Origin of the sequence: Bradyrhizobium tropiciagri, assembly GCF_001189845.1 — a bacterium.
In the GTDB taxonomy this organism is placed as follows: Bacteria; Pseudomonadota; Alphaproteobacteria; order Rhizobiales; family Xanthobacteraceae; genus Bradyrhizobium; species Bradyrhizobium tropiciagri.
Genome location: NZ_LFLZ01000048.1, coordinates 1 through 53,790 on the forward strand (window position 1 = coordinate 1; position 53,790 = coordinate 53,790).

Annotated in this window: 58 protein-coding genes and 4 pseudogenes (1 of these 62 only partly in view); 35 read left to right on the forward strand and 27 right to left on the reverse strand. The window is 65.2% G+C overall.

Annotated elements, in window-relative coordinates; translation table 11 throughout:
* The coding region (locus tag AKN84_RS29975) for an apolipoprotein A-IV repeat region-like domain-containing protein (RefSeq protein WP_488226067.1) at positions 1 to 3,157 on the reverse strand (3,157 nt) is incomplete at its 3' end.
* Positions 3,158 to 3,536: 379 nt separating this feature from the next.
* Here AKN84_RS29975 and AKN84_RS29980 point away from each other — a divergent pair.
* Together AKN84_RS29980 and AKN84_RS29985 are read left to right on the forward strand one after the other, a co-directional pair.
* On the forward strand, positions 3,537 to 3,914 hold the full coding sequence (locus AKN84_RS29980; protein ID WP_050424118.1) for an Hpt domain-containing protein: 378 nt from the start codon (positions 3,537 to 3,539) through the stop codon (positions 3,912 to 3,914).
* Between the two features lie 160 nt (positions 3,915 to 4,074).
* Positions 4,075 to 4,395, forward strand: coding sequence for a 2Fe-2S iron-sulfur cluster-binding protein (locus tag AKN84_RS29985; RefSeq protein ID WP_050424119.1), 321 nt, complete (start codon positions 4,075 to 4,077; stop codon positions 4,393 to 4,395).
* A 6-nt stretch (positions 4,396 to 4,401) separates the two neighbouring features.
* Here the strand turns inward: AKN84_RS29985 and AKN84_RS29990 are convergent, their stop codons facing one another.
* Positions 4,402 to 4,863, reverse strand: coding sequence for an acyl-CoA thioesterase (locus tag AKN84_RS29990; RefSeq protein ID WP_050424120.1), 462 nt, complete (start codon positions 4,861 to 4,863; stop codon positions 4,402 to 4,404).
* A gap of 163 nt (positions 4,864 to 5,026) precedes the next feature.
* Here AKN84_RS29990 and AKN84_RS29995 point away from each other — a divergent pair, with 163 nt between their 5' ends.
* Both AKN84_RS29995 and AKN84_RS30000 read left to right on the forward strand, forming a co-directional pair.
* Positions 5,027 to 6,055: an NAD(P)/FAD-dependent oxidoreductase gene (locus AKN84_RS29995; protein ID WP_050424121.1), complete on the forward strand. Its 1,029-nt coding sequence runs from the start codon at positions 5,027 to 5,029 to the stop codon at positions 6,053 to 6,055.
* 127 nt (positions 6,056 to 6,182) lie between these two features.
* On the forward strand, positions 6,183 to 6,755 hold the full coding sequence (locus tag AKN84_RS30000; RefSeq protein WP_050424173.1) for a DUF2147 domain-containing protein: 573 nt from the start codon (positions 6,183 to 6,185) through the stop codon (positions 6,753 to 6,755).
* 62 nt (positions 6,756 to 6,817) lie between these two features.
* Here the strand turns inward: AKN84_RS30000 and AKN84_RS30005 are convergent, their stop codons facing one another.
* The 3 genes from AKN84_RS30005 to AKN84_RS46165 form a co-directional block, all read right to left on the reverse strand.
* Entirely contained in the window at positions 6,818 to 8,776 is a 1,959-nt protein-coding gene (locus AKN84_RS30005) for an SGNH/GDSL hydrolase family protein (protein ID WP_050424122.1), read from the reverse strand.
* Positions 8,777 to 8,891: 115 nt separating this feature from the next.
* Positions 8,892 to 9,968, reverse strand: a complete 1,077-nt coding sequence (locus AKN84_RS30010; protein ID WP_050424123.1) for a lysylphosphatidylglycerol synthase transmembrane domain-containing protein — start codon at positions 9,966 to 9,968, stop codon at positions 8,892 to 8,894.
* A 23-nt stretch (positions 9,969 to 9,991) separates the two neighbouring features.
* The gene (locus AKN84_RS46165) at positions 9,992 to 10,306 is read right to left on the reverse strand and encodes a hypothetical protein (RefSeq protein ID WP_128971274.1); all 315 of its coding nucleotides are present in this window, start codon (positions 10,304 to 10,306) and stop codon (positions 9,992 to 9,994) included.
* 265 nt (positions 10,307 to 10,571) lie between these two features.
* Between AKN84_RS46165 and AKN84_RS30015 the strand changes: the two genes are divergently transcribed.
* Positions 10,572 to 11,990, forward strand: a complete 1,419-nt coding sequence (locus tag AKN84_RS30015; protein ID WP_167351884.1) for an MFS transporter — start codon at positions 10,572 to 10,574, stop codon at positions 11,988 to 11,990.
* A 195-nt stretch (positions 11,991 to 12,185) separates the two neighbouring features.
* Positions 12,186 to 14,588, forward strand: coding sequence for an EAL domain-containing protein (locus AKN84_RS30020; RefSeq protein ID WP_050424124.1), 2,403 nt, complete (start codon positions 12,186 to 12,188; stop codon positions 14,586 to 14,588).
* Positions 14,589 to 14,768: 180 nt separating this feature from the next.
* Here AKN84_RS30020 and AKN84_RS30025 read toward each other — a convergent pair whose 3' ends face one another.
* A complete protein-coding gene (locus tag AKN84_RS30025; protein ID WP_050424125.1) occupies positions 14,769 to 15,296 on the reverse strand; it encodes a DUF6428 family protein in 528 nt (175 codons plus the stop codon).
* Between the two features lie 49 nt (positions 15,297 to 15,345).
* Between AKN84_RS30025 and AKN84_RS30030 the strand changes: the two genes are divergently transcribed.
* The 4 genes from AKN84_RS30030 to AKN84_RS30045 are packed head-to-tail and all read left to right on the forward strand — an operon-like array spanning position 15,346 to position 17,973.
* Complete coding sequence (locus AKN84_RS30030; RefSeq protein WP_050424126.1) at positions 15,346 to 15,705, forward strand: ArsR/SmtB family transcription factor; 360 nt, start codon at positions 15,346 to 15,348, stop codon at positions 15,703 to 15,705.
* Positions 15,705 to 16,391: an aquaporin gene (locus tag AKN84_RS30035; protein WP_050424127.1), complete on the forward strand. Its 687-nt coding sequence runs from the start codon at positions 15,705 to 15,707 to the stop codon at positions 16,389 to 16,391. Before AKN84_RS30030 ends, AKN84_RS30035 begins: the two co-directional genes overlap by 1 nt.
* The gene (gene arsC / locus AKN84_RS30040; RefSeq protein WP_050424128.1) at positions 16,388 to 16,813 is read left to right on the forward strand and encodes an arsenate reductase (glutaredoxin); all 426 of its coding nucleotides are present in this window, start codon (positions 16,388 to 16,390) and stop codon (positions 16,811 to 16,813) included. The genes AKN84_RS30035 and arsC overlap by 4 nt, the downstream gene beginning before the upstream one ends.
* Positions 16,810 to 17,973 carry an MFS transporter gene (locus AKN84_RS30045; RefSeq protein WP_050424129.1) on the forward strand — a complete coding sequence of 388 codons (1,164 nt, stop codon included), beginning with the start codon at positions 16,810 to 16,812 and terminating at the stop codon, positions 17,971 to 17,973. The genes arsC and AKN84_RS30045 overlap by 4 nt, the downstream gene beginning before the upstream one ends.
* 104 nt (positions 17,974 to 18,077) lie before the next feature.
* On the opposite strand, the gene AKN84_RS30050 is transcribed toward AKN84_RS30045, so the two are convergent.
* A complete protein-coding gene (locus AKN84_RS30050; RefSeq protein WP_050424130.1) occupies positions 18,078 to 18,512 on the reverse strand; it encodes a hypothetical protein in 435 nt (144 codons plus the stop codon).
* Between the two features lie 83 nt (positions 18,513 to 18,595).
* On the opposite strand from AKN84_RS30050, the gene AKN84_RS30055 reads away from it, so the two are divergent.
* The 3 genes from AKN84_RS30055 to AKN84_RS30065 all read left to right on the forward strand — a co-directional run bounded on the left by AKN84_RS30055 (position 18,596) and on the right by AKN84_RS30065 (position 20,342).
* Positions 18,596 to 19,222, forward strand: a complete 627-nt coding sequence (locus AKN84_RS30055; RefSeq protein WP_050424131.1) for a hypothetical protein — start codon at positions 18,596 to 18,598, stop codon at positions 19,220 to 19,222.
* A 71-nt stretch (positions 19,223 to 19,293) separates the two neighbouring features.
* Entirely contained in the window at positions 19,294 to 19,887 is a 594-nt protein-coding gene (locus AKN84_RS30060) for a YdcF family protein (RefSeq protein WP_050424175.1), read from the forward strand.
* Between the two features lie 98 nt (positions 19,888 to 19,985).
* Entirely contained in the window at positions 19,986 to 20,342 is a 357-nt protein-coding gene (locus tag AKN84_RS30065) for a hypothetical protein (protein ID WP_050424132.1), read from the forward strand.
* Positions 20,343 to 20,692: 350 nt separating this feature from the next.
* Here AKN84_RS30065 and AKN84_RS30070 read toward each other — a convergent pair whose 3' ends face one another.
* Complete coding sequence (locus AKN84_RS30070) at positions 20,693 to 22,036, reverse strand: aminotransferase-like domain-containing protein (RefSeq protein ID WP_050424133.1); 1,344 nt, start codon at positions 22,034 to 22,036, stop codon at positions 20,693 to 20,695.
* Between the two features lie 181 nt (positions 22,037 to 22,217).
* On the opposite strand from AKN84_RS30070, the gene AKN84_RS30075 reads away from it, so the two are divergent.
* A complete protein-coding gene (locus AKN84_RS30075) occupies positions 22,218 to 22,454 on the forward strand; it encodes a DUF1127 domain-containing protein (RefSeq protein WP_050424176.1) in 237 nt (78 codons plus the stop codon).
* A 288-nt stretch (positions 22,455 to 22,742) separates the two neighbouring features.
* Here AKN84_RS30075 and AKN84_RS30080 read toward each other — a convergent pair whose 3' ends face one another.
* Positions 22,743 to 23,168: a universal stress protein gene (locus tag AKN84_RS30080; RefSeq protein ID WP_021077991.1), complete on the reverse strand. Its 426-nt coding sequence runs from the start codon at positions 23,166 to 23,168 to the stop codon at positions 22,743 to 22,745.
* A gap of 157 nt (positions 23,169 to 23,325) precedes the next feature.
* A complete protein-coding gene (locus AKN84_RS30085; RefSeq protein WP_050424134.1) occupies positions 23,326 to 23,868 on the reverse strand; it encodes a SixA phosphatase family protein in 543 nt (180 codons plus the stop codon).
* Between the two features lie 94 nt (positions 23,869 to 23,962).
* Here AKN84_RS30085 and AKN84_RS30090 point away from each other — a divergent pair, with 94 nt between their 5' ends.
* From AKN84_RS30090 to AKN84_RS30110, 5 genes are all read left to right on the forward strand, one after another.
* Positions 23,963 to 25,459 (forward strand): NAD(P)/FAD-dependent oxidoreductase, encoded by a 1,497-nt coding sequence (locus tag AKN84_RS30090; RefSeq protein WP_050424135.1) that lies wholly within the window; start codon positions 23,963 to 23,965, stop codon positions 25,457 to 25,459.
* Between the two features lie 73 nt (positions 25,460 to 25,532).
* On the forward strand, positions 25,533 to 26,033 hold the full coding sequence (gene msrB / locus AKN84_RS30095) for a peptide-methionine (R)-S-oxide reductase MsrB (protein WP_050424136.1): 501 nt from the start codon (positions 25,533 to 25,535) through the stop codon (positions 26,031 to 26,033).
* Positions 26,034 to 26,304: 271 nt separating this feature from the next.
* Complete coding sequence (locus AKN84_RS30100; protein WP_050424137.1) at positions 26,305 to 28,137, forward strand: flagellar hook-basal body complex protein; 1,833 nt, start codon at positions 26,305 to 26,307, stop codon at positions 28,135 to 28,137.
* A 46-nt stretch (positions 28,138 to 28,183) separates the two neighbouring features.
* Positions 28,184 to 30,061: a flagellar hook-associated protein FlgK gene (gene flgK, locus AKN84_RS30105; protein ID WP_050424138.1), complete on the forward strand. Its 1,878-nt coding sequence runs from the start codon at positions 28,184 to 28,186 to the stop codon at positions 30,059 to 30,061.
* A gap of 7 nt (positions 30,062 to 30,068) precedes the next feature.
* A complete protein-coding gene (locus AKN84_RS30110; RefSeq protein WP_050424139.1) occupies positions 30,069 to 31,949 on the forward strand; it encodes a flagellar protein in 1,881 nt (626 codons plus the stop codon).
* A 133-nt stretch (positions 31,950 to 32,082) separates the two neighbouring features.
* Here the strand turns inward: AKN84_RS30110 and flbT are convergent, their stop codons facing one another.
* Positions 32,083 to 32,514 (reverse strand): flagellar biosynthesis repressor FlbT, encoded by a 432-nt coding sequence (flbT, locus tag AKN84_RS30115; protein WP_050424140.1) that lies wholly within the window; start codon positions 32,512 to 32,514, stop codon positions 32,083 to 32,085.
* Between the two features lie 370 nt (positions 32,515 to 32,884).
* On the opposite strand from flbT, the pseudogene AKN84_RS30120 reads away from it, so the two are divergent.
* From AKN84_RS30120 to AKN84_RS30130, 3 genes and pseudogenes are all read left to right on the forward strand, one after another.
* Positions 32,885 to 34,051, forward strand: a pseudogene (locus AKN84_RS30120) (flagellin N-terminal helical domain-containing protein).
* 207 nt (positions 34,052 to 34,258) lie between these two features.
* On the forward strand, positions 34,259 to 34,624 hold the full coding sequence (flaF, locus tag AKN84_RS30125; protein ID WP_029085370.1) for a flagellar biosynthesis regulator FlaF: 366 nt from the start codon (positions 34,259 to 34,261) through the stop codon (positions 34,622 to 34,624).
* 25 nt (positions 34,625 to 34,649) lie between these two features.
* Positions 34,650 to 35,012, forward strand: a complete 363-nt coding sequence (locus AKN84_RS30130) for a hypothetical protein (RefSeq protein ID WP_050424141.1) — start codon at positions 34,650 to 34,652, stop codon at positions 35,010 to 35,012.
* 18 nt (positions 35,013 to 35,030) lie between these two features.
* Here AKN84_RS30130 and AKN84_RS30135 read toward each other — a convergent pair whose 3' ends face one another.
* The 4 genes from AKN84_RS30135 to AKN84_RS30150 all read right to left on the reverse strand — a co-directional run bounded on the left by AKN84_RS30135 (position 35,031) and on the right by AKN84_RS30150 (position 37,572).
* Positions 35,031 to 35,417 carry a hypothetical protein gene (locus tag AKN84_RS30135; RefSeq protein ID WP_167351882.1) on the reverse strand — a complete coding sequence of 129 codons (387 nt, stop codon included), beginning with the start codon at positions 35,415 to 35,417 and terminating at the stop codon, positions 35,031 to 35,033.
* A 162-nt stretch (positions 35,418 to 35,579) separates the two neighbouring features.
* A complete protein-coding gene (locus tag AKN84_RS30140) occupies positions 35,580 to 36,080 on the reverse strand; it encodes a hypothetical protein (RefSeq protein ID WP_050424143.1) in 501 nt (166 codons plus the stop codon).
* A gap of 11 nt (positions 36,081 to 36,091) precedes the next feature.
* On the reverse strand, positions 36,092 to 36,448 hold the full coding sequence (gene flgJ, locus AKN84_RS30145; protein ID WP_128971276.1) for a flagellar assembly peptidoglycan hydrolase FlgJ: 357 nt from the start codon (positions 36,446 to 36,448) through the stop codon (positions 36,092 to 36,094).
* The gene (locus AKN84_RS30150; protein ID WP_050424144.1) at positions 36,448 to 37,572 is read right to left on the reverse strand and encodes a flagellar basal body P-ring protein FlgI; all 1,125 of its coding nucleotides are present in this window, start codon (positions 37,570 to 37,572) and stop codon (positions 36,448 to 36,450) included. Before AKN84_RS30150 ends, flgJ begins: the two co-directional genes overlap by 1 nt.
* 263 nt (positions 37,573 to 37,835) lie before the next feature.
* Between AKN84_RS30150 and AKN84_RS30155 the strand changes: the two genes are divergently transcribed.
* Positions 37,836 to 38,249, forward strand: a complete 414-nt coding sequence (locus AKN84_RS30155) for a flagellar assembly protein FliX (RefSeq protein WP_050424178.1) — start codon at positions 37,836 to 37,838, stop codon at positions 38,247 to 38,249.
* Positions 38,250 to 38,276: 27 nt separating this feature from the next.
* On the opposite strand, the gene AKN84_RS30160 is transcribed toward AKN84_RS30155, so the two are convergent.
* Positions 38,277 to 38,663, reverse strand: a complete 387-nt coding sequence (locus AKN84_RS30160; protein ID WP_050424145.1) for a winged helix-turn-helix transcriptional regulator — start codon at positions 38,661 to 38,663, stop codon at positions 38,277 to 38,279.
* 103 nt (positions 38,664 to 38,766) lie between these two features.
* On the opposite strand from AKN84_RS30160, the pseudogene AKN84_RS30165 reads away from it, so the two are divergent.
* From AKN84_RS30165 to AKN84_RS30175, 3 genes and pseudogenes are all read left to right on the forward strand, one after another.
* Positions 38,767 to 39,376: pseudogene (locus AKN84_RS30165) on the forward strand (NAD(P)-dependent oxidoreductase).
* Between the two features lie 211 nt (positions 39,377 to 39,587).
* Positions 39,588 to 39,953 carry an RNA polymerase-binding protein DksA gene (gene dksA / locus AKN84_RS30170; protein WP_021077973.1) on the forward strand — a complete coding sequence of 122 codons (366 nt, stop codon included), beginning with the start codon at positions 39,588 to 39,590 and terminating at the stop codon, positions 39,951 to 39,953.
* A 348-nt stretch (positions 39,954 to 40,301) separates the two neighbouring features.
* Positions 40,302 to 40,492 (forward strand): annotated as a pseudogene (locus AKN84_RS30175) (phytanoyl-CoA dioxygenase); the annotation flags it as partial.
* Between the two features lie 188 nt (positions 40,493 to 40,680).
* Here the strand turns inward: AKN84_RS30175 and AKN84_RS30180 are convergent.
* Positions 40,681 to 41,109 (reverse strand): winged helix-turn-helix transcriptional regulator, encoded by a 429-nt coding sequence (locus AKN84_RS30180; protein ID WP_128971277.1) that lies wholly within the window; start codon positions 41,107 to 41,109, stop codon positions 40,681 to 40,683.
* Positions 41,110 to 41,204: 95 nt separating this feature from the next.
* Here AKN84_RS30180 and AKN84_RS30185 point away from each other — a divergent pair.
* A pseudogene (locus tag AKN84_RS30185) lies at positions 41,205 to 42,232 on the forward strand (SDR family oxidoreductase).
* A gap of 109 nt (positions 42,233 to 42,341) precedes the next feature.
* Entirely contained in the window at positions 42,342 to 43,127 is a 786-nt protein-coding gene (locus tag AKN84_RS30190) for a 2-keto-4-pentenoate hydratase (RefSeq protein WP_050424180.1), read from the forward strand.
* A 36-nt stretch (positions 43,128 to 43,163) separates the two neighbouring features.
* On the opposite strand, the gene AKN84_RS30195 is transcribed toward AKN84_RS30190, so the two are convergent.
* Together AKN84_RS30195 and AKN84_RS30200 are read right to left on the reverse strand one after the other, a co-directional pair.
* Positions 43,164 to 43,553, reverse strand: a complete 390-nt coding sequence (locus tag AKN84_RS30195) for a ClpXP protease specificity-enhancing factor SspB (RefSeq protein WP_050424147.1) — start codon at positions 43,551 to 43,553, stop codon at positions 43,164 to 43,166.
* Between the two features lie 66 nt (positions 43,554 to 43,619).
* Positions 43,620 to 44,372 carry a carbonic anhydrase gene (locus AKN84_RS30200; protein WP_050424148.1) on the reverse strand — a complete coding sequence of 251 codons (753 nt, stop codon included), beginning with the start codon at positions 44,370 to 44,372 and terminating at the stop codon, positions 43,620 to 43,622.
* 675 nt (positions 44,373 to 45,047) lie between these two features.
* Here AKN84_RS30200 and AKN84_RS30205 point away from each other — a divergent pair.
* From AKN84_RS30205 to AKN84_RS30220, 4 genes are all read left to right on the forward strand, one after another.
* Positions 45,048 to 45,371, forward strand: coding sequence for an ArsR/SmtB family transcription factor (locus tag AKN84_RS30205; protein ID WP_050424149.1), 324 nt, complete (start codon positions 45,048 to 45,050; stop codon positions 45,369 to 45,371).
* Positions 45,368 to 45,799 (forward strand): SRPBCC family protein, encoded by a 432-nt coding sequence (locus tag AKN84_RS30210; RefSeq protein ID WP_050424150.1) that lies wholly within the window; start codon positions 45,368 to 45,370, stop codon positions 45,797 to 45,799. The genes AKN84_RS30205 and AKN84_RS30210 overlap by 4 nt, the downstream gene beginning before the upstream one ends.
* A gap of 140 nt (positions 45,800 to 45,939) precedes the next feature.
* Positions 45,940 to 46,173 carry a hypothetical protein gene (locus AKN84_RS30215; protein ID WP_050424151.1) on the forward strand — a complete coding sequence of 78 codons (234 nt, stop codon included), beginning with the start codon at positions 45,940 to 45,942 and terminating at the stop codon, positions 46,171 to 46,173.
* Between the two features lie 33 nt (positions 46,174 to 46,206).
* Positions 46,207 to 46,656: a DUF1801 domain-containing protein gene (locus AKN84_RS30220; RefSeq protein WP_050424152.1), complete on the forward strand. Its 450-nt coding sequence runs from the start codon at positions 46,207 to 46,209 to the stop codon at positions 46,654 to 46,656.
* A 45-nt stretch (positions 46,657 to 46,701) separates the two neighbouring features.
* Here the strand turns inward: AKN84_RS30220 and AKN84_RS30225 are convergent, their stop codons facing one another.
* A complete protein-coding gene (locus tag AKN84_RS30225; RefSeq protein ID WP_050424153.1) occupies positions 46,702 to 46,938 on the reverse strand; it encodes a hypothetical protein in 237 nt (78 codons plus the stop codon).
* Between the two features lie 359 nt (positions 46,939 to 47,297).
* On the opposite strand from AKN84_RS30225, the gene AKN84_RS30230 reads away from it, so the two are divergent.
* Positions 47,298 to 47,570, forward strand: coding sequence for a hypothetical protein (locus AKN84_RS30230; protein WP_128971278.1), 273 nt, complete (start codon positions 47,298 to 47,300; stop codon positions 47,568 to 47,570).
* A gap of 36 nt (positions 47,571 to 47,606) precedes the next feature.
* Here the strand turns inward: AKN84_RS30230 and AKN84_RS30235 are convergent, their stop codons facing one another.
* The 7 genes from AKN84_RS30235 to flgF form a co-directional block, all read right to left on the reverse strand.
* Positions 47,607 to 47,945, reverse strand: a complete 339-nt coding sequence (locus AKN84_RS30235) for a hypothetical protein (RefSeq protein WP_050424155.1) — start codon at positions 47,943 to 47,945, stop codon at positions 47,607 to 47,609.
* A 198-nt stretch (positions 47,946 to 48,143) separates the two neighbouring features.
* Complete coding sequence (locus tag AKN84_RS30240; protein ID WP_050424156.1) at positions 48,144 to 48,437, reverse strand: hypothetical protein; 294 nt, start codon at positions 48,435 to 48,437, stop codon at positions 48,144 to 48,146.
* A 98-nt stretch (positions 48,438 to 48,535) separates the two neighbouring features.
* Positions 48,536 to 48,979, reverse strand: a complete 444-nt coding sequence (locus tag AKN84_RS30245; RefSeq protein WP_050424181.1) for a hypothetical protein — start codon at positions 48,977 to 48,979, stop codon at positions 48,536 to 48,538.
* A gap of 367 nt (positions 48,980 to 49,346) precedes the next feature.
* Positions 49,347 to 50,099 (reverse strand): flagellar basal body L-ring protein FlgH, encoded by a 753-nt coding sequence (gene flgH / locus AKN84_RS30250; RefSeq protein ID WP_050424157.1) that lies wholly within the window; start codon positions 50,097 to 50,099, stop codon positions 49,347 to 49,349.
* A gap of 5 nt (positions 50,100 to 50,104) precedes the next feature.
* Entirely contained in the window at positions 50,105 to 51,160 is a 1,056-nt protein-coding gene (gene flgA / locus AKN84_RS30255) for a flagellar basal body P-ring formation chaperone FlgA (protein WP_050424158.1), read from the reverse strand.
* A 2-nt stretch (positions 51,161 to 51,162) separates the two neighbouring features.
* Positions 51,163 to 51,951 carry a flagellar basal-body rod protein FlgG gene (gene flgG, locus AKN84_RS30260; RefSeq protein ID WP_050424159.1) on the reverse strand — a complete coding sequence of 263 codons (789 nt, stop codon included), beginning with the start codon at positions 51,949 to 51,951 and terminating at the stop codon, positions 51,163 to 51,165.
* A gap of 16 nt (positions 51,952 to 51,967) precedes the next feature.
* Positions 51,968 to 52,732 (reverse strand): flagellar basal-body rod protein FlgF, encoded by a 765-nt coding sequence (gene flgF / locus AKN84_RS30265; RefSeq protein WP_050424160.1) that lies wholly within the window; start codon positions 52,730 to 52,732, stop codon positions 51,968 to 51,970.
* 381 nt (positions 52,733 to 53,113) lie between these two features.
* On the opposite strand from flgF, the gene fliL reads away from it, so the two are divergent.
* Entirely contained in the window at positions 53,114 to 53,602 is a 489-nt protein-coding gene (gene fliL / locus AKN84_RS30270; protein WP_050424161.1) for a flagellar basal body-associated protein FliL, read from the forward strand.
* Positions 53,603 to 53,620: 18 nt separating this feature from the next.
* Positions 53,621 to 53,790: the start of a flagellar motor switch protein FliM gene (gene fliM / locus AKN84_RS30275; RefSeq protein WP_050424162.1), read on the forward strand. It continues 1,033 nt past the right edge of the window; the window shows 170 of its 1,203 coding nt (coding positions 1-170); it begins with the start codon at positions 53,621 to 53,623; its stop codon lies beyond the right edge, outside the window.

A 53,790-nucleotide genomic window follows, 5' to 3' on the forward strand; every position in this document is an offset into this window, starting at 1 on the left:
CCTCGCGGGCGGAGGCGACGATGGATTCCGCGGTGGCGGTGCCGGCAGTCGAGAGCGAGTGCTGCATGTCGGCCGCGAGCGAGCGGACGAGGTTGGCGGCTTCGGTGGAAGCGCCGGCCAGCGTGCTCTGGGCCTCACGGGCGGAGGCGACGACGGCTTCCGCGGTTGCGGAACCGGCCGTCGACAGCGAGCGCTCGACGTCGCCGGCGAGCGACTTCACTTGTCCCGTAACGTCGGTCGAGGTCGAGATCAGCGTGGTCTGGGCCTCGCGCGCACCGGTCATGATCGCTTCGGCGGCAGCAGAGCCGGACATCGACAACGATGCCTCGACATCGGCGGCCAGCGACTTGACCTGACTTGCGGCTTCGATCGAGGCGCTGACCAGCGTGGTCTGCGCGTCGCGGGCGCCCGACAGCACGGAGGCTGCGGTGGCGCTGCCGGCCGCCTGCAGGGTGCGCTCGACGTCCTCGGACAGCGCCTTGATCTGCGAGGCGACGTCGCCGGAGGCGGACACCAGCGAGACCTGCGCATCGCGGGCACTGGTGAGGATCGAGTTGGCGGCGCTGGTGCCGACGGCGGTCAGCACGCCCTCGACCTCGGCCGAGCTCATCTTGAGCTGGTTGCCGACGTCGGCTGACACGGTGAGCAGCGCCTGCTGCGCGGTGCGCGCGCCGGTCTGGATGGTTTCGCTGGTGTTGACCACGAGGTTGGTCAGCGAGCGCTCGGCGTCCTCGACATGCGACTTGATGCTCGACGACAGCAGCTCTGCGCGGGACATCAGGTCCTCGCTGGCCTGGCGGCCGCTGCTCTCGATGCGGCCGGCGACGGCCTCGACGCGCGAGCCGAGCAGGTCCTCGAACTGCGCGACGCGGGTGTCGATGTCACCGGCGATGACGCCGACACGGCTCTCGATGCCCTGCTGGATGTCGGCAAAGCGCGCCGAGATCGTGTCGGTCAGGTTCGAACTGTGGCCGCTGATGGTCTCGACGAGGCGGCTGTTGTGACCGTTGATGGTGTCGGCGAGGCGGGTGCTGTGGCCGTTGATGGTGTCGACAAGGCGGATGCTGTGGCCGTCGATCGTCTCGGCGACGCCGTTGATACGGTGGTCGACCGCGGCGATCGCCTGCACGGTGCCCTCGGTCAGGGTCGTGGTGAGCAGGCCGAGGCGCGAGTCGATCGAATGGATCGCCTGGGTGGCGCCTTCGGTCAGCTGCGTCGCGAGCGTGCCGAGATGGCCGTCGATGGTGTCGGTGACCGACTTGGCGCGGCTCTCGAAGGTGACCTCGATCGACTTCATGCGGCCGTCGATCGCATCGTCCAGCGACTGCAGGCGGCCGTCGAACGAGCCGATCCTGGTGGCGAGTGAGCTGTCGAACGACGACAGCTTGTCGGTCAGCGAGGCGTCGAGATTGGTGACGCGGCTGCCGAGCGTGGTCTCGAACTGCAGCAGGCGCTGGTCGAGCGAGGCGGTGATCTCGCCGCTATTGGTGGTGACGCGATTGTCGAAGGTGTCGACATAGGTCTTCAGGCTGTCGGCGATGTCCTGGGTGCGCTGGCCCATGCGCTCGACGATGTCGCCGCCGAAGGTCTTCACGGTGCGGTCGAATTCCGAGATGTGGCGGGTGATCAGCGCGCCGAGCGTGCCGGAGTCGCGGGCGAATTTCTCGGCGAGCTCGCTGCCGTGGTTCTTCACCAGGTCGTCGAACGCGCTCATCTGCAGCGACAGCGAATCGTGCGCCGTCTCGGTCTGGCCCACCACCTTGGCGACCAGGGAATTGACGGTGACATCGAGCGCCTCGCTCGCGCGGTCGCCGGAGGTCATGATCTGGCCGGCGAGGCGGTTGCCGGCGTCGTCGATCTTGCTGACGAGGTCGTTGCTGCGCAGCTCGAGCTCGAGCAGCAGCGAGTCGGCGGAGTTCTTCAGGGAGTCGTGGACCTCCTCGGTGCGGTCGGAGATGCCGTCGACGATGGCAGACGAACGCTGCTCGAACTCGCCGGTGATGCGGTCGATGCGCTCGTTCAGCATCTCGTGGACGCGGTCGGCCAGATCGACGAACTCGTCATGGACGTGGCCGGTCTTGAAGTTGAGGCTGGTGGTGAGCCGCTCGGAGGCGTCCATCACCGCGCGCGTGGTCTCGGCACTGGCTTCCTCAAGGCGGTCGAGCAGGTCGCCGCCGCGCTCGCCGAGCGCGAGGATCATGTTGTCGCCGGCATGGCTCAGCGCGGTCGTGATGTGCTGGCCGCGCTCTTCCAGCGCGCCGGTGATGCTCTTGGCGACCTCGTCGACGCGCGAGGCGATCGCGTCGGAAATCAGCGCGATGTCGTGGCGCAGGTCGATCTGCACGCCGGAGATCGCGCTGCGCACCTGCTCGGCCTGGCCGACCAGATTGTCGCGCTGGTGGGCGATGTCCTGCAGCAGCGCGCGGATGCGCACTTCATTGTCGGAGTACGCGCGTTCGAGTGCCGCGACCTCGTTGGCGACGAGGGTCTCGAGTTCGCCGGCGCGCGCGATCGCGCGTTCGACGCCATCGCCCATCGCCGCGACCTCGCGGCGGATCGCCTGGCCGACCGTCACCATGGAATCGGCGGCGGCGTTTTCCGGTTCGGAGAATCGCATTGCGACCTGCGCCATCGATTGCGCGATCATCTGCATGCGCTGGCCGTGCGCGGCGAGGCTGGCGAGATAGTAGAACAGCAGGATCGGAACGGCGAACAGTGCGGCGAGGCCGGCGAGCACCAGGACGCCGGTGCCTTGAGCCATCGACGCTTGCAGCGCAGGCCAGAAGGCGATGGTGAGGATCACGCCGCCGAGCAGCCAGGCGCCGGAGCAGACGAAGAACAGCGTGAAGGCGTTGCGGGCGCGCCCTCCCTGCAGCGTCTGCAGCATCTGACCGATGGTCTCGCGATCGTCATTGGCGGCGCGGCGAGGGGCACGCGGTTCTTCGATCGGCTCGAAGGCCGAACGATCGGAATTCGGACGCTGATCGAACGAGGTGGCGGAAAAATCCGCGGACGATGGCGGCAGGCTGGGCGGTGCCGCGCCTTCGTTGAGGGGGCTGCGGTTTTCCGCGCCCTGTTCGCTGATGTTGAGGGCTTCCTGGATGGCAGAAAGCGCGACTTCGGTGGGATCTTTGACCTTCTTGGGAGTGTTCGCCATGTTCAGTCTGAGCCCTCTCACTATTTTACGCGTCGGCGAGCCTGCGATCGTCCCCACGCAAGCTCGAAGCCGGTGCCCACAAGCGGAGCGCAAGCGCCCCCTCGGCGGCTTGTCCGCTACATCCGCAAACATCCTATGGGGAGAGTGATGCGAATGAAATGCTTGCGATTAATACTTTCTTAATCATCGTTAACAGCTTTGCGCCATAAGGCCTTATGGGTACTCGAAATTCCCCTCCCAGAGGGCCGATTGTGTCCGGAAATTGTCCAGAATCAGGCGGTTTTGCCGATCATCCCGACAACAATTCGTTAACCAGTTTCGTGATTGGCTCGCCCACGGTCCGCCGGTGAAGACCCGGCAGAGACGACAGGGACAGGCCATGCCGCTTCATCTCGAACGCGTTGAATGGATGCAATCGCCGCCGCTCGCGCCTGGCGACGGCCCGATCGACGTCGATCACCTCCGGCGCATGACGCTGGGCGATCCGGGGCTGGAGCGGGAAGTGCTGGCGATGTTCTCGACCCAGTCGGCCCGGATCCTTGGCGAGCTGGCTGCCCTGCCGCCCGAAGCGCCGACCCATGCCCACACCCTGAAGGGTTCGGCCCGAGCAATCGGTGCCTTCGGCGTCGCCGAGGCGGCCGCCAACCTGGAAACCGCGCTGGCCGGCGGTTTCGATCCGGCCCAGCCCCTTGCAGCGCTCGGGGCCGCGATTGGCGAGGCGCGCACCGCGATCGAGCTGATTCTGGGCCGGTCCTAGGCTTCCCCATCTCCACGGCCAGCCGCAGCGGCCGGGATGCCACCCGGGCCGGCCGGCAGGTTTTCGGTCTCCGCGCTGGCGCTGTGCGGATCGACCCGTTATACGACTGCCCGGGACCTTTCCATCCATCCTCCGGCGCATTCCGGCAGCACGAGCAATCATGGCCAAAATCCACTTTATCGACCATAGCGGCGAGAAACGCACAGTTGAGATCGAGAACGGCGCGACGGTGATGGAAGGCGCGATCCGCAACGCCATTCCCGGCATTGAAGCCGAATGCGGCGGCGCCTGCGCCTGTGCGACCTGCCATGTCTATGTCGATGAAGCGTGGCGCGAGAAGGTCGGCGCGCCGTCGCCGATGGAAGAGGACATGCTGGATTTCGGCTTCGACGTGCGCCCGAATTCGCGGCTGTCCTGCCAGATCAAGGTGACCGACGAACTCGACGGCCTGGTCGTGTCGACGCCGGAACGGCAGGCCTGATATCCGTTACTCGCCGTCCGGGTTCACACCGCGACGGACCCAGCGGCGGAAGTTCTCCCTGACCTCCGCCGGCAGCGGCGTCGGCCTGCGCGTGGCCTCATCGATCATCACGGTGACCGCCTTCGCCGACGCAACGCATCTCCCTTGCGAAAACACCACCTGATCGAAGGTGGTCGACGTCCGCCCGAACTTGACGAGACCGAGCCCGAGCTCGATCCGGCCCGGCCAGTGCAGCTCGGCGCGGAAATGGATGTCGAGACGCACCATGATCCAGCCGAGCCCCGCCGGCATCAGCCCCATGCTGCGGTCCTTCACCAGCGTGACGCGGCCGGTTTCAAAATAGCTCGCATAGACGGCGTTGTTGACGTGCCCGTTCGGGTCGAGATCGGCAAAGCGCACATTGTCGGACAGCCGATATGGAAAGTCTTCCAGGCGCAGTGCATCGTCGGCGCGGACAGGGGCATTCACGAGGGGGATCTCCGTCGGTTTCCTGCCCATACAGCCGAGTTGCGCAGGCTCGGCAAGGGGTTGCCGCGCCAGCCGCTGTCCCTATTATGCATGTCACGATCCGGCCCACTTGGCTGGACAGGCGAAAAGCCGTCCAGTCGACCTCAACTGAAAAGAAGCGGACATGAGCGAAGCGATCAAGACCGATGTGCTGATTATTGGCGCGGGCCCCTGCGGACTGTTCGCCGTGTTCGAACTGGGCCTGCTCGACATGAAGGTGCATCTGGTCGACATCCTCGACAAGATCGGCGGGCAGTGCGCCGAGCTCTATCCCGAGAAGCCGATCTACGACATTCCCGGCATTCCCTTCGTCACCGGCCAGGGGCTCACCGATCAGCTGCTGGAGCAGGTCAAGCCGTTCAATCCGACCTTCCATCTCAACGAGATGGTGGAGAGCATCGAGAAGATCGGCGATCCCTTGTTTCGCGTGAAGACCGATGCCGGCAAGGAGTTCGAAGCCAAAGTGGTGGTGATCTCCGCGGGCGGCGGTTCGTTCCAGCCGAAGCGCCCGCCGGTGCCGGGCATCGAGGCCTATGAAGGCACCTCGGTGTTTTATGCCGTGCGCAAGATGGAGCAGTTCCGCGACAAGAACATCCTGATCGTCGGCGGCGGCGACTCCGCGCTCGACTGGACGCTCAATCTGCATCCGATCGCCAAGCGCATCACGCTGCTGCACCGGCGCGACGATTTCCGCGCCGCGCCGCACAGCGTCGAGCAGATGCGCACGCTGGTTGCCGACGGCAAGATGGATCTCAAGATCGGCCAGGTCACCGGGCTCGAAGGCGCTGGCGGTCAACTCTCGGGCGCCGCGTTGAAGGGCAACGACAATGCGATGTCGACGATCGCCTGCGATACGATGCTGCCGTTCTTCGGGCTCACCATGAAGCTCGGTCCGGTCGCGAACTGGGGCGTCGCGCTGGAGAACAATCTGGTGCCGGTCGACACCGCGGCGTTCGAGACCAACGTGTCAGGCATCTTCGCGATCGGCGACATCAACACCTATCCGGGCAAGCTCAAGCTCATTCTCTCCGGCTTCCACGAGGGCGCGCTGATGGCGCAGAAGGCGCACCGCTACGTGTATCCGGACAAGCGGCTGGTGTTCCAGTACACAACCTCGTCATCAAGTCTGCAGAAGAAGCTTGGCGTGAACTGATTCCGCTCCAGCAGCGACCAATGCCGGGGGCATGGGCCATTTCCCGCGCGGCGCGGGTACTGGAACGCTCCGTCAAATGGCCGTAGTCTGCGCGTAGTCGAGTTTTTGGATTGATCAGGTGATGATGATGCGGAACACGCGATCCAGACTTCGGCTGATCCTGGCGCTCGCCGCGGCCTTTGCGCTAGCTGCTCCGCTCGCGGCGTCCGCGGCCGAGCTGTCGGCGGCCGGCCTCTGGCAGAAGATCGAGGACGGCAAGCCCGAGGGCTGGTTCCTGGTGATCGAGCGTAACGGCCTGTACGAAGGCATGATCGCCAGGATGTTTGCAGCGCCCGGCGATCCGCCTAATCCGGTCTGCTCGAAATGCACCGACGATCGCAAGGACATGCCGTGGCTCGGCATTCCGCTGATCCGCGACATGAAGCGCAACGGGCTCGCCTATGAAGGCGGCAACGTGCTCGATCCGCGCAACGGCAAGGTCTACAAGGCCAAGATGACGCTGAGCGCCGACGGGCAGACGCTGACGATGCGCGGCTATCTCGGCATCTCGCTGTTCGGCAAGGACGAGGTCTGGACCCGGCTGCCCGACACCGCGATGGCGCAGCTCGATCCCGCGATCGTCGCCAAATATCTGCCGGCGCAGGCCGCGGCGGTGAAGCCGCCGCCGCCGGCGCCCGTGCCGGCGACGAAGCGGCACTAGGACTTTTCACACTCCGATCGAGATCACGTTCGCTCGCGTTCGCCCTCGCACGGCGCGAGCGTTCAGCGCTGCTCCGGTGCCGTCGGCAATGGTGCGACCGGCTCGGAAAGCACCTCGGGCACCGTGGTGTTCAATTGCAGCACGGTGGCGGCCGCGGGCACCGCTGCATCGGCCATCGCCGCGTGACCTTCGGCGCTGGGATGCACCGCGCCGCCATACACCGCCGACAGGATGCCCCATGTCGCGTCGTGGATGTCGGTTGGCTGCATCGATGACGGCAGGCCCTGCGGGTAGGTCATCGCCGCGAAATAGCTGTCATTGGCGTCGCGGATCCAGCGCGCGCGGGGCAGGTAGGCGCGGTATTCGCCGGCGCTGCGGCCGCATTTCAGCGGCTGGCTCGCCGCGGCAACGATGTCGGAGACGAAGCTGTCGCCGTTGGCGGCGAAGCAGTCGCGGTCGAACTCCGGATCGTTCGATGCGCGCGCGCAGAAGCCGTGGCTTGCGAACGCGTCCTGATGCGCATCGACGAAGGTCATGCGGTCGGCCTGCGGATTGCGGCAGATGATGCCGGACTGGCACTGCGCGATCGCCTTGAGCTGCGGCAGGAACTCGTTCTGCACGAAGCTCGAGACCGAGGCGAGCCGCTTCGGATCGGCGTTGAACGAAGGATGGATATCGAAGCCGGCGCGGCCGCCGGGGCAGGGCGCTCCGCCATTGGCCAGCGCCGGATTGGCATAGGCCGTGTAGATCACGCGCGAGAGGTCGCCGCCGAGCAGCGGCTTCAGCGCATCGCGCAGCTTGGCGAAATCGGCCGGCAGGTCGCGCGCCAGTGCCGAACGCGCATCGTCGACGCTGGCCATCGAGCCGCCCTGGCTGAACAGCGTACGTTCGGTCGGCGTGTCGACGATCACGTTGGCGACGAGGCCGGAGAAGTAGATGTCGTTGGCGCCGATCGACAGCAGCACGAGATCGAGCGCGCGGTCGGGCTGCCGGCGCTTGGCGGCTGCGAGGGCCGTGCGCAGCTCGGCGATCTGGCCGTTGACGGTGCCCGAGCAGGTGTTGGCGGTTTTGGTCGGCAGACATTCGCGCGCCTGCTGCGAGCCGAGCAGCCCGTCGGCGATGGTCGCGCCGGTGCAGGCCAGCGGCAGATAGGTCACCGCGATGTGCGGATATTGCACGGCGAGCGCAAGCGCGGTGCGGGTCTGGTAGCTGTACAGCGAGCGATGACAGGCCGAGTTGAGCCACAGCGCGCTGTGGCGCTGCCAGTTCGCCAGGGTGTCCGGCGCCTCGCAGGCGCGCCCGCCTTTGAAGCCGGCACGGCTCGGCCGGTAATATTGCGCTCCGCCGAGATAGGAGCGGAAACAGAATCCATCGTCGGACAGTGCGATCGCGCGATCGGGATTGCCTTCGCCGGATGCGATGCTGTCGCCGAGGCCGGCGATCAAGAGGTCGCGCACCGCGATCTGCGTCGTCACGCGCTGGTTGGCGTCCGAGCCGCTGGCCACATCGACGGTTGCGACCGTGGTGCGGCCGTAGCGGACGCGCAGATTGACCGGCTCGGCGCAATCGAAGGTTTGGGATTGCGGCCCATCGCCGTCGTCGAACGACCAGGCGCAGGTTGCACCGACCGGAACCGGGCCGGTGAGCCGCACGACGATCGGGTGATCGATCGGCGTCAGATAGCTTTCCTTGACGTTGTCGCGGGTGCAGGGCTCGCTGACGCGGCCCTGCAGGTCGATGCAGAGCCGGTTGACCGTGTTGCGCGCCCAGCCGCGGCCGTCGCTTTGCAGTTCCAGCGCCTGTTCCGAGGCCAGCACGCTGCGGCCGAGGCCGCTTTCGACATGCAGGCGGAAGTCGCGTTCCTCGCGGAACAGGCGGAAGCGGTTGCGGACCTCCCAGGAGATCGAGAGCTGGGTATCCTGCGCCTCCGCGGCTGAAGCCAATACCGCCGCAAGCGCGCTGCCGAGCAGCACGCTGCAGACCGTCACACGAAACGAAAATCGAACCAAAAAGCCAATCATGGCGCGGTTTGACGCGAGTGGTACGGCGAAAATAAGAGAAGCGGCTGCAGGGATCAAAAATCCGGGATCGAACAAACCCGGGCCGGGGCTGATAACATTGCCGATAGCGTCGCTGTTACCGTCTCAGCCGCCTGATCTGCTGCTGCCGGCTTTCGATCGGTTGCCGCACGGTCGCCGAAGCCGTGCAGGCTTGGCTGAGTCGTTTTCGTTCCTGCCATGGCCGCACCACGTTGAGCCACAGCTCGCGCATGCCCATGATCGAGATCGAAATCCCGAACGGGATCAGGAAATAGAGGATCCGGAACACGACCAGCGTCGCCAGCAACTGCTCCTTGCTGAACTCCGGCAGCGCCACCAGCATAGCGGCGTCGAACACGCCGATCGAGCCGGGGGCGTGGCTCGCAAAGCCGAGCAGCGTCGCCAGGATGAACACCACCGCCAGCGAGACGAAGTCGATATGTGGATCGGTCGGCATCAACAGATACATCGCGAGCGCGCAGAAGCCGAGATCGACCACGCCGATGATGATCTGCAGCAGCGTCAGCTTGGCCGAGGGCAGCACCACCTTCCAGCCGTTCTGGCCGAGCTCGCGGCGCTTCTCGCCGGTCAAGAGCCAGACGAAATAGGCGCCGATGCCGGCAAGGCAGCCGAGCGCGATCAGCCGGTTCATCGCCGGCGGCAGCAGGTCCATCGCCGATGCCGCGGAGGGGTGCCAGGCCATGCCGAAGCCGAGCACGAACAGATTGCCGAGCCAGAAGGTCAGGCCCGAGAGAAAGCAGATCTTGGCGACGTCGATCGCGGACAGGCCGTAATCGGAATAGATCCGGAAGCGGATCGCGCCGCCGGTGAAGACGGTGGCGCCGATATTGTGGCCGATCGTGTAGCTGGTGAAGCTCGATAGTGCTGCGATGCGGTAGGGGACGTGGTTCTTGCCGATCGTGCGCAGCGCGAAGAAGTCATAGAAGGTCAGCGTGCAGAACGCTCCGACCACGCAGAGCGCCGCGAGCGCGATCCGGTGCGGCGCGATGTCGGTCAGCGCGGTGAGGATGATCCCGGTATCGACGCCCTTCAGGGTGTGGACCAGCGTCGTGATCGCGAACACGATGATGAGCACGCTCGCAGCGATCCCGAGCCGTTTCCAGCCGATCTTTTCCTTGAAGCCACGCCCGAGCGTGGTCAGCAGCCGAAGCATTCATCCTCCCGGCAGGGACAATTTCAGTGGGACCCGGTCACGGACGGCGACGGGTGACGGGCAAACGCACCGTACGCGATGACCCATAAGGCAAAACCGATGCGTTGTGCAGCCCTTGACAAGCCAACCTTCGGCTCCTGTCCAGCGTTGTTGTCATACTCGCTACATATGTTCTCGCTCTGCGGAATGTGAGTCGGGGCCATGCCGCGCGCCGCGGCGGGACCGCTGCGTGTTCCCTTCGATCGGCCATTCACAGCGATTTCGCCGGCATTTTTGCCGGTTTTGCCGCCGTTGCGGGGACTGCCAGAGCGGAACGAATAGACGATATGCATCGGCATGGGGAGGTCGGGGCCGGCTGCGGCGTTTACTAAAGCGTGAAGTCGATACGCGCATCTGCGTGATCGGGCTGTGAACCGCGGTTGGGGCCGGAATGAGGCGGCCGGAGCCCGGTCCGTAGGTCTATTGAGGCAAAACGCCGCGCAACATCGTTGCGGCCACACGGCCCGGCCGCCATCGCAATGCCACACTTCGATCGATGGCGAAGTATCAATGAGAAACGAAGACCTATCTCTCGCATTGGTCGCGAAGAGCGAGGTCAAGACCATGCAACGGACATCCCTGAACCTCCGGCGCGTGCCGGATCAGCGCGCGGCGTCGCATCGGCGGCCGGCCGGGCTTGCGGCGACGTTGACGCTCGCTGCCATGAGTCTCGGTTACGGCGTCGTGCAGCTCGACGTCACCATCGTCAATACGGCGCTCAACGCCATCGGCGCCTCGCTCGGCGGCGGCGTGGCCGAGCTGCAATGGGTGGTCAGCGCCTACACCATCGCCTTCGCCGCCTTCATCCTGACCGCGGGCGCGCTCGGCGACCGGATCGGCGCCAAGCGCATTTTCATGGCCGGCTTTGCCATCTTCACCGCGGCATCGCTCGCCTGCGCGGTCGCGCCTGATGCCGCGACGCTGATCGCCGCGCGCTGCGTGCAGGGACTGGCCGCGGCCATCCTGGTGCCGAACTCGCTCGCGCTGCTCCGCCACGCCTATGCCGACGAGACGGCGCGCGGACGCGCGGTCGGCGTCTGGGCCGCCGGCGCCAGCCTTGCCTTGACCGCCGGCCCGTTGGTCGGCGGCGCGCTGATCACGCTGGTCGGCTGGCGCGCGATCTTCCTGGTCAATCTGCCGATCGGCCTCGCCGGGCTGTGGCTCGCCTGGCGCTTTGCCGGCGAAACCACCCGCCATCAGCAGCACCGGCTCGATCTGCCCGGGCAACTTGCGGCGATCGCCGCGCTCGGCACGCTGGCCGGCGCGCTGATCGAAGGTGGTGCGCTTGGCTGGGACAGCCCATTCGTGATCGCAGGCTTCGCGCTGGCTGCCGTCTTCTCGCTGCTGTTCGTCTGGCGCGAGGCGCGCGCGGCGCAGCCGATGCTGCCGCTCTCGCTGTTCAGCCACAGGATGTTCGCGCTGACCTCGATGGTCGGCCTCTTGGTCAACGTCGCGTTCTACGGACTGATCTTCGTGCTCAGCCTCTACTTCCAGCAGGTCAACGGACTATCCGCGTTCGCAACCGGCCTCGCGTTCGTGCCGATGCTCGGCGCCGTGCTGCCCGCCAACCTGGTCGCGCCGCATGTCGCGGAGCGGATCGGCGCGCCGGCGGCCATCGCATTGGGCGCCGCGATCTCGGCCGCCGGATGCCTGGCGATGCTGTTGATCGGTCCCGGCACGACCTATCCCGCGATCTGCCTGCAACTGCTGGCGATCAGCGGCGGCCTCGGCCTCCTGGTGCCGCCCTTGACCTCGACGCTGCTCGGCAGTGCCGAGCCGCAGCATGCCGGGATCGCGGCCGGGGTGCTGAATGCGACCCGGCAGACCGGCAGCGTGCTCGGCGTCGCGCTGTTCGGCTCGATGGTCGGCCGGTCCGCGGCCTTCATCGCCGGCCTGCATGCGGCCCTCGTGATCTCCGCCGGCGTCTTGCTTGCCGCCGCCGCGCTGGTCTGGATCGGCGCCTCATCACCAGCGCGGCGGTGAGCGAAGCTTGCTCCTAACCGGCGGCCGCCGATGGGCAGCCGAGCCTGCCGGCCGAATTGTGTGTGAGGACTGCGGTTTTCCTCGACGGTACTCCGTGCATTCAAGGCTTCTTCACCATGCGTGGAACCTTGCTGCGGTGCGTTACCGTTCGTACACGAATACGCTTGTTCTTATGGGTCCATAACGGGGGCCTATATGTATCGCGTACTCACCTGTCTCACCTTGGAACATGACTGGCGGTTGGTCGTCCTTGGTGGGGTGATCTGCTTGCTCGCAAGCGCCGTCGCGATCAGCCTGTTTCACCGGGCCCGCGCCGCCCAGGGCCGCGCCCGCGAGATCTGGATCGGCCTCGATGCGGCGGTCGGCGGTTGCGGCATCTGGGCCACCCATTTCGTCGCCATGCTGGCCTACGATCCCGGCATCGAGGCCGGATACAACATTCCGATCACGCTGCTGTCGCTGGTGCTCGCGGTTGCGATCCTGGCCGTCGGCCTTGCCGTCGCAGCGCTCGATGAACGCTGGTGGACGGTCGCCGCCGGTGGCGCCATCGTCGGCATCGGTGTCGCGGCGATGCATTACACCGGCATGCTTGGGCTGGAATTGCCCGCCCGCATCGTCTGGTCGCCCGGCATCGTCGTGACCTCGATCGTATTCGGAAGCCTGTTCGGCGCGCTCGCGCTGGTGGTTGCGACACGCGGCGAACGTTTTGGCACCACTGCGGCCGCGACCGGTCTCCTGACGGTTGCGATCGTCTCGCATCATTTCACCGGAATGGGTGCGGTGACGCTGGTCCCGGACCCGACCATCGTTCCCGATGGGCTTTCGGTCTCGCCGCGCGTGCTCTCGTTCATGACCGCGGTTGCCGCCTTCGCGATCCTCGGGCTGTCGCTGATCGCCTCTATCCTCGATCGCCGCGCGAAGACCGAGCTTCACAAGCAGAAGATGGTGCTGGATACCGCGCTCGAGAACATGTCGCAGGGGCTCTGCATGTTCGATGCTGACGGCCGCATCATGCTGTTCAACGAGCGCTACAGCGAGATGATGGGGCGCAATCGGGTGCCGCTGCAGGGCCGTTTGCTGATCGACGTCCTGCAGGACCTGCATTCCATCGGCGAGTGGGACGGCGATCCCGAGGAATTCTGCAATGCGCTCGTCGCCGAGGCAAAGGCCGGCAACGGCGCGACGCGGATCGTCAGCCGCAACGAGCGCGCGATCCGTGTCGTCGACCAGCCGATGAAGGGCGGCGGCTGGGTCGCGACCTTCGAAGACATCACCGAATGGCAGCAGGCCCAGGAACAGATTTCGCACATGGCGCGGCATGACGCGCTGACCAACCTGCCGAACCGCACGCTGTTCCGCGAGCAGCTCGAGAAGGCCTCGCGATTGGCCAAGCGCTCCGACCAGCTCGCGGTGCTGTGCCTCGATCTCGATCATTTCAAGGAGATCAACGACACGCTCGGACATCCGGTCGGCGATGCGCTGCTGCGCGAGGTCGCGCGCCGGCTCGGCGAATGCGTGACCGAGCACGACACCGTGGCGCGGCTCGGCGGTGACGAATTCGCCATCGTGCAGTTCTGCAGCAATTGCGAGCCCTCCGTGGTGTCGTCGCTGGCAAGTTGCGTGGTCGAGCGGATCGCCGCGCCCTACGAGATCGAAGGCCACCAGCTCGTGATCGGCGTCAGCATCGGCATCTCGCTCGCACCCGAGGACGGCAAGGATCCCGACGAACTGCTGCAAAAGGCCGATCTCGCACTGTACCGCGCCAAGGCCGATGGCCGCGGCACCTACCGGTTCTTCGAGACCGGGATGGATGCGCGCGCGCAGGCGCGCCGGCTGCTGGAGCGCGACCTGCGGCTCGCGCTCGAACGCGACGAGTTCGAGGTCTATTACCAGCCGATCCGCGATGTCGAGGGCGATCGGGTCGTCGCCTTCGAGGCGCTGGCGCGCTGGAATCACGCGCAGCGCGGGCTGATCGCGCCCAACAATTTCATCCCTGTCGCCGAGGAAACCGGACTGATCGTTCCGCTCGGCGAGATCGTGCTGCGCAAGGCTTGCGTCGAGGCCGCAAGGTGGCCCGCGGACATCGCGGTTGCCGTCAACCTGTCTCCGGTGCAGTTCAAGAATCCGAGCCTGGTGTCGTCGGTAAGGGCGGCGCTGGATGCGTCGGGCCTGTCGCCGGATCGGCTCGAGCTCGAGATCACCGAATCGGTGCTGCTGCAGAACAGCGAGACGACGCTCGCGGTGCTGCACGAGCTGCGTGGTTTCGGCGTCCGCATCTCGCTCGACGATTTCGGCACCGGCTATTCGTCGCTGAGCTATCTGCGCAGCTTCCCGTTCGACAAGATCAAGATCGACCGTTCGTTCGTGACGGATCTTGCGACGCGCGAGGACTCGATGGCGATCGTGCGTGCGGTCACCGGTCTCGGCAAGAGTCTCGGCATCGTCACCACGGCGGAGGGCGTCGAGACCGATACCCAGTTCGACCTGCTGCGTCAGGAAGGCTGCACGCAGGCGCAGGGCTATCTGTTCAGCCCGCCGCGGCCGGCGGCTGACGTCGCCAAGATGTTGCGCCGGGCGCCGGAACGGTCGGTGGCCTGATCGGATTCGTGTCGGACGTGCTGTCTTGACGCAAACCGGCGTCCACCTGGCGCGGGCGTTGCTCACAAATTGGTAGCGTCCGCTTTGCACTTGAAAGGCGACGTTGAAACCGGGATGTCGGCGTGTCGGCCTTGGGGCCATTAACGGACGTAGATCGGCTGAATTGCGCCCAGGACAGAGTCAACCACAACAAGGCTGTTTAGTGTTAGGTGCGCAGCAGGATTGCTGCTCCTGCAGCCATCGGTCGCGCGGCTTGCAACTCGATGGACGCGCCGACAGATAGACGCGGATCGCGGTGTCGCCTGCATCCATCCGTTCCGCGCGATAGATTTGCATCGGCCGCACGCCATCGCTCACCTCAAAGGTCAGCTTGGCCTGCGGATCGAAGCCGACGGCCTGGTCGACCTTGCGGATGATCGCGAGAAACTTCCCGGCAGGCATGTGGCCGCGGTTTTCCTCCTCGATGTCCCAGAGCTGAATGAAAGTCTCGCTCCAGCTTTCAGGGTTCGCGCCGCAATCGAGCCCCCTGAATGAACCGGTTCTGACCTCGGTCACGTGGTAGCTGGGGCGGACATCCCGGCCGCCGTAGCTGAAGATCAGCGGCTTCTCCCTGTGCGTCTGCAGGCCGGAAAGGAGGGCCGCGGCTGAAAGCTCGTCCACCGGGAGCAGGGCGCCGACGACCGATCGGGTATTGGCAAGTGTGTCCATGGCTGCTATCCTCATTTCAATGGTTGTTGAATTGTAGGATTATCGAAAGATGGAGGAGCGTCAAGCCCGAACCGCTTTCGCCGCGCTGTCGCAGGAAACGCGGTTGCGGATCGTGCGGTTGCTGGTGCGGGCCGGTCCCGATGGAATGGCGGCGGGGGCGATCGCCGAAGCGGTCGCGGTGTCGCCATCCAACGTGTCCTTCCACCTGAAGGACCTCGAGCATGCGGGCATGATCGTGCCGCGCCGCGAGGCGCGTTCGATCATCTATTCGGCCGACTTCAATGGCTTGCGCGATCTCATCGCGTTCCTGATGAAGGATTGCTGTGCGGGCCATCCGGAGATTTGCGCGCCAGCGCTCGCTGAGGCCCAATGCAGGCCGTTCACTACCAAGAAGAAGGCGCGTGCCTGATGCCCGACTTCGACCTGCCGCGGCGCCTTGCGGCCGAGGGCCTTGGGACCTTGCTTCTGGTCGCGACCGTCGTCGGCTCCGGCATCATGGCCGAGACTTTGACCAGGGACGTCGCGTTGGCGCTGCTCGGCAACACGCTTCCGACCGGCGCCATTCTGGTGGTGCTGATTACGATCCTTGGACCGATATCCGGCGCGCACTTCAATCCGGCGGTGACACTGGTGTTCACGCTCAAGGGCGAACTCCGTCCGCCGCACGCCGCGCAGTACATTGCGGCGCAGGTACTCGGGGGCATCCTCGGCGCGATGGTCGCGCATGCTATGTTCGGCCTGCCGCTGCTGGAGATCTCTGCGAAGGCAAGGACCGGCTTTCCGCAGTGGTTTGCGGAATTCGTTGCCGCGTTCGGACTGATCGCGACGATTATCGGCGGCCTCCGATTTCGTGAGGCTTCGATACCATGGCTGGTCGGGCTCTACATCACGGCCGCCTACTGGTTCACCGCATCCACGTCTTTCGCCAATCCGGCCGTCGCCATCGCACGCTCGTTCACCGATACGTTTTCCGGTATCCGCGCTCAGGATCTGCCGGGCTTCGTCGTCGCCGAAATCCTGGGGGCCATGGTGGCGCTTGCCTTCATGACCTGGCTGCTGCGGGGCGCTGAAACCACCAAGGAAGCGATCCGATGACGATCACGATCTATCATAACCCCGATTGCGGGACGTCGCGCAACACCCTGGCCATGATCCGTCAAGGCGGGGAGGAGCCAGAGATCGTCGAATATCTCAAGACGCCTCCCTCGCGCGACGCGCTGGTTTCGCTGATCGCGGCCATGGGCATGACGCCGCGGGCGCTGCTCCGCGAGAAGGGCACGCCTTATGCCGCTCTCGATCTTGCCAATCCGAAATGGAGCGACGACGAGCTGATCGACTTCATGATCGCACATCCGATCCTAATCAATCGGCCGATCGTGGTCTCGCCGAAGGGCGTGAAGCTGTGCCGGCCATCCGAGGCTGTTCTTGATCTCCTCGCGGTCGCCGGCATCGGCCAGTTCGTCAAGGAAGACGGAGAGGTGGTTTCGCTGAAGACGCCGGGCGCGCGCGCTGGATGAGCCGCCGCACAGACAACGTGCTAATCGTCGCGCTCGGCACCACGCAGACCATTGCCTGGGCATCGAGCTATTATCTGCCGGCTATTCTCGCTGACCCGATCGCGCACGACCTCGGCATCTCGACGAACTGGCTGTTTGCCGCGTTCTCGATGGCGCTGGTGATCTCAGGATTGCTCGGTCCGCGTGTCGGCCGCCAGATCGACCGGATGGGTGGGCGCGAAGTGCTCTGCGCGTCCAACCTCATTTTGGCGTCCGGTCTGATCCTGCTCGGGCTTTCGCAGGGCGGCGTTCTGATGGCGGTGAGCTGGCTGCTGCTCGGCGTCGGCATGGGTCTTGGCCTGTATGATGCGGCCTTCGCAGCGCTCGGGCGCATCTATGGCGACGCAGCCCGCCGTTCCATTACCGGCATCACATTGATCGCGGGCTTTGCGAGCACGATCGGCTGGCCGCTCAGCGCGTGGGGACTGGCAACGATCGACTGGCGCTGGACTTGCTTCGGCTGGGCGGCTGCGCACATTCTGATCTGCCTGCCGCTGAACGGTTTGTTGATCCCCAAATTGAAGAGAGAGCATCGGATCGCAGCCGACACGCCAACGCCGCATATTCTGATCGACCGCGCGATGGTGCTGCTGGCCTTTGCTTTCGCGGCCGCCTGGAGCGTCACGTCGGCGATGGCGGTTCACTTGCCGCGCATTCTTGAGTCGTTGGGCGCAACGCAGGCGCAGGCGATCGCGGCAGGCGCGTTGATCGGCCCGGCGCAGGTGGCGGCGCGCATTGTCGAAGCGAGCCTGCTGAAGCGTTTCCATCCGCTGTGGTCAGCACGATTGGCCTGCATCACGCACCCCTTGGGCGCCTGCGTGATCGGCTTGTTCGGCGGTGGCTTTGCCGGAGTCTTCGCGCTGCTGCACGGCGCTGGAAACGGAATCCTGACGATCGCGCGCGGCACGCTGCCGCTGGCGATCTTCGGTCCAAAGGATTACGGCTACCGCCTGGGGCTGCTCGGCGCGCCGTCGCGGCTGTCTCAAGCGATCGCGCCGCTGGCATTCGGCTTCCTGATTTCACCGCTCGGCGGCTATACGCTTGCGGTTACGTCGGCCCTGAGTTTGGCTGCACTCGCGGCGTTGTTCGCACTCAAGGCAGGGAGGGACACTTCTACCTAGATTGGCGTTCCAGCGGGTCCGCCCTGGACCATAAGCCGTCTGCGGCGGCCAAGCGGAGCGACCTCCGCTTTACCTCGGAGTCCGGACGTTTACGAGGAGGCGCGCTAGTTCTTCCTCAGCGCAAAATAGGCGCCGCAAAACGCCATCGCGGCGCCGAGGCACAAAGCGGCGAGGCCGGCGAGCACGGCGGAGATGGTCGACACCGCGCTCGGTGCCGAGGCCGCCTGACCGGCCCCGGCCAGCATCAGCACGCCGACGACGATCAGGAACTGCCGCATCCGCTGCGGGATCTGCCCGGCCACCGCGCTGTGCATCAGATTGGCGGTGAAGTAGCCGCCCGAAAACCCGACGCTCGCGATCAGCCACCAGGCGATCGCAGCGCCTGCCGGCATGAACTCGTGGCTGTCGGAGCGCCACAGGCCGCCGAGATCGAGCCCGTAGCGTGCGCCGAGCATATGCACGGCAAGCGCCAGCAGCACGCCGGATATCATCGCGCCGCCGAGGATGAGGTAACGCGGAAAATAGGTCGTCTCGGGCATGGCTCGCTTGTAGGATAGGCACGACACTCCATGCAAGCGCGCGGATGTGTCCGAACAGGTGGAACGGCGGATTGCCAACAACGTTGCAGGACCGGCCGGAAGCAGGCGAGGGCGCAGCCGTGCGCTATGCCTACAAGGCCTCGCTGGTCGGCTCGGCGCACCAGTTCGAGCTGACCGGGGACGGGCTGTCGTGGCGGATCGCCGGCCGCTCCGGCGTGTGGGATTACACCGACATCTCCGCCGTGAAGCTGTCCTATCGCCCGGTCTCGATGCAGCAGCAGCGGTTTCGCGCCGATATCGACAATGCCAAGGGCGGGCGAATCGCGATCCTCTCGACGACCTGGCAGACCGCGACGCTGGTCGCGCCGCAGGGGCATCTCTACCGCGACTTCATCGTCGAACTGCATCGCCGGATGCAGGCGGCCGGCAGCACGGCGAGGCTGACCGGAGGTCTCGGGCCGAAGACATATACCGCGGCGCTGGCGGTGCTGGCGTGGCTTGCGGTGGCCATGTTCGGATTGCTGGTGATGGCGCTCATGACATCCAACTGGATGGGCGCGCTCTTCCTGCTTGGCTTCGCCGCGCTGTTCACCTGGCAGGTCGGCGGCTTTGTCACCCGTAACCGGCCGCGGCGCTACAGCTTCGACCAATTGCCCGATACGCTGTTGCCCAAGCCGTTGCCCAAGCCGGATCGCAATCAAGCGCAATGAAACGTGACTTCGTGCGCGCCCTCGCGCGCGGCATCGTCGGCGTGTGGTGTCGCGAACGGAGCGGGCAGGGCATGGACGATCGAAGTTTGCGGATGCCGTCCGGCGACGAGATCGCCGCGATCAATGCCCGGCACCTGATCGAGACGCCGCTCAAGCCCGCCGATCTCCTGTTCGTGTTCGGCACCCGCGGCGATGTCGCCGAGCGGGTCGACATGGCGGTCCGGCTCTGGCGCGACGGCTTTGCGCGCTGGTCGATCGTGAGCGGCGGCATCACGCCGGGCGATGGCCGCTCGGAGTGCGAGATCATCAAAGCCGCGATGGTGGCCGACGGCGTGCCGTCGGAGCGGATCCTCGAGGAGCATCGCGCGCAGAACACCGGCGAGAACGTGATCTTCTCGCTGCCGGTGATCGACGCGGCGTTGGGGCTCGCCAATATCAGGAGCGTGATCTGCCTCGGCAATAGCTGGACCGCGCGGCGTTATCCCATGACGCTGCAGCGGCACTGGCCGGAGGTCGAGAAGATGCTGGTGACGGTGGATAGCTTTGCCGTCCCGCGTACGCTTTGGCACACCGTCCCCGAGTTTCGCCGCCGCGTCCTGACCGAGTGGGACAAGATCGAGCCGTACATGGCGAGGGGATTCATCGCGGAGTGGCCGGTTGCCTGAAGGGAAAATCCGTCCGTTCGCGCCGGCCGGACTGTAAGCGGGCTGTAAGCAACACGCTGTAACATTGCCGTCTGATTTGCTTTTAGCTGGAGTGTCAGATGACAATCCGGACCCCGTTTCTGGCCCTGTGCCTCGCGCTCTTGAGCGTCTCTCCGGTTCTTGCGAAGGGCAGCGTAGGCAACAAACACGATCCGCTGGATCATAGCCACGTCGACAACCTGCCCCTCGATGTACGGCAATATGTTGCCGGAATCTGCAGGGGCACGCCGGTCGCGCAGCACGACTTCGCGACCTACTCGCCGCAAGAGAAGCGCTGGCGGATCAACCTCGAATACCTGCAGTGCGGCGTGATCGGGGAGTATCGCCGAGGCAACCAGTGCCTGGATGTGGACTTCGTCGCCGAGGGTGCGCATTTTCGTCTCGTCAGAAAGACGTATGCGGCCTGCGGGTTCTAGAGCATGATGGGATTTAGCTTGAACCTAGATCGGCAGCGGAGGTTCACCTCTCCCTTGGGAGAGGTCGCGCGTAGCGCCGGGTGAGGGGTTCCGGTCCCTCGCTAGAGCTGCGGCCCCTCGCCCGATTTGCTTCGCAAATCGACCTCTCCCAAGGGAGAGGTGAAGCGAGCGTGCAGCCGAAGCGCTTCCATCACAGTTCACGATGCCTGGCGCTCCGGCCACCAGAACAGGCCGTGCCACATGCGCATCGGAGCCTCTTGCGCGCGATGCTACTGCCGGTGGCTTACTGGGGCGCTGATGCCAACTAAAGGCAGCCGGAGATCGAAGAAGGCCGGTCGCTCGGCGCGGTGTCACTCCGTCGCGTCAAAATCCTCTTCGGTCGCGCCCAGCATTGCCGCCAGTGTCCGCAGGCCGAGGTCGAGTTGCTCCATCGGCGGCGCGGCAAGCGCAAGCCGCACCGCATTGGGCGCATGCCCCGGCGTGGCGGCGAAGGTCGTCGACGGCGTCAGCGCGATGTCGCGGCGCGCCGCGGCCGCAACCAGGGTCTGCGAGCGCCAATGCGGCGGCAGGGTCAGCCAGAGATGATAGGACTTCGGGTTGGTCTGGATCTCGAAATTGGCCAGATGCTTCGCCGCGATCTGCTGGCGGCGGCCGGCGTCGATTCGCTTCAGCCGTGACAGCTCGGCGGCGGTGCCGTCGGCCATCAGGCGCTGTCCCGCGGCGAAGGCGTAGCCCGACGCCGTCCAGCCGCCCGAGCGCACCGCGGCCATGATGCTTTCGCGCAGCCGCGGCGGCGAGACGATGAAGCCGAGCGCGAGACCGGGCGCGACCTTCTTCGACAGGCTGTCGAGCAGGATGCAGCTGTCGGGCGCGAGCGCGGCCAGCGGCACCTCGTCGTCGAGGAATCCATAGACGCCGTCCTCGATGACGACGAGGCCGAGCTTCTCGATCACGCGCAACAGCTCGGCGCGGCGCTCAGCCGGCATCGTGATGCTGAGCGGGTTCTGGATCGTCGGCTGGACGTAGATTGCCGACAGGTGCGCCTCCCGGTGCGCCTTCTGCACCGCGTCCGGGCGCACGCCGTGCTCGTCCATCGCGAGCGGCACCAGCGTGATGCCGAGCCGCGCGGCAATGCCCTTCACGAACGGGTAGGTCAGCGCCTCGACGCCGCAGCGACCGCCGGGCGGCACGACGGCGGCAAGCGCCGCGCCGATGCATTGCCGGCCGTTGGCGGTGAACACGATCTGGTCGGGATTCGGCGCCCAGCTCTTGCGCGCGAGGAATTCCGAGGAGATCGTGCGCGCCGCCCGCGTGCCGAAACTGGTCGCCGGCCGCAGCGCACCCTCGAGCACCTCGGGCCGCTCCAGCCCTTCGAGGCTCTTGGCGATCATCGTCGCCTGGTGCGGCAGCAGGGGATAGTTGAATTCGAGGTCAATGCGGGCGCCGCGCGGCTCGGTCGGAGCGGCGATGCCGCGGCGCGCCTCGCCCGACACGAAGGTGCCGCGGCCGACTTCGCCGACCACCAGCCCGCGCCGCAACAGCTCGGTGTAGACCCGGCTCGCGGTCGAGACGGCGATGTTGCGGTCATAGGCGAAATGGCGCTGCGGCGGCAGGCGGTCGCCGGCCTTCAGCTCGCCGCTGGCGATCTCGGCGGCCACCGCATCCGCCAGCTTCAGATATTCGAATCTCGACATTATTGCACCGAGAGCAATGTTTTACTTGCTCCGAGGAATGTACCGGATCATTTAAGAAGGAACAAGCCCATGATTGCACCGAGGAGCGCGCAAGCAATCCGAGGGTCCCACGGCGCAGGTGCTGAAACGGCATTTGTGTCGACGGCATAGCTTCGCCTTTTGGGCATCGATGGAGATGACAATGACGACGATATCCTCAGCCGCCGCAGCGCCCGCGCGGTCCAGTATGTTGGGCGGATTGCTCCGATTGCTCCGCGTGTGGGGCGATGCACTCGCGACCTATTGGGTGCGCCGCGAGGCGATCAAGACGCTGCGCCAGCTCGATGACCGGGCGCTGCGCGACATCGGGCTTTCGCGCTGCCACATCGAGACCGCCGTCACCGGCGATCTTGACCTGGAGCTGGTGCGGATCCGCTGAGACGACGCTTGGAGACGACCCTTGCGGGAGCCGGGCGAGGAGGCGCTTGCACGATTTCGGAATATTAGAAATATATCCCTGATTTGCCCGACGTGTCAAGTTGCGGTGTCGAACGCCCTGCAGCCGCCGGCATGCTTTGCATGGGGTTGTTTTCGATATTTCGGCAGCGCGCACCTGCAGTGGTCGTTGCGAGGTGCGGCTGGACACAGCATGGTCCGGAAAAGTGTGTAGCGGTTTTCCGAAGGGACCATGCTCAACCGGGAATCTGAAGCGCGAGCGAAGCGCGCTTCAGTGCCGCACCACCAGCACCGAGCATTTGGCGTAGCGCACCACGTGTCCGGCATTCGAGCCGAGGAAGTAGGTGCGCATCGCCGGGCGGTGCGAGGTCATCACGATCAGGTCGGCCTTCATCGTCGCGGCCTCCTCGAGGATCTCGTGGTAGATGCCGCCCTGGCGGACCACGCCCGAGATGCGCCCGGGTGCGATGCCGGATTCGCGCGCCACGATCGCAAGCGCTTCTTCCGATGTTTCACGCTGCTGGCTGTCGAAATCCGCCGGAACGTATTCGGCGAGCATCACCGGCGTCATCGGCAGCACGTTGAGCAGGCGCACCGCCCCGTTCCAGGTCTGCGACAGCGTCGCTGCGGTTGCGATCGCAGGCTTCGCCAGATCGGTATCGGCGAGGTCGATCGGCACGAGAATGGACTTGTACATCAGCGCCTCCTGTCCGCGATTGGTCTGGAGCCGTTTGGTCCCTGTGCCGGGACGCGCGCCTTCTTTTTCTTCGGATAGTCCGTGGTGTCGACGCGAACCGGTCCCCCTGTCGCGCGATCGTCAATATAGCATGGCGGAACGGCGGTGTCCGCCCGCGTCAGCCGCGCGAGGCCTGCTTCAACAGCTTAGGGCTGACGAACAGGACGAGCTTGCCGCGCCGGAAGGAGACGTCGTTCCAGTCGTCGGTCGCGAAGTCGAAGACGGCGAGTCCCGAGGTCGGCAGATTGTCCGCGAGCGCGCGCTTCGCCGCCTCGTCGCCGCTGCCGGTCAGCGTCAGCGCCAGCTCGTGCATCCCGGGATTATGGCCGATCAGCATCAGCCGCTTCGGATCGGTAACCGAGGCCATCCGGATCGCGGCGAGCAGCTGCGCCGGATCGGCGCCGTAGAGTTCCGGCACGACGTCGACTTTCGGCGCAGATCCCGCGCCCTTCAGCACCTCGCGCACGATCTCCCAGGTCTGCGTGGTGCGGACCGCCGGCGACACCAGCGCCAGATTGGGCAAAGGCGGGTGGCGAGCGATCCAGCCGCCGATCTCCGCCGCATCGCGGTGGCCGCGCTCGTCGAGACGGCGATCCTGGTCGTGCCCCGAGGGCGCGTCGTGTTCGGTCTTGGCGTGACGCAGCAGTAGCAAACGGCGCATGAACTTCCATCTCGATTCGGTCTGGTCGAATTAATTCTACAGGCTCATGCCCTGGACAAGGTGACAAGCGCCGCAGCGGTTCGTAAGAAACGACATGAGCGAGACTTCCACAAGTGCGGCAGACGGCCCCGACGCGGCGGCTTCACCGTTCCGCGACCGCTTGGCGTTCGACCTCGACGTCGACATTTGCGTCGTCGGGGCGGGGCTGGCCGGCCTGACCGTGGCCCGCGAGGCGGCACGGCTTGGGGCCAGCGTCGCGGTGCTCGAAGGGCGCCAGGTCGGCTGGAACGCTTCCGGACATCATCTCGGCACCGTGATGCCAGGCTTCGGCCTGCCGATATCGGATGTGATCGAGCGCGTCGGCCTCGATGACGCCCGCGAATTGTGGGCGCTGTCGAAGGAGGGCGCCGACTATGTTCGCGCCACCGCCACCGAGGATTTGATCCCGGGCATCAGCCCAAGCGACGGCGCGCTGGAAGTCTCCAATGTCGATGTCGGCGAAGCGCTGATCAGCCGCCTGCAGACGCTGGGTGAGGAATTTGCGACCGAAGTCGAAGGCTGGCAGGTCGATCGCGTCCGCAGCGTGCTCAGGACCGGGCGCTATTTCCACGGCATCTACTATCCGAAGGCGTTCCAGATCGACGGCCGCAAATATGTGCATGGTCTCGCCGCGCTGGCTGTGCGGGCGGGCGTGCGGATCTTCGAGGAGACGCCGGTCGTCAGCATCGATTTTTCCGGCATCCGCAAGCGCATCGTGACGCCGACGGCGCGACTGCGCGCCAACCACATTGTCCTCGCCGGCAATATCCATCTCGGTGCGCCGCTCAAGCGCCTGTCCGATACGCTGCTGCCGGTGTGGCGCTACGCGGCTCTGACTGAGCCGCTCGGGGAGCGGCTGGCGGAGGCGATCGCCTTTCCCGGCTCGGTCGTCGACAGCGACGGCATCGATCATTTCCGCGTCGTCGATGGCGATCGCCTGTTGTGGGCCAGTCCCGAAACGACCTGGGATGCGCGGCCGAAGCGGTTCGCTGCGGCGGTGCAGCGCCGCATCGCCACGGTGTTTCCGCAACTCGGCAAGCCCGCGATCGCAGACACGTTCGGCGGCGCGGTCGGCGTCACCGTGCATGGCATGCCGCAGATCGGGCAGTTGCGCAGGGGCCTGTGGGTGGCGAGCGGCTTCGGCCGGCAGGGGCTCAACACCTCGGCGCTCGCGGGCCAGTTGATCGCGCGCAGCATCCTGTGGGGCGATGATCGCTGGCGGCTGTTTTCGCCGTTCGAGCTGGTCTGGGCCGGCGGCACCACCGGTCGCGTCGCCGGTCATTTCGTCGGCCTGTGGGCGCGGGGCACAGCGTCCGCGGCGGGTGTTTTGGCGCGCTACCGCGAGGGGGCACGTGCGCGGGAGCAGGTCCGCGAGGCACGGCTTGCCGAGGCCAATCTCAAGGCGGGAACCCGGGGACCGGCACCCCGCCGTTCGCCGGGGGCCATGGTGCGGCCGGTGCCGCCGGCGCCACCCCGGCAGATCGAGGATGGCGGGGAGCGGTATCCTCACGCCTCGCAAGAAAGTGAGCGGATCTCCGACGGGCGGATGTAACGTCGACCGGCGGGGTTCGTATCTGTTGGCGAGCCCGTTCGGCCTGCTTTGGCCCCCGCATCGGAGATGATTGATGATCGATCGCCGCATCCTGCTTGCTTCCGTCGCCAGCCTGCTGAGCTTCGCTGCCTTCCGCTGGCTGCGCGCCTCGCCGGCGCAGGCCGCCGAGAAGTTCGAGATCGAGAAGACCGACGCCGAATGGAAGGCGCAGCTGACGCCGCAGCAATACGAGATCCTGCGCAACCAGGGCACCGAGCGGCCGGGATCGAGCCCGCTGCTCAAGGAGCACCGCAAGGGCACCTTCGCCTGCGCCGGCTGCGACCTGCCGCTGTTCTCGTCCGAGACCAAGTATGAGAGCGGCACCGGCTGGCCGAGCTTCTACAAGCCGCTGGATAACGCGGTCGGCACCACGTCGGACCGGACCTTCGGCATGCTGCGCACCGAGGTGCATTGCCGCCGCTGCGGCGGCCATCTCGGCCACGTCTTCGACGACGGCCCGAAGCCGACCGGGCTGCGCTATTGCATGGACGGTTTTGCGCTGGTGTTTCATCCGGCGGCGCCCTCGGCGACCTGACGGCGCCCATAGCGTTTTCAAGCGAAGTGGGTACCGGTTCGCGTCAAGAAAACGCGTCAAAACAAAAGAGGGAGCGCAGTTCAGAACTGCGCTCGGTCCCCGGCAATTGTTGCCTGCCCGGCAATTGTGCCCCGGTTAAACGGCCGGGGCTTTTTTTTCAAGCGCATGATTTTGTTACGATTCGTTTCCTGGCACGACCTTTGCGACATGCTCCGCCGATGCGGCCATCTGCTGATTGCCAGCCGCCGGGAATCGAATTGGAGAACATGTCATGGGTATCTTCGGCGCACTTACGACGGCGGTCGGTGGCTTGCGCGCAGGCTCGTACGCGCTCGAGAACATCTCCGGCAACATCGCCAACTCGCAGACCACGGCCTTCAAGCGCATCGATACCTCCTTTCTCGACCTCGTTCCGCAGACCGCGCTGACCGCGCAGCTCGCCGGCGGCGTCACCGCGCAGTCGCGCTCGACCAACTCGGTGCAGGGCGACGTGCAGTCGGCGTCGGTCGCGACCTTCATGGCGATCAACGGCAACGGCTTCTTTGCGGTGCAAAAGCCCGGCAGCTTCACCGACGGCTCGCCGGTGTTCGACGGCGTCGACCGCTACACCCGCCGCGGCGATTTTCAGCTCAACAAGGATGGTTATCTCGTCAACGGCGCCGGCTATTATCTCGAGGGCGTGCCAATCGACCCGACCACCGGCAACCCCTCTGGCTCCTCGCCGCAAACGCTGCGCTTCAAGAACGACTTCCTGCCGGCGCAGCAAACCACCAAGATCGACTATCGCGCCAACCTTGCGTCCTACCCCCTGACCACCGCGCACGACACCTCGGTTCCGGGCTCCGAGCTGATCCGGCCGGGCGCGTTCAGCGCCGGACATAACCCGCTGGTGCTGGGCACGCCGGCCGCGCCCTATACCGATTCATCGGTCACCGGCACCGCGCAGAACAACAAGGCGACGCCGTCGGTGGCCAACACCGCCGCGACCTTGCTGTCGGGCGCCGCCGGCAGCGACTCGATCAACGCCAGCTTCAGCGCCGGCTCGGCCGGCCCGCCCGTCGTGCCCGCCGATACGATCACGGTGAACGGCACCGTCATCACCTTCGTGGCTTCGGGCGCGACCGGCAACCAGCTCAACGTCACCGACAGCATCGGAACGCTGCTCGCCAAGATCGACGCGATCACCGGTACCGCAACGCCGTCGACGATCAGCGGCGGCAAGATCACCCTGCACTCCGGCACCGCGTCGGACCTCAACGTGACGAGCTCGAACTCGACGGCCCTTGCGGCGCTCGGCTTCACCGGCTCGGCGGTTGCGACCCGCGGCGGCGGCGGCACGGTCGGCACCGGTCAGGTCGTCGGCAACGACAACTCGACCTTCCTGAACGAATCCGTCTCCGGCGGCGCGGTCACGGCCTATGACGTGTCGGGTGCGCCGGTGAATCTGCAATTCCGCTGGGCCAAGTCCGACAGCTCCTCGCTGGGCGCCGGACATACCGATACCTGGAACCTGTTCTATCAGGTCAATCCGAACGCCACCGGCACGCAGGTCTCCTGGCAGAACGTGAACGTCAACTTCACCTTCGCCGCGAACGGCCAGATGTCGCCGGCGATCTCGTCGGTCACGCTCAACAATGCCGTCGTCAACGGCGTGTCGCTCGGCAACCCCGTGATCAATTTCGGCTCCGGCGGCGTGACCCAGTTCGCGGATGCCAACGGCAACGTCCAGGTCAACCAGATCCAGCAGGACGGCTTCCCGGCCGGCCAGCTGCAATCGGTCAGCGTCTCGACCAACGGCCGCATCGTCGGCAACTACACCAACGGCCGCAACATCGACCTCGCCGAAATCTCGGTGGCGACCTTCAACGGCACCAACTTCCTCAAGCGCATCGACGGCGGTGCGTTCGAGGCGACCGACGAGTCCGGCGCGGCGCTGTTCGGCAAGGCCGGCACCATCGTCGGTTCGTCGCTCGAGAGCTCGAACACCGATATCGCCGACGAGTTCACCAAGCTGATCGTGACCCAGCAGGCCTATTCGGCCAACACCAAGGTGATCACGACGACCAACTCGATGGTGCAGGACCTCCTGAACGTGGTGCGCTGATCGCATCGACGATGCACGTGTGAAGCAGTAAAGGCGAGTACACAGCATGGGTTTGAGCCAAGCCCTCTCCACCGCGATGTCGGGCCTGCGCGCCACGCAGGCCTCGCTCTCGCTCGTGTCGTCGAACGTCGCCAACGCGGAGACGCCCGGCTACGTCAGGAAGACGCTGAACCAGGATACCGGCACCACCGGCCAGTTCGGGTCGAGCGTTCTGATCACCGGCGTCAACCGACAGCTCGACGAATTCCTGCAGACTCAACTTCGCACCGAGACGTCGGGCGCGTCGTATGCCGACGTTCGCTCGAGCTTCCTTGCCAATCTACAGGGCGTCTACGGCAATCCCGACTCCACCGGCACGATCGAGGACGCCTACAACAAGTTCCTGACCGCGCTGCAGGGACTGTCGACCAGCCCGGACTCGCAGTCGGCCCGCATCGGCGTCGTCAATGCCGCGCAATCCATGGCGCAGCAGCTCAACGCGACCTCGCAGGGAATCCAGACGCTGCGCGCCAATGCCGAGGCCGGTATCAGCGATTCCGTCAACACCGCCAACAATGCGATGCAGCAGATCGCGCGCCTCAATGTCCAGCTCGCGGCCAATGCCGGCACGACCGATGCGTCGACCGCGGCATTGCTCGACCAGCGCGACCGCTACGTCACGCAGCTTTCGCAGCTGATGGACATCCGCACCGTCACCAACAGCCAGAACCAGGTGACGGTGTTTACCAATTCCGGCGTGCAGCTGGTCGGCACCGAGGCTGCGACGCTCAGCTTCAACGCCCAGGGCACGATGACGCCCAACACGCAGTACAACTCCGATCCGACCAAGAGCACCGTCGGCACCATCACCATCACGTTCCCGCATGGCGGCACCTATGACATGGTGTCCACCAACTCGATCCGATCGGGCAAGATCGCCGCCTATCTCGAGCTGCGGGACAAGACGCTGGTGCAGGCCCAGGCGCAGATCGACCAGTTCGCCGCCGCGATGTCGAGCGCAGTGTCGGACAAGACGACGGCGGGCACGGCGGCGACGGCGGGGGCACAGTCCGGCTTCGACCTCGATCTCTCGGGGCTGCAGAGCGGCAACACCATCCACGTCTCCTACAAGGACAACACCACCGGCCTCACGCACAATCTGTCGATCATCCGCGTCGACGATCCGAGCGTGCTGCCGCTGAGCAATACCGCAACCGTCGATCCGAACGACGAGGTGCTGGGGGTCGATTTCTCCGGCGGCATGAGCTCGGTATTGTCGCAGCTCAACGGCGCGCTCGGCGGAAGGGGGTTGCAGTTCTCCAATCCGTCCGGGTCGACGCTGCGGGTGCTCGACGACGGCGCCGCCAACAAGGCCGACGTGACCGCAGCCTCGGTCACGACAACCGTCTCGTCGCTGACCTCGGGCGATCCGCAACTTCCACTGTTCACCGACAATGGCGGGCTCTACACCGGCGCGATCACCGCGAACGGCTCACAGTCGACCGGCCTTGCCGCGCGCATCAGCGTCAACACGGCGCTGGTCGGCGATCCCTCGCGCATGGTGGTGTATTCGACCAATCCGCAGACCCCGGCCGGCGACACCACGCGCGCCAACCTCGTTCTGAACCAGCTGTCGAGCGCCTCGTTCAGCTATTCGCCGCAGACCGGCCTCGGCACATCAGGCGCGCCGTTCACCGGCACGCTGCTGAACTTTGCCAAGCAGTTCATCAGCCAGCAGGGCGAATCGGCGACGGCGGCCAAGCAACTGGCCGATGGTCAGGACGTCGTGCTGAACACGCTGCAGACCAAGATGGACTCGACCTCCGGCGTCAACATGGACGAGGAGATGGCGCATCTGCTCTCGCTCCAGAACGCCTATTCGGCCAATGCGCGCGTGATGTCGTCGATCAAGCAGATGTACGACGCGCTGCTGCAGCTCACGTGAGGGTAACATGTCGATCGACGGCGTAAGCGGCAGAACTTCCTATATCGGCACCACGATCCTCAACCTGCGCAGTCAGCTTAATGACCTGACGACGCAGCTTGCGACGGGCAAGGTGTCGACGACCTATGCGGGGCAGGGGCTCGATCGCGGCTTCGCGCTCAGCCTGCGTGCGCAGATCAGCAGCATCAATGCGTTCTCCGACACCGCCACCAATCTCAACACCCGCCTGAACGTCGCCAACCTCAGTCTGCAAGGTCTGTCCGACGTCGGCACCCAGGTGAAGAACGCGTCGACGACCGCGACGTTGACGCTCAACGACAGCGGCCAGACCTCGGGCCAAATCACGGCGCAGGCCGCGTTCGCCAACGCGGTTGCGATGCTGAACAGCCAGTCGGGCGACCGTTACCTGTTCTCCGGCCGTGCCATGGATACGCCGGCCACGGTGTCCGCCGACACGATGCTGAAGGGCACGGCAACCCAGGCCGGCCTCACCCAGCTCATCAATGAGCGCAAGCAGGCCGATCAGGGCGCCAGCATGATGGGGCGCCTGAGCGTCTCGTCGCCGCCGGCGACCACGACGGTGACGAGCATCGCCGAGGACGGCTCGCCGTTCGGCCTGAAGCTGCTGTCGGTGCAGTCGTCATTGACCGGCGCCACCGTGACCCAGCCGACCGGCACCCCGAAGTCGGAATCGGTCGATCTCGGCGCCGTCAATCCGAAGGATGGCGACAAGATCAAGTTCAACTTCACGCTGCCCGACGGCACCACCGAGGCGATCGAGCTGACGGCGACGACGACCAACCCGCCGCCGGCCGGCTCGTTTTTGATCGGCGCCGACACCACGGCGACGACGGCCAATTTGCAGTCGACGCTGACCTCGTCGATCAAGACCTTGAGCGACACGTCGCTGGTCGCAGCTTCCGCGGTCGCCGCGTCGAACAACTTCTTCAATCCGGTCGCGACCGTCTCGGGCGCGGCCGTCAACAACCAGAACACGCCGCCGGCGCCGATCTCAGGTGCCACGGCGCTTTCGGGGACAGCCGGCACCGACTCGCTGTCGACCAGCTTCGCAGCCGGTGACACCATCACGGTGAACGGGACCCCGATCACCTTCGTCGCTTCCGGTGCCACCGGCAACCAGGTCAATGTCACCGACAGCGTGCAGACGCTGATGGCGAAGATCGACCAGATCAGCGGCACCAAGAATCCGTCGACCATCAGCAATGGTGTGGTCACCCTGCATGGCGCCGACGGCGCGAGCCTCTCGATCTCGAGCTCCAACACGGCGGCACTCGGCGCGCTCGGCATCGCCAACAACACGACTGCGACCCCGGCGCCGCTCAGGGTCGGGGGACCGCCGTTCAACACGGCGACCAGCCTGGTCGCGGGCACCCCCGCCAACACAGTGTACTGGTACACCGGCGAAAACGGCCCGGGATCGGCGCGCGGCACCGCCGTCGCGCAGGTCGATCAGTCGATCACCGTGCAATACGGCGCGCGCGCCAACGAGCAGGCGTTCCGCTACTTGTTGCAGAACGTCGCGGTCTATGCGGCGGTCACCACCAACGCCAGCAATCCGAATGCAAGCGCGCAGGTGACGGCATTGGCACAGCGCGTCGGCGCGAACCTCGCGCCGCAGAACGGCCAGCAGCAGATCCAGGACGTGCAGGCCGAGTTCGCCGGCGCGCAGACGGCGACCAAGGCGGCGACCGATCGCCAGACCCAGCTCAAGAGCATGGCGGAAACGATGCTGGACTCGGTCGAGGGCGTCAATCAGGACGAGGTCGCAACCAAGATCCTGGCGCTGCAGACCAGTCTGCAGGCGTCGTATCAGACCACGTCGATGCTGTATCAGACCACGCTGCTGAAATATCTGCCGATCAGCTGATTGCCCGCCACCCATCTCCAGCCAGCAAAAAGGCCTCCTCGCGGAGGCCTTTTTCGTTCAGGCGAAGGCTAGAGCGTTTTCAAGCGAGGTGGACGCCGGTTCGCGTGAAGAAAACGCGTCAAGACGAGGAGCTCTACGCGCTCTTGCGGGCATCGTCCTGATTGGTCTTCTGCTGACCGCGCGCGCTCTCGAGCAGCTTCTCCTCATGCGCGATCAGCTTCTTGGATTCCTTCAACGCGTGATACAGGTCGCCGTTGAGGATGAAATTGTTGACGCTCTCGATGAAGGGCCAGGCGCTCGGCATTGCGGTGATGATGTCGCGCACCAGGCTGAAATAGGTCGGGTGGTGCGCCATCGGATCCGGCGACAGATACATCAGCTGCACGGCGAGATAGATCAGCTTCGCCGGCGTGTCGGCGGTCTCCGGCGTCAGGATATCCTTCTCGCGCAGGATCGGGATGCGGTCGCCGTCGATCAGGAGGCGAGCACGCTGATCGGTGTTGGTGATCACGCAGCTGCCGACGATGATGCGCTCGTTCGGTTTGAGTTCGACCTTCAGGGCCATGACCGTTCTCCTTTGCCGGGCAGTCGCGCGATGTCGTCGCTAGCGGAACGAAGTTGTGCTCGGCACTGCTTAGCAGCCGCCGTTGCGGCCCGGGGCCGATACGACAGCGATCCTTTCCCATGACGGTTAACGCTTGGTGAATGACGGGCCGGCGCAGGCGTCGGCGTTCGGCCGGAATCGGCAATCGTCTCAGTAGTTTTCGTGGCGAACTTCGCCCTATGGCGACAATTTTATTCTTCGGCATTTGAATCAAGTGCCGTTCTGGAGATTCCTATTTCCTTCGCGGGCGCGAACGCAGGATGGGCCATCCGCGCGGTCAGAAAGGACTGACGCGGTTTTGTCCTCAGTTTCACACCAGAAAGGTATGAAAATGTCCGGTATCATTCTCTCGTCCTCCGTTCGCCAGAACCTCCTCTCCCTCCAGTCCACCGCCGATCTGCTCTCCACCACGCAGAACCGCCTTGCCACCGGCAAGAAGGTCAATACGGCGCTCGACAACCCGACCAACTTCTTCACCGCCCAGTCGCTCGACAACCGCGCCAGCGACATCAACAACCTGCTCGACGGCATCGGCAACGGTGTGCAGGTGCTGCAGGCTGCCAACACCGGCATCACCTCGCTGCAGAAGCTGGTCGATACCGCGAAGTCGATTGCCAACCAGGTGCTGCAGAGCCCGACGGGCTACACCACCAGGTCGTCGGTCACCTCGACCGCGGCGCTCGGCGGCACGTCCGCCAACCTCGTCGACGGCACCACGATCAAGAGCGGCGACGTGCTGGCGATCGCGGCCTCGGCCGGTCAGCCCGCCTTCTCCTTCACCTTCGGGGCCAGCTCGTCGCTGGCGCAGCTGAACACGGCGCTGTCGGCCAGCAACCTGACGGCGAGCTCGACAGCTCCAACAAGCTCGTCATCACCACGACCAATGACGCGGCGTCCTCGACGATCGGTGCGGTGACCTTCACCAACACCGGCGGCGGCACCGCGACGTTCAGCGCAGCCGGCACGGCTCCGGTTGCCGACACGGCCTCGCAGTCGGCGCGTGCGGCCCTGGTGCAGCAGTACAACAACACCATCTCGCAGATCACGACCACGGCGCAGGATTCGTCGTTCAACGGCATCAACCTGTTGAGCGGCGACAGCCTGAAATTGACCTTCAACGAGACCGGCAAGTCCACGCTCAGCATCACCGGCGTCAAGTTCGATGCCGCAGCTCGGCCTGAAATCGCTGACCGCGGGCACCGACTTCCTCGACAACAACTCGGCGAACAGCGTCATCTCGTCGTTGAGCTCGGCGAGCTCCTCGCTGCGCAGCGAAGCCTCGACGCTGGGTTCGAACCTCTCGATCGTGCAGATCCGTCAGGACTTCTCGAAGAACCTGATCAACGTGCTGCAGACCGGTTCGTCGAACCTGACGCTGGCCGATACCAACGAGGAAGCGGCCAACAGCCAGGCGCTGTCGACCCGCCAGTCGATCGCTGTCTCGGCGCTCGCGCTCGCCAACCAGAGCCAGCAGAGCGTGCTGCAGCTGCTGCGCTAAGCGAGCCAAAACCTGGTTCAGGAACGGCGGGGGCAACCCCGCCGTTTCTCGTTTATCTCCGGGATATTACGGTATCTGTCGATGCCGTAAGAACGGCGCATTTGGTAACGCCCGCTAACCATATTTAAAGGCGCCGGATGCATAAATATCGAGCGCTAGAATTGCGTCTCCGCGGCTCGAGAAATCCGCATCCCATCGAGGTCATTAATGTCGAATGCAGCCCAGGCCTACGCTCGTACCTCAACGACGACGGCGTCCCCCCGTGAAATCGAAGCGCAGGCGCTCTTGAAGGCCGCGCGGCAGCTGCAGGAAGTCCAGGCGAACTGGAACGGCCTCGACAAGGCGCTCGATCATGCGTTGCTGTTCAATCGCCGGTTGTGGTCGATCTTCCTCAGCGCGGCAGAGGGCGACGACAATCCGCAGCCGCTCGAGGTGCGTCAGAACATTGCTAACATCAGCGTGTTCGTGATGAAGCAGACCATCGACATCCAGATGAATCCGGACCCGGCGAAGCTGAAGTCGCTGATCGACATCAACTGCAACATCGCCGCCGGCCTCTCGGGCCGCGGCTGATCGGGGTCACAACGGAGCTCTCGGCATGGCCGATGTGTTGAGCATCCTGTCCGCCAACTACAAGGCTGCCGGCCTGACGGTGCCGTCGAAGACGCCCTATGTGGCGGTCGATCCGAACCTCTATCAGGGCAGCTGGAGCGGCAAGTACGCCAACAACAAGTCGTTCAACATCTCGGTGTCGAACGTCGAGGGCTTCCGCGCCAAGGTCCACTATCAGAGCGACGGCACCAACAAATATCAGGACGTCCTGATCAAGGACGGCGCGTTCCGGATCGGCGATACCAAGTTCTCGCTGGTGCAGCAGGGGACGGCGCTGATCGCCAATGTCGTCACCGATCCGGCCACCGGATCGACCTATCTCGACAAGGCCTACGCCACCCAGAAGTGAGGGATCGTTCGCTGGCGTCTAGGCGCGGCGGTCGGTTGCGCGCGCGCGCGTCGGCGCGTCCTTGCTGAGATCGAGCGCGTGGAAATAGGCGCGGCGGCGCAATACGGCTTCTTCCGGAAACTGCCTCACCACCAGGTTGGTGCGATTGTCGACCACCTGGTAGACCACGGCGCGGGCGTCGCGATCGATGATGACCTGGTCGGTGACCGATGGAGCCTGATTTGAAATGGACGCATTGACCGCGTTGGGGTCGATCGTGACGCGCACGCTCGGCTCCGGAGCGGTGACGCTCTGGCTCGTGGGCAATTCGGTCTTCACCGCCTTCTGCGCCGTATCGCTCACCGGAGTGATCATCGGCGCTGCGACCGGTGCCCCCACCGGCTTGATGTTGAAATCTGTACTCATGGCAGCCTCGTAGTGCACAGGCACTAGTTTGCTTGAGTCAAATCCCAACCCCTCACGAACCGCAACTCTACGGGGAACCTCTCAATAGGGTGTTAGGGAACACGCTGAATGCCGCGCTGCCGGAGCCGCGTCGAATTGAGCTAAATTGTCGGCTTGTGCGCGTCAGAGCGTGCGGCTGACGGCGATCGGCGTCATGTTGCGCGGACCTGGCGCGGCGCGCTGTCCGTTTGCGGTGTAGGTGTTCGGGATGTTGCGGCGCTGCACCTCGGCGTTGACGCCGCGCACGATGCCTTCGGAGACGGCATGCGCGGTCGCGAGCACCGTCAGGTTGACCTGCAGCATCGCGCGGAACGTTTCGTGATGACGCCGCAGCGTCGCCAGCAGTTCGGGGTCGGTCTGCGACAGCATCTTCTGCATCGACTTCAGATGCTCCACCGCGAGCATATAGCGCCGCGACAGCTCCGACTTCTGCGCCTCGAGCTGCATGCCCTCGCGGATCTTGCCGGCGCGAACGAACTCGGTCTCCCGCTCGACGACGACGAGCAGCGCGCTCATCACCTCGGTCAGCTCGTTGGCAAGACGCGCGACGTCGGGAGGCGTCGACGTCGTACCCCGCGCGGCGGGGGCGGAGGCTGGCCGCGGCTGCTGTGGACGCTGGTTCATCGCGCTGCTCCTTAGCTCTTGTTCGCCTGCTGCAGGATCAGCGAGCGGAACACTTCGTTGGAAATGCCGACGCCGCCGGACTTGGCGAAATTCTTCGAATACTCGTCGGTCAGCATCGAGCGCCACGGCCCGGTGCCGACCGTGTCGCCGTAGGGACCGTCGCCCTTCAGGCCGGTCGTCATCTGCGAGAACATCGTGTTGAGGAACATCGATTCGAAATCGGTCGCGGTCGCCTTCGCCTTGGTGATCTGCTGCGGCGTGACCTTCTTCATCGCGTCCTGCAGCACCGGATCGGGGCGGCCGTTGAACGTCGGCATCATCGCCTTGTTCGGCATGCTGCCGGTGGTGCTGTTGATCAGGCTCGCCATCACATCACCTCGATGTCGGCTTCGATCCCGCCAGCGGCCTTGATCGCCTGCAGGATGCTGATGAGATCGCGCGGTCCGATGCCGAGGCCGTTGAGGCCATCGACGAGCTGCTGCAGCGAAACGCCGTTTCTGACGAGCGCAAATTTCTTGCCGTCCTCGCTGACGCCGACGCTGGTGCGCGGTGTCACGACCGTTCGGCCGCGCGACAGCGGATTTGGCTGGCTGACCTGTGGGCTCTCCGAGATCGTGACGGTGAGGTTGCCTTGCGCCACCGCGACGGTGGCGACGCGAACGTCGCGGCCCATCACGATGATGCCGGAGCGCTCGTCGATCACGATCTTCGCCACGAGATCGGGGTCGACCTGCAACTGCTCGATCTCAGTCAGGAACGCGACGACGTTGCCCTTGAACTCCGGCGGGATCGAGAGCTGCACGGTGGAAGGATCGAGTGGTTCGGCGGTTTTGACCCCGAGGTAGTCGTTGACCGCGGCTGCGATGCGCTTCGCGGTGGTGAAATCGGCGTTGCGCAGCGCGAGCCGCACGTTGGGCAGGCGATTGAGCGCGAACTCGATCTCACGCTCGATGATGGCGCCGTTGGCAATGCGGCCAACGGTCGGCACGCCACGGACGACGCTGGCAGCGGCGCCTTCGGCCGCGAAGCCGGCGACCGCAACCGATCCCTGTGCCACCGCGTAGACATTGCCATCCGCGCCGAGCAGGGGGGTGACGAGCAGGGTGCCGCCCTGCAGGTTCTTGGCGTCGCCGAGCGCGGACACGGTGACGTCCATGCGCGTGCCCTGGGTGCCGAATGCCGGCAGATTGCCGGTGACCATCACGGCGGCGACGTTACCGGTGCGGATGGTGGCGCCGCGGATGTTGACGCCCATGCGCTCGAGCATTGCTTGCAGCGATTGCTTGGTGAAGGGGATGTTGTTGAGCGTGTCGCCGGTGCCGTTGAGGCCGACCACGAGGCCATAGCCGATCAACTGGTTCTGCCGCACGCCCTCGATGTTGGCGAGATCCTTGATCCGCGACGTCGCGGCCGCGGGCGTGGCGGAAGCCGCCAGCGCCAGCAGCGCGGCGCAGGCCAACCCGAATAAGCTTACGATGCGGATGCCGGGCATCCCGATGCTCCCCTCAAACTCACTGGCGGATCACGCGACACTCCCATGACGGCGATCCGCCATTAACCATGCGAGCTGCGTGCCACTTTGTGTCATTGGGGCAATATACTGATATGTTTATCGAAATTGTCTGGCCCCCGTTTGGCTGGGGTTGGCCAGGGAGCGCGAAACTGCCGTGCGGCGGCAGAAATTGCCGGGTCGTTTACGCATCGTTAACCATAAAACGGCGATGCTCGCGGCATCAGGCCTGCGGGATCATGGCGATGCGCATCTACGGACCGAACGGCACCACGCTTGGCACGTCCACCAGCTCCACGCGGCGCACCTCGTCGAGCGGCTTCTCGCTGCCGGATGCAACGACCGCGCAGGAGGAGGTTCGCTCCACCGCTGCGCCGAAGGCCGCCGCCAGCCTCGATGCACTGCTCGCGCTGCAAGGCGTCGAGGACCCGACCGAACGCCGCAAGCGCTCGGTGGCCCGCGGCAAGGGCGCACTCGACGTGCTCGACGCGCTCAAGCTCGGACTGCTGTCCGGCAATTTCGATCCCTCCACCGTGAACCGGCTGCGCGATGCTGCGGCGAGTCTGAAGGAATCCTCCGGCGATCCCGGCCTCGATGCCGTGCTCGGCGAGATCGAACTGCGCGTCGAAGTCGAGCTCGCCAAGGCCGGGCAGTACTAGGCTCTTCTCTCGATCAAGTAATCCGTGTCACGCCGCCAGCGCCTTGCGCTGCGCGTCGTAGCGGCGCTGCGCCGCCAGCACCTCCTTCAGATTCTGCTCGGCCCAGTCGCGCAGCGGATCGACCGCCTCGGCGAGCGTCGAGCCGAGCGGCGTGATCGAATACTCCACGGTGACCGGGACGGTTGCGATCGCCCGGCGGCGCAGCAGCCCGTCGCGCTCCAGGCTCTTCAACACCTGCGAGAGCATCTTCTGCGAGATGCCTTCGATGGCGCGGCGGAGTTGGTTGAAGCGCATCGGCTCGTTGCGCAGCAGCAGCAGGATCAGCACCGCCCATTTGTCGCCGACCCGGTCGAGGATCTGGCGCGTCGGGCAATTGGCGGCATAGGCGTCCGGCTTCAGGCTGGCGGCTTTCATCGGGTTACTCCGGCGTAATCAGGTGAGACAAGAGTGCCTTCTTCACACTTACATCCATTTGGCTATCTAGTCACCATTGGAAACTATCAATCGGAGACTTGAGATGAAGATCGCCATCGCCGGTGCGTCCGGCCAGGCCGGCTCGCGCCTGACCGCGGAACTGGCTCGCCGCGGCCATGCCGTCACCGCCATCGCCCGCAACCCGGAGAAGATCGCAACCCTGCCGGATGTCACCGCCAAGAAAGGGGACGTGAACGACCAGGCGGGCCTCGCCGCGCTGTGGGCCGGCCACGACGCCGCGATCAGTTCCGTCCATTTCTCCGTCAGCGACCCGCTCAAGCTGATCGGGGCGGCCAAGCCTCCGGGGTCGGCCGCTATCTCGTGGTCGGCGGCGCCGGCAGCCTCGAAGTGGCCCCGGGCGTCCGCCTGGTGACGACGCCGAACTTTCCGCCCCAGTACAAGGCCGAGGCCTCGAAGGGGGCCGAATTCCTTGACCTGCTGCGCCAGGAAAAGGAGCTGAACTGGACCTTTTTGTCACCCTCGGCGCTGTTCGTGGCCGGCGAGCGGACCGGCAAGTTCCGGCTCGGGACCGACCAGCTTTTGACCGCTGCGACGGGAAAAGCTCGATCTCGTTCGAGGATTTCGCGGTTGCACTCGCCGACGAAATCGAGCGCCCGGCCCATATCCGACAGCGTTTCACGGTCGGCTATTGAGGGGGGCGGGGCGGCCCCCGGGCAGGGCGGATAAGTTTGCCTGTGCAAGGCCTTGGGGGCAGCCCGCCTTTCGCGGTGGCAGATATTGTCTGTCACATGACGTGGCTATATAAGGCGCCGCGCGGAGGGGTCCTGTTCCCTCCGCCTGACAGGGACATGGCTGCCTTTGGAAAAGCTGAAGAACTACCGGCCGACTGAAAAAGAGCCTTTCATGAATGAGCGGCAGCGCGATTATTTCCGCGCCAAGCTGCTGGCCTGGAAGGATGAGATCCTCCGCGAATCGAAGGTCACGCTGCAGACGTTGCAGGAAGAGAACGTCAATCACCCCGACCTCGCGGACCGAGCTTCCTCGGAAACCGACCGCGCGATCGAACTCCGTGCCCGCGACCGTCAGCGCAAGCTGATCTCGAAGATCGACGCGGCGCTCCAGCGCATCGAAGACAACACCTACGGCTATTGCGAAGAGACCGGTGACCCGATCTCGCTGAAGCGGCTCGAAGCCCGCCCGATCGCAACGCTGTCGGTGGAGGCGCAGGAACGCCACGAGAAGCGCGAGAAGGTCTATCGCGACGAATAGTGGCGGCTGGCCACCACAGATTGATTCCGGCGCGCACCGGTTATAGGTTCGCGCCGCCATGATGACACGTACTCTCAACATCGCATCGGTCTTCTTCCTGGGCTGATCCCGTTTCCGACGGGAAACACGCTTCCACATGGAAGCGCTGATCGCCCGGCAAGCTCCGCTTGACCGGGTTCCGGTGAACCGAATGGGCCGGTCAGGTTCCGCGCAGCGCGGACCATCGTTGGCTGGCGACAGTTTGAGAGACAATCATGATCAGTCGAGACGACGCACGTGCGCCGAGCGACGCGGCAAATCGCCGGACGCGCGCGGATGAACCTCGCGCAGATGGGCGCCGACTGCGAGGTCGCGCTCGCGACGGGCGAGGCGGGCACGGTCTATCTGTGCCATCCGTTCCTGGTGCATGCCGCGCAGATCCATCGGGGAAAGCGGCCGCGCTTCATGGCCCAGCCGGCGAGCCGTATCGGCTCGCGCGTGACGATGGTGCGTACTCGCCGGTCGAGATCGCGATCCGGCAGGCGCTCGGCATGAACTGACGCCGCCGCGCTGCATACTTACTTCGCCTCTCCCGCTTGCGGGGGAGGCCGGATCACATCGTTAGATGTGATCCGGGTGGGGGCTCTCTCCACACGAATAGTCTTCGTCGTGGAGGCATCCCCACCCCAACCCTCCCCCGCAAGCGGGAGAGGGGCACAGCGTCGATGCGGCGATACTTCGGCAACATCTACGCCAGTCCGGCTCCGACTGTCGTCTCGCTTGCCGGCGTGCTACGGCGCGGGCCGTAGGTCTTCGACCACGCCAGCAATTCGCGGAACGCCGGCGTCAGGCCCCAGGCCGAATCCGTCAGCTCGTATTCGACCTGCAGCGGCTTCTCGGCGAGCACCTTGCGCGCCACCAAGCCGTCGCGCTCGAGCTCGCGCAGTTGCGCGGTCAGCATGTGCTGGGTGATCGGCGCGAGCGCGCGGCGCAGTGCGCCGAACCGCATGCCGCCATGCATCAGCGCGAACAGGATCTCGACCTTCCACTTGCCGCTGAGCGTGTGGATCGCCTGCTTGGAGTCGATCAGCAAAGTCGGGTCGGTGGGGCAGCTGTCGCAGTCACCGCCGTCACAAATATCCGTGGTATTGTTTTCCATACCGGTCTCGATTTTCATTCTACTTGCTCGAACAGAGATAGTGACCAGATGCGGCCTGTGCAGGGTGGGCGGCGCGATGTCCGACCCCGCCGAACCATCGAAAGGGCGAGGACATGAGCGCGGTGTTGGTCACGGGCGGAACGGGTTTCATCGGCGTGCATACGATCCTCCAGCTGCTCGCCGACGGGCACGTGGTGCGAACCACCGTGCGCAACCCGGATCGCAGCAAGGACGTGATCGCGATGCTGCGCGAGGGCGGCGCTGATACGGCCGACCAGGTCGGCTTCGTCACCGCTGACCTGACGCGCGACGACGGCTGGCGCGAGGCGGCCAGGGGTTGCGATTACGTGCTGCATGTCGCATCGCCGCTCGGCTCCAATGTGCCCGAGGACGAGAACGAGCTGATCATTCCGGCGCGCGAGGGCACGCTGCGAGTGTTGCGCGCGGCGCGCGAGGCCGGCGTGAAGCGCGTCGTTGTGACGTCGTCGTTTGCGGCGATCGGCTACGGCCATCCGCCGCATGCCAAGCCGTTCGATGAGACCGTCTGGACCAATCTCGATGGCCCCGACGTGCAGGCCTATCCGAAATCCAAGACGCTGGCCGAGCGGGCCGCCTGGGATTTCGTCGCGCGCGAAGGAGGTGGCCTCGAGCTTGCCGTGGTCAATCCCACCGCCGTGTTCGGCCCGGCGCTCGGCCCCGACTTCTCCGAGTCGATCGGCATCATCAGGGCGCTGCTCGATGGCGCGATGCCGGTGGTGCCGCGGATCCATTTCGGCCTCGTCGACGTGCGCGACGTCGCCGACCTGCATCTGCGCGCCATGACCTCACCGAAGGCCAAAGGCGAGCGGTTCCTCGCGGTTGCCGGCGAGACCATGTCGGTGCTGCAGGTGGCCGGGCTGTTGCGCAGGAAACTCGGCAGCAAGGCGCGGCGCGTGCCCCGGTTCCAGGCGCCGGATTGGATGATGCGGCTCGCCGCACGGCGCAATCCGCTGGCCCGCGCCGCCCTGCCGTGCTCGGCAAGGTGCGCCGCTCGACCAGCGCCAAGGCGCAGAACCTGCTCGGCTGGCGCCCGCGCGGCAATGAGGAGATGATCCTCGCGACCGCCGAGAGCCTGATCAGGCTCGGCCTGGTCAAGGCCTGACAGCCTCTCCCGTCCGGCGTGCTTGCCAGACGGGTCGGCGAGTGCTGAATTGCCTTAAGCAGACGGAAGGCGCCACCGCGCCACCGTGACCAACAGGGAGGCTGCGCAGATGGATCGGGTCCTCGCGGCCGCCAAGGCGATTGCCAGCGCGCGTCGCAACCGCACGCCGCTCAAGGCGCTTCCGAAGGACGTCGTGCCGCTCGACGAGGCCGAAGGCTACCAGGTGCAGTACGCGCTGCACGATTTGTTGCAGCCGCAGGTCGGCAGCCTCGTCGGCTACAAGATCGGCTGCACCAGCGCCGTGATGCAGGAGTACATCAATATCGCGCATCCCTGTGGCGGCGGCGTGTTCGAGAAGGTCGTGCATGACAGCGGCGTGCAGCTGCCGGCGGCCGATTTCGTCCATGTCGGCGTCGAATGCGAGATCGCGGTGCGGCTGGCGCGCAATCTGGCTGCGAGCGAAGCGCCGTTCACCGCCGAATGGGTCGCGGAAGCGATCGAGGCCTACCATCCCGCGATCGAGATCGTCGACGACCGTTACGTCAAATGGGAGACGCTCGGTGCGCCGACGTTGATCGCCGACGATTTCTTCGCCGCCGGCTGCGTGCTCGGCGAGGCCGTGCCGCGCATCACCGTGCCGGATCTGCGCACGGTCGTGGGACGCGCGATCGTCAATGGCAAGGAGGAAGGGCGCGGCACCGGCGCCGACGTGCTCGGCCATCCCCACAACGCGCTCGCCTGGCTTGCCAATCATCTCGCCGCCGAGGGGCGTGGCCTGCATGCCGGCCAGATCGTCATGACCGGCAGCCTGGTCAAGACGGTGTGGCTGAAGGCGGGCGATGTGGTCGTTATGGAGCTCGACGGACTCGGCAAGGTGGAAGCGACGTTCACCTGACCTTGCGTGCTCTCAGCGTCGGGACGTCGCTGTTTCCTACAGTTGATCGTTCGTGCACATCAGGACCTTGCCGTCCCACAGGCTTCGGACCGCGTCGAACGGCACGGCCAGCCTGGCATACTTGCGATTGAACCAGACCCCGACCTCGAAGCCGTCATCCCCGACCACGAGGCGATCGAATTCGTGCTGCAGGATGATCGTGATCTCCTCGGGGTACTTCTCGATCACGGCGGCGGGCAGCTTCACGCCGTCGGCCCGGGTCGCGAAGGTGATGTTGACCGGCCGGTCCTCCGCGGCGCGGCGGAGCAACGCAGTCATTTCGATCCGCTTCTGTGCGGTGTTGCAGGGCTCGACGCCGGCGCGCGCCGGGAACGAGGCCGCGACCAGCACCAGCACTCCAGCCATCCGTCCGCGCCGGCGCCACATCCGCCTTCTCCATGTCGCTCACGCGATGTCGTTCAAGGCTTCAGTGGTTGCAGGTGGCGCTGAGGTTCAAGTCGCCGGCCGCTTGTCGTCCGTGACCAGCTCGACCTTGCCATCGGTCAGCCGATAGACCGCGCCGACAATCCTGAGCTTGCCCTGATCGACCGCGGCGTTGAGGATCGGCGTCGCCGTCTTGAGCTTCGCGACGTTGTCGATGACGTTTTGGCTGACGGCGTTGGCGAGGTGGTCGCCGGGCTTGCCCTCGGTCGCCTTCACCGCCGGCGCGATCGCCGTGACCAGCGAGGGCAGATGGCCGGGCAGGGTAGTGTTGTCCTTCAGCGACTTGATCGCGGCGTCGACCGCCCCGCAGCTGTCATGGCCGAGCACCATGAACAGCGGCACGCCGAGCACCGACGATGCATATTCGAGGCTCGCGATCATCTCGTCGCTGGCAAAATTGCCGGCGACGCGGCAGACGAACAGATCGCCGCGGCCGGTGTCGAACGCGTATTCCGGTGCGATGCGGGAGTCCGCGCAACTCAGGATGCCGGCGAACGGATTCTGTCCGCCGGCCAGCGCCTCGCGCTCGTGCTTGAAATCATGCCGCCGCGACACGCCTTCGACATAGCGGAGATTGCCCTTCACCAGCCGGTCGAGCGCCGCGTCCGGCGGCAGCACGTTCTGCGGCTTCGGCGGCGGCTTTGTCTCCTTGGCGGAGATCGGTGATACGAAGGCGAGGCTGGCGGCGGTGCACGCCGCGGCGGCGAGGAAGTGGCGCCGGGAGGTTTGGCCGGGAGGTGTGACGTCGCAGAGCTGGCACATCAAGGTTCTCCGTGAACAAGGACCGCATCCGCGCGATATTTGTAGGTGATGCGCTGGTTCTTCGCAACGACATGCGTTGACGCACTCGCGACCGCGACGTCCACGCGTCGTCGTCCTGGCGAAAGCCAGGACCCATACCCACCGCGCCGAATTGTAAGAGGGATCATGGCCCCAGCATCGCGCAGCATGAGCTTTCGGGGTAATGGGTCCTTGCCTTCGCCAGGACGACGATGAGGATGGATCTCGCTTCAAGATGTCAAACAGCCAAGTTCTCGGTGTCATCACCCGCGCATGCGCATGCGGGTGATCCAGTATTCCAGAGGCAGTCGTTGTTGAGCCGATGGGCCGCGGCGTACTGGATCGCCCGGTCGAGGGCCGGGCGATGACAGCTGAGGATGGGACGCAGCTTCGCATTCTCGCGTCATGAGTTGCCCGAGCTTTGCTCTTCGTTTCGCCGTCTCATCGAAGAGAGGGCGCAGGGAAAGCCGGGTGCCGATCGCAGCCTGCTTTCGTAAATAACCATTGGGCTATGTGAATAAGGGAGGGCCGGTGCGCTTGAGCTACCGAACGGCATGGAAGCTCCGCCTTTCATTCGCGCCTGCGAGTTCCCTGTTGACTTATCCATAACTAGCCAGTTATACGTCAATTCATAACCAACGGGTTATTGATTGCAAAATGCCAGACGCTCACGACGTGCTGTTTCGAACCCTCGCAGACCCGACCCGCCGGGCGATCTTCGAGCGCCTCTGCCGCGAGGGTGAGCAGACCGTCAGCGCGCTGACGGCGCGGGCGAGGATCTCTCAGCCGGCGGTGTCAAAGCATCTCGGCGTGCTGAAGCAGGCCGGGCTGGTGCGCGATCGCCATGAAGGACGGCAGACACACTACAGCGCGCAACTCGGCGCGCTGGCGCCGCTGATCGACTGGAGCAGCCAGATGGCCGGCTTCTGGCAGAACCGGTTCGACCACCTCGAAGATCTCCTCAAAAGGATGGACCAATGAACAACACCACCCGTGAGACGCGCTCGGCGATCGTCGAACGCGAATTTCCTCATCCGCCGGAAAAGCTCTGGCGCGCGCTGACTCAACCGCATCTGATGGAGGAGTGGCTGATGAAGAACGACTTCAAGCCCGAGGTCGGGCACAGCTTCAATCTGCGCGGCGAGTGGGGCGGCGTGCTGGACTGCAAGGTGCTCGCCATCGAGCCGCACAAGACGCTGTCCTACACCTGGAATTTCGCGCATGAGGATGCCGCCTACAATCTCGAGAGCGTGGTGGTCTTCACGCTGACCCCGACGCCGCACGGCACCCATCTGCGCGTCGAGCAGTCCGGCTTCCAGCCGCATCAGAAGCAGGCCTATGGCGGCGCCCATGCCGGGTGGAAGCAGTTTTTCGAGAAGCTCGATCAGCTGCTGGTGCGGGCGGAGTGAGGATTGCTGCAGCTCCATCCTCGTCATTGCGAGCGAAGCGAAGCAATCCATCTCTCGGCACGTGCTGCACGATGGATTGCTTCGTCGCTATCGCTCCTCGCAATGACGGTTGTACTCACATCATCCAACAGGAGATCACATTGAACTGGAACAACTTCATCCGGCAATCTCACCGCTGGCTTTCGATCGTCTTCACGGTCGCGGTCATCATCAACATCATCGCGATGGTCCTGCAGCAGCAGGCGACCTGGATCGGTCTGCTGGCACTGTTCCCGCTGATCCTGATGCTGCTCAGCGGCCTGTATTTGTTCGCGTTGCCCTATCTGGCGCCGCGGCGTCGGCTCGGGGGATCGACCTCGGCATCGCAAATATGATTGATTGGGGCAGCCGAGCAACGCGAGGCAGCAATGACGGCATCGGAACGTATCGATCAGATGATCGAGGATCTCACCGACTGGCGCGGCAAGACGCTCGCCAGTCTGCGCAAGAGCATCCTCGCCGCCGATCCCGGCATCATCGAGGAGTGGAAGTGGATGGGCAGCCCGGTGTGGTCGCGCGATGGCATCATCGCGGTCGGCAACGCGCACAAGGGCAAGGTGAAACTGACCTTCATGTATGGCGCGCAGCTCCCGGACCCCGACAAGCTGTTCAACACCGGCTTCGAGGGCAATGTGCGGCGCGCGATCGACCTGTTCGAGGGCGACAAGATCAATGCCCCCGCGCTGAAGGCCCTGATCCGCGCCGCGATCGAGCTCAACCAGGCCAAGTCGAAGAAGACGGTGAAGAAGCCGGCGAAGAAAGCCGCGGGCGCTGGCGCAGCCGCGAAGAAGAAGCCGTGTGCCGCGAATGAGGGTTAGCCGCCGGCTCGCGCGCTGAGGCCGCGCGGGGCAGGAACTGGCGTGTCACCCGTTCGACGACCGTCCCTTGATCGCGGAGACTGCTCTGAAAATGCACCCGCCGGCCAGCGCGCCGACGAACATGAGAGGCGGAAGCACGGTGCCGGGCGCGAACATGATGAGCAACGCTATGGCCTGACCGACTTGTGTCGAATGATCCGACATGGCGTGGGCAAACAGGAGCGGCAAAATCAGCGCGACTGCTCCGCCGAACAGAAAGCCTCGCCAGAATGATCCGTCCATCAAGACGACCGTCTTTCCTTATCCCGTGCGTGCCGTTTGCGGTGCGAGTCATTCTGGCGCGTTGTGGTACGCATGTGAGCGGCAGACTCTCAATTCTCCCTTAAGGCTATCCATCAAGATGATCAGAACCCGGCTCGCCACGCCACATCGTCGGACGTAGACGCGATCTCGGCGCTGCTGACGGCCAATTCCGGCGATCGCGGCGGCATGCTGTTCGGACAATGGCCGCGCGACATGATCGCGGCGCGCATGGCACGCGGGCAATCGATCGTCGTCGCGACCGGCGAGGCCGGCGACAACGCTCGGGTTGAACCCGCCGACGGCGGGCCCGACAAACCTGAAAGGTGGAGCTGTTGGCAATGGACTGGGAAGCGCTTTGTGAGGCTCTGCTGGGCTCTTTTCTCCCGGCGCCGACGGGCTCCAGATTGCTTGACGCCGCGCCAACCGGAATCTTCCGCTCGCCGCTGTTCTGGACATGGATTGCGCTGCTCGCCGGTCTGATCGGGCTCGCGTGCTGCATCGTTTACATCGGCTTGCGGTCGACGCCGGCGCTGCTTTGGCTCGCGCTCCTCGTGGATGCCGTGGCTCTGGTGTTCGTGCGGCGTGCGCTCAAATGGCGCTATCCGATCTAGCGATTTCGGCCGCGCGTTGCGCCGCGGGCGGCCTCTCTAGGCCGAGATGTCGACCGCCTGGCCGGCCTTGCCGGCGTTCCTCTGGAACGCCTGCTCGATCAACTCCTTGATCTTCTGCTCGACCGCGGCGCGCTGATCCGGCGTCATGGTCTTCAGGTCTTCCTCCGACAGCCCCATGCCCTTGAGGATGTTCGCGCGCATGCGGTCCATTGGGCTCATCTGCGCGTATTTGAGAAATTTCTGCTCGACGGTGTCGTCGGAAGAGCCGGCGCCGGTAGCTTGCGTGGATCCGGAGGCATCGGCCGTCAACGGCTTCTTCAATGTGCCAGTCGTCATGCTGGCTGTGACCGATCCGAAGGCCGAGATGGACGTCATCTGCGCGCGCTGTCCCCGTTGCAATGCTGCAATCGCGGAGCAAATGGCGTGCCATGCGCCAGTGTTTTCAAGCAGATCGCGACGACGCGGCGCGTGCCTGACGTGCCGCGGGAAAGTTCTGCCGGGTGAAGTTTGCCGGAGGAGCGGCCGTCATGCCATCGTATGCACGATCACCGGACCCGCAACCCGTTGCGGCCGTCATGCCATCGTATGCACGATCACCGGACCCGCAACAGCGGTAGCCTGCCCGACCAGCAAGGGACCGAGATTGTCGTCGATCCAGGCCAGCGCGCGGCGGTTGGCCTCCTCGGCACCGGCATGATTGTTGAAAACGCTGATCGCGGTGACGGTGTCGTCGCCGGCATAGACCACGTAATAGGCCATGAAGCCTTCGACGTCGCTGATGATCGGGATCGCGCCTTCCTTGATCCGGCGCGCGAGTTCTTCGGCGGTGCCGGTCTTTGCCTTGGCCTGACGGATGGCGGCATACATGGGCTTGCTCCTTCCGGCTGGATCGATCGGGCTGCGCTTGACGCGCAGGCATGATCGTACGCCGGCTCGGGCGCGGACGCCATCGGGAAGGGGACGGATCAGACGAAGCGCTTGCCCGCGAACGGATTCGGCGCGCGGCGGCTGACGGTGGGCCTTGGCAGCCTTGCGAGGCCGGCGGAAGCCGGCGCGGATTTCGGCGGCGGCGTGGGCGCGGCTTCCGGTTGCTGCAGAAACAGCGTGGCCTCGAACACCACGCCGGGGGCCTGCCTGGCCGTTCCCATGCACACCGCGCGATTGCCGCTGAACGAGCCGGTCAGCTCCGCCTCGACCTCGTCGCAGCCGAACACGGTGGTGAACGGACCGTCGGCATATCGGCGCGTCGTCAGCACCGCGGTGAAGCGGTCTTCATCGAGCTGATAGGAGCCGCCATAGGTGAACATGGCGTCGCCGCCGCTGATCCTGCCATTTGCGAGCTGGACTATTCCGGTGCCTTCGCCGCGCGGCGTCCGGAACCACGCCGCATATTGCCCGTCTCTTTGCATGACCGTCATACAAGCAGAAAACCCTGCGTTGTCCTCTTGCTACGTTGCAAGCGCCGGGACTGCCACTGCGCGCTGCTGCGACGGTTAACGAACCGAGAAGGCGATCGCACGACTTTCGCGAGGCGGTATCGGACTGGTGTGCGACAACAGTGCGAGTGCATGCGACCGGTCACAAGAGCCATTCTGTTCCGAAGCGGATGGCGCTCTTGGTTTGTTTTGGGGCTCTAAATGCCACGGCCCCCGCCAGGGGAGCTGGCGAGGGCCGTGTTGGTACACCGCGCCGCGCCTAGGTTCGCGACGAGATGTGGGAGCTCGTGAAAGTCTTACTCAGGCACGATCCTGATCCGAAACCTTCGGGATCATGCGGCTAGAAGGGCAAGAGCACGTCGAGAACCTGCTGGCCGTAGCGCGGCTGTTGCACGTCGGTGATCTGGCCGCGGCCGCCATAGGCGATGCGGGCCTGGGCGATCTTCGAGGAGTCGATGGTGTTGTCGCTCTGGATGTCCTCCGGGCGCACGATGCCGGCCACGATCAGCTCACGGATTTCGAAGTTGACCCGGATCTCCTGCTTGCCCTCGACCACCAGATTGCCGTTCGGCAACACCTGGGTGACGACCGCGGCGACGCTGGTTTGCAACGCTTCCTGCCGGTTCACCGAGCCCTTGCCGTCGCTGGACGCCGTGGACTCGGCGGTCAGGATCTTTCCGGGCAGGATCTTGTTGGCCTGCGTGATGGTCTGCGAGCCCAGGAAGTTGCTGACCCCGGAGTCTTCCGAATTGGTGCGGCTGCGCTGGGTCTCGTTGGCGATCGCCGCCTTGTCGGTGAAATTCACCGTGATGGTCAGCAGGTCGCCGACGCGCGCGGCGCGCTGGTCCTTGAAGAAGGCGCGGGAGCCGCTGCGCCACAGCGAGTTCGGGCTGTAGGAGGCGACCTCGGGCTTCGGCATCGGCATCTGCACCGGCTTGTAGCCGGGCTGCGTCGTCGGATTGTCGATCGACGTCAGCTTCGGCTGCTCGCCGATCTGGGAGAGACGGTCGATCGACGAGCAACCGCTGGCGATCGTTCCGAGTGCGAACAGCGCACCGGTCAGGATGAGGCGGTTGATACGGTACTGGGACATGAACTTTACTCGGCGTTTGGTGCGACTGAACTCAGCTTGACGGAAGCGGAATCTGAAGTGGTGGCGTCGGCGCTAGGTGGCGCAAGCGGGGTCGCGACCGAGATCGAGACCTCGCCGCGGCCGGTGACAACGCCGGAGACGGCGCGCTTGGACTGCAAGTTCATCACGCTGACGACGTCGCCCTCGGCGCCGCCATCCATCGCCTTGCCGCGGATGGTGAGATAGATGCCGGCGGTGCGGTAGATCAGCACGACGTTCTGGTCGCGGGTGACGAGATCGGGTTTCGCCATGTCGGCGACGCGCAGCGCCTGGCCGGCGCGGAGCTGGCGGCGCATCTGCATGCCGATGGTGCCGTCGCGCGTCGCCGCGTCGTTGCCGATGTCGGCCTTCGGACGGCGTTCGATCATCACGTCGGAGGCCTTCAGCACGTCGCCGCGTTCGACATTGCGGGTCAGCACGGCGGCCTCGATGGTCTCGATCGCGGTGCCGGTGAGGCGCAGCTTGTACGGCGCCGCGCCGGAATCGTTGCCGATCTCGAAGGTGACGTCGAAGCGCGTCGAGCGCGGGTCGTAGCGCACGGCGATCGGCTGCATCGCGCCGGTATTGGTCGCCTCCAATCTGATATCGCCGGGATCGCGGTCGAAGGTCAGCGCGATATTGCCGGCCCGGCCGAGGCCGTGGCGGCCCTCGAGGGCGCGCGACACCTGCTGCTCGATTTCCTTGCTGTCGATGGTGCGCGCGAGCCGCGTGACGGTGATCTCCTTCAGCTCGCGGGTGTCGACGCCGATCACCTGGTGCGCGCGCAGCACATTGAGCACCTGCGCGACCGGCAGCGTGCCCGTGGTGCCGAGATCAGGCGCGCGGTAGACCGCGATGCTGCCAGCGCTGCCGGCATTGTCGATGAGGTCGCCGACCCGCACGATGTCGTCCGCGACCGTGATGCTGGCGCGCAGCGTCGGCGCCGCGATGGTCTCGCTGCGGCTCTGCGCGGCAGCCGAACTCATCGAGGCGGCGAGAAGTGCGGCGGCGATCAGGAGTGAGCGGGCGATCATCGACATCATCCTCAGCGGAACAGATTGGAGGTCGACTGCATCATCTGGTCGGCGGCGGAGACCACTTTCGCGTTCATCTCGTAGGCGCGCTGCGCCGCGATCAGGTCGGAGATTTCCGAGACCACCTCGACGTTGGCCTGTTCGAGGTTGCTCTGCTGCATGTCGCCGTAGCCGTCGGTGTTGGCGGTGCCGTCCTGGGGCTGGCCGGAGGCCGGCGTTTCCTGGAACAGGTTGTCGCCGATCGGCATCAGCCCGGCCTTGTTGATGAAGCGGGTCAGGCCGATCGTGCCGATGTTGGTCGATGCGGTCTGGCCCGGCAGCGTCACCGAGACCTGGCCCTGCGCATTGATGGTGAGGCCGGATGCGTTCTGCGGGATCGTGATCGTCGGCTGCACCAGATTGCCCTGCGCGTTGACGATGCGGCCCTGATTGTCCATCTGGAACGAACCGTCGCGGGTGTAGGTGAAGGTGCCGTCCGGCATCAGGATCTTGAAGAAGCCCTCGCCGCGGATCGCGATGTCGAGATCGTTGCCGGTCGGCGACAGCGTGCCCTGGGTCATCATCCGCGGCGTGCCGACGGTCTTGACGCCGCCGCCGAGGTCGATGCCCATCGGCATGATGGTGTTCTGGTCGGAAGCCTGCGCGCCAACCCGGCGCACATGGTCGTAGATCAGGTCCTGGAACGCGGCGCGCTGCTTCTTGAAGCCGGTGGTGCGCAGGTTCGCGATGTTGTTGGAGATCACCTGAACGCTGAGTTCCTGTGCCGCCATTCCGGTCGCTGCGGTATAAAGTGCGCGCATCGGTCAATCCCCCGGATCAGTTCGGCACGTCGGCGAGCTTCTCGATCGCCGATTTGTGCAGGTCGCTCTGCTGCTGCAGCAGCGAGGCGATTTGGGTGTAGGTCCGCGTGATCTCGATCATGCGGCTCATCTCGACGACGGAATTGACGTTCGACTTCTCGATGAAGCCCTGGCGGATCTGGGACTTGGTGTCCGGCAGCGGCTGCGCGCCTTCGCCAGGCGCGTAGAGATTGGAGCCTTCCTTGAGCAGGCGCTGGGCCTGCGCGAACGAGACGAGGCGCAGCTTGCCGCGGATCGAGTCGAGGCGGGACGTGCCTTCGAGCACGGAGATGTTGCCGTCGGGGGCGATGTTGACGTCGTGATCGGTCTGCTGGAACGTGATCGGGCCGGAGGTGCCGAGCACCTGGTAGCCGGAGGCGGTGACCAGCTGGCCGCGGTTGTTGATCTGAAGGTTGCCTTCGCGGGTGTAGCGCTCGCCGCCCGGCGTCTGCACCACCAGGAAGGCGTTGCCGTCGATCGCGACGTCGAGCGGGTTCTTGGTCTCTTCGGTCGGACCCTGCGAGAAGTCGTGGAAGGTCGCGCGGTCCTGCACGAACGAGACGCGGCGGTCGCGAGCCGCGAAATTGTCCTCATGCGCGTTCGAGGAGAGATACTCCTGGAACAGCGATCGGTCGGCCTTGTAGCCGTTGGTGGTCATGTTCGCGATGTTGTTGGAAACGACATCCATCTGCCGTTCCAGCACCATCTGCTTCGATAGTCCGACCAGAAGCGTATTCTGCATCGGCGGTTCTCCCCTGTGAGGTGATCCGAATGCAGGTTCTCCCAAACCTTCACGCCGGACCGTCGGTAACCATTGGGTTCTCCCAAACCCGCTGGTCACGCCGTCCTCTCAGCGAAAGCCGTGCCAACTTGAAATATTGAGGTATTTTAGTGGCTTAGGTGTCTGGCCGGGGGCCGCGGAGGGCGGCAGAAAGGTCTTGTTGACCATGTTTGCCCGGCAGTTTTTTCCTAGTGGATGGTAAATCCTAAGCTTCCGTTAACCATTATTACCTTAGCGTTGACGGCATTGGGGCGCGTGTGCGCCGGCGGCATTTGTATCGCGTCTTCAGGCCAAAGCTGGGGCAAATCGCGTTCGCATCCTTCAGGTTGAAGCGGGCGGACGATGGCGGACGAGGAAAAGACGGACAGCGGCGAAGGCGCGGCCGCTCCGAAGAAGGGCAAGCTCAAGCTGATCATTGCCGTCGTCGGCTTCCTCGTCGTGCTCGGCGCGGGCGCGGGCGGATGGTTCTTCTTCATGCGCGGCCACGGCGAGGAGCAGCACGCCGAGGCGCCGCCGCCGAAGCCGCCGAGCTTCGTCGACGTGCCGGACATGCTGGTCAACCTGGTCGGCGCACCCGGCGAACGGGTGCAATACCTCAAGCTGAAGCTCGTGCTCGAGATCAAGGAAGAGAAGCAGGTCGAGGCGATCAAGCCGGCGCTGCCGCGCGTCACCGACCTGTTCCAGACCTACATGCGCGAGCTGCGCCCGAGCGACCTCAACGGCTCGGCCGGCCTGTTCCGCCTCAAGGAGGAGCTGACCAAGCGCGTCAACCTCGCGGTGGCGCCCAACCAGGTCAATGCGGTGCTGTTCAAGGAAGTCGTGATCCAGTGACGGGGTGGATGTAAAGCCATGGCCGGCAACGACCAGATGGACCAGGACGCCATTGCGGCCCAATGGGAAGCCTCGCTCGATTCCGAGGATCCCGCGGCGGCCGCGGCGGAAGCTGCCAAGAACGAGCTCACCGAGAACATGGCGCTGCAATGGGCCGCCATGGTCGAGGACGGCAGCCGCGACTTCGG

Coding starts and splice junctions, on each gene's coding strand:
- AKN84_RS30155 (WP_050424178.1), top strand. CDS start 37,836: ATGCGCATCTACGGACCGAACGGCACCACGCTTGGCACGTCCACCAGC.
- AKN84_RS29980 (WP_050424118.1), top strand. CDS start 3,537: ATGCCGCTTCATCTCGAACGCGTTGAATGGATGCAATCGCCGCCGCTC.
- AKN84_RS30190 (WP_050424180.1), top strand. CDS start 42,342: ATGGATCGGGTCCTCGCGGCCGCCAAGGCGATTGCCAGCGCGCGTCGC.
- AKN84_RS30140 (WP_050424143.1), bottom strand. CDS start 36,080: ATGAACCAGCGTCCACAGCAGCCGCGGCCAGCCTCCGCCCCCGCCGCG.
- flaF (WP_029085370.1), top strand. CDS start 34,259: ATGTCGAATGCAGCCCAGGCCTACGCTCGTACCTCAACGACGACGGCG.
- AKN84_RS30010 (WP_050424123.1), bottom strand. CDS start 9,968: ATGCTTCGGCTGCTGACCACGCTCGGGCGTGGCTTCAAGGAAAAGATC.
- AKN84_RS30235 (WP_050424155.1), bottom strand. CDS start 47,945: ATGACGTCCATCTCGGCCTTCGGATCGGTCACAGCCAGCATGACGACT.
- AKN84_RS30035 (WP_050424127.1), top strand. CDS start 15,705: ATGCCCGACTTCGACCTGCCGCGGCGCCTTGCGGCCGAGGGCCTTGGG.
- AKN84_RS30030 (WP_050424126.1), top strand. CDS start 15,346: ATGGAGGAGCGTCAAGCCCGAACCGCTTTCGCCGCGCTGTCGCAGGAA.
- AKN84_RS46165 (WP_128971274.1), bottom strand. CDS start 10,306: ATGCCGATGCATATCGTCTATTCGTTCCGCTCTGGCAGTCCCCGCAAC.
- dksA (WP_021077973.1), top strand. CDS start 39,588: ATGAATGAGCGGCAGCGCGATTATTTCCGCGCCAAGCTGCTGGCCTGG.
- flgH (WP_050424157.1), bottom strand. CDS start 50,099: ATGTCCCAGTACCGTATCAACCGCCTCATCCTGACCGGTGCGCTGTTC.
- AKN84_RS30060 (WP_050424175.1), top strand. CDS start 19,294: ATGGACGATCGAAGTTTGCGGATGCCGTCCGGCGACGAGATCGCCGCG.
- AKN84_RS30220 (WP_050424152.1), top strand. CDS start 46,207: ATGACGGCATCGGAACGTATCGATCAGATGATCGAGGATCTCACCGAC.
- AKN84_RS30195 (WP_050424147.1), bottom strand. CDS start 43,553: ATGTGGCGCCGGCGCGGACGGATGGCTGGAGTGCTGGTGCTGGTCGCG.
- AKN84_RS30180 (WP_128971277.1), bottom strand. CDS start 41,109: ATGAAAATCGAGACCGGTATGGAAAACAATACCACGGATATTTGTGAC.
- AKN84_RS30070 (WP_050424133.1), bottom strand. CDS start 22,036: ATGTCGAGATTCGAATATCTGAAGCTGGCGGATGCGGTGGCCGCCGAG.
- AKN84_RS30005 (WP_050424122.1), bottom strand. CDS start 8,776: ATGATTGGCTTTTTGGTTCGATTTTCGTTTCGTGTGACGGTCTGCAGC.
- flgK (WP_050424138.1), top strand. CDS start 28,184: ATGGGTTTGAGCCAAGCCCTCTCCACCGCGATGTCGGGCCTGCGCGCC.
- AKN84_RS30160 (WP_050424145.1), bottom strand. CDS start 38,663: ATGAAAGCCGCCAGCCTGAAGCCGGACGCCTATGCCGCCAATTGCCCG.
- AKN84_RS30045 (WP_050424129.1), top strand. CDS start 16,810: ATGAGCCGCCGCACAGACAACGTGCTAATCGTCGCGCTCGGCACCACG.
- AKN84_RS30225 (WP_050424153.1), bottom strand. CDS start 46,938: ATGGACGGATCATTCTGGCGAGGCTTTCTGTTCGGCGGAGCAGTCGCG.
- AKN84_RS29985 (WP_050424119.1), top strand. CDS start 4,075: ATGGCCAAAATCCACTTTATCGACCATAGCGGCGAGAAACGCACAGTT.
- AKN84_RS30085 (WP_050424134.1), bottom strand. CDS start 23,868: ATGCGCCGTTTGCTACTGCTGCGTCACGCCAAGACCGAACACGACGCG.
- AKN84_RS30000 (WP_050424173.1), top strand. CDS start 6,183: ATGCGGAACACGCGATCCAGACTTCGGCTGATCCTGGCGCTCGCCGCG.
- flgA (WP_050424158.1), bottom strand. CDS start 51,160: ATGATGTCGATGATCGCCCGCTCACTCCTGATCGCCGCCGCACTTCTC.
- AKN84_RS30150 (WP_050424144.1), bottom strand. CDS start 37,572: ATGCCCGGCATCCGCATCGTAAGCTTATTCGGGTTGGCCTGCGCCGCG.
- AKN84_RS30205 (WP_050424149.1), top strand. CDS start 45,048: ATGCCAGACGCTCACGACGTGCTGTTTCGAACCCTCGCAGACCCGACC.
- fliL (WP_050424161.1), top strand. CDS start 53,114: ATGGCGGACGAGGAAAAGACGGACAGCGGCGAAGGCGCGGCCGCTCCG.
- AKN84_RS30210 (WP_050424150.1), top strand. CDS start 45,368: ATGAACAACACCACCCGTGAGACGCGCTCGGCGATCGTCGAACGCGAA.
- AKN84_RS30200 (WP_050424148.1), bottom strand. CDS start 44,372: ATGTGCCAGCTCTGCGACGTCACACCTCCCGGCCAAACCTCCCGGCGC.
- flgJ (WP_128971276.1), bottom strand. CDS start 36,448: ATGGCGAGCCTGATCAACAGCACCACCGGCAGCATGCCGAACAAGGCG.
- AKN84_RS30015 (WP_167351884.1), top strand. CDS start 10,572: ATGCAACGGACATCCCTGAACCTCCGGCGCGTGCCGGATCAGCGCGCG.
- AKN84_RS30020 (WP_050424124.1), top strand. CDS start 12,186: ATGTATCGCGTACTCACCTGTCTCACCTTGGAACATGACTGGCGGTTG.
- arsC (WP_050424128.1), top strand. CDS start 16,388: ATGACGATCACGATCTATCATAACCCCGATTGCGGGACGTCGCGCAAC.
- flgG (WP_050424159.1), bottom strand. CDS start 51,951: ATGCGCGCACTTTATACCGCAGCGACCGGAATGGCGGCACAGGAACTC.
- AKN84_RS30075 (WP_050424176.1), top strand. CDS start 22,218: ATGACGACGATATCCTCAGCCGCCGCAGCGCCCGCGCGGTCCAGTATG.
- AKN84_RS30090 (WP_050424135.1), top strand. CDS start 23,963: ATGAGCGAGACTTCCACAAGTGCGGCAGACGGCCCCGACGCGGCGGCT.
- AKN84_RS30100 (WP_050424137.1), top strand. CDS start 26,305: ATGGGTATCTTCGGCGCACTTACGACGGCGGTCGGTGGCTTGCGCGCA.
- AKN84_RS30245 (WP_050424181.1), bottom strand. CDS start 48,979: ATGCAAAGAGACGGGCAATATGCGGCGTGGTTCCGGACGCCGCGCGGC.
- AKN84_RS30230 (WP_128971278.1), top strand. CDS start 47,298: ATGGACTGGGAAGCGCTTTGTGAGGCTCTGCTGGGCTCTTTTCTCCCG.
- AKN84_RS30135 (WP_167351882.1), bottom strand. CDS start 35,417: ATGAGTACAGATTTCAACATCAAGCCGGTGGGGGCACCGGTCGCAGCG.
- AKN84_RS30065 (WP_050424132.1), top strand. CDS start 19,986: ATGACAATCCGGACCCCGTTTCTGGCCCTGTGCCTCGCGCTCTTGAGC.
- msrB (WP_050424136.1), top strand. CDS start 25,533: ATGATCGATCGCCGCATCCTGCTTGCTTCCGTCGCCAGCCTGCTGAGC.
- AKN84_RS30130 (WP_050424141.1), top strand. CDS start 34,650: ATGGCCGATGTGTTGAGCATCCTGTCCGCCAACTACAAGGCTGCCGGC.
- flgF (WP_050424160.1), bottom strand. CDS start 52,732: ATGCAGAATACGCTTCTGGTCGGACTATCGAAGCAGATGGTGCTGGAA.
- AKN84_RS30050 (WP_050424130.1), bottom strand. CDS start 18,512: ATGCCCGAGACGACCTATTTTCCGCGTTACCTCATCCTCGGCGGCGCG.
- AKN84_RS30080 (WP_021077991.1), bottom strand. CDS start 23,168: ATGTACAAGTCCATTCTCGTGCCGATCGACCTCGCCGATACCGATCTG.
- AKN84_RS30025 (WP_050424125.1), bottom strand. CDS start 15,296: ATGGACACACTTGCCAATACCCGATCGGTCGTCGGCGCCCTGCTCCCG.
- AKN84_RS30240 (WP_050424156.1), bottom strand. CDS start 48,437: ATGTATGCCGCCATCCGTCAGGCCAAGGCAAAGACCGGCACCGCCGAA.
- AKN84_RS30110 (WP_050424139.1), top strand. CDS start 30,069: ATGTCGATCGACGGCGTAAGCGGCAGAACTTCCTATATCGGCACCACG.
- flbT (WP_050424140.1), bottom strand. CDS start 32,514: ATGGCCCTGAAGGTCGAACTCAAACCGAACGAGCGCATCATCGTCGGC.
- AKN84_RS29995 (WP_050424121.1), top strand. CDS start 5,027: ATGAGCGAAGCGATCAAGACCGATGTGCTGATTATTGGCGCGGGCCCC.